At 44.8% G+C, this 48754-nt stretch carries 36 protein-coding genes and 1 riboswitch; of the genes, 16 read left to right on the plus strand and 20 right to left on the minus strand.

Features of this window, described 5'->3' with window-relative positions:
- Positions 1-88 precede the first annotated feature (88 nt).
- The 3 genes from L2755_RS15625 to L2755_RS15635 all read right to left on the minus strand — a co-directional run bounded on the left by L2755_RS15625 (position 89) and on the right by L2755_RS15635 (position 5123).
- Positions 89-1525: an amidohydrolase family protein gene (locus tag L2755_RS15625; protein WP_428847804.1), complete on the minus strand. Its 1437-nt coding sequence runs from the start codon at positions 1523-1525 to the stop codon at positions 89-91.
- A complete protein-coding gene (locus L2755_RS15630; RefSeq protein ID WP_248981612.1) occupies positions 1525-4572 on the minus strand; it encodes an amidohydrolase family protein in 3048 nt (1015 codons plus the stop codon). The genes L2755_RS15625 and L2755_RS15630 overlap by 1 nt, the downstream gene beginning before the upstream one ends.
- A 158-nt stretch (positions 4573-4730) precedes the next feature.
- Entirely contained in the window at positions 4731-5123 is a 393-nt protein-coding gene (locus L2755_RS15635) for an H-NS histone family protein (RefSeq protein WP_248981613.1), read from the minus strand.
- 338 nt (positions 5124-5461) lie between these two features.
- Here L2755_RS15635 and L2755_RS15640 point away from each other — a divergent pair, with 338 nt between their 5' ends.
- From L2755_RS15640 to L2755_RS15650, 3 genes are all read left to right on the plus strand, one after another.
- Positions 5462-6211 carry an electron transfer flavoprotein subunit beta/FixA family protein gene (locus tag L2755_RS15640; RefSeq protein WP_248981614.1) on the plus strand — a complete coding sequence of 250 codons (750 nt, stop codon included), beginning with the start codon at positions 5462-5464 and terminating at the stop codon, positions 6209-6211.
- Entirely contained in the window at positions 6211-7134 is a 924-nt protein-coding gene (locus L2755_RS15645; protein ID WP_248981615.1) for an electron transfer flavoprotein subunit alpha/FixB family protein, read from the plus strand. The genes L2755_RS15640 and L2755_RS15645 overlap by 1 nt, the downstream gene beginning before the upstream one ends.
- A gap of 196 nt (positions 7135-7330) precedes the next feature.
- Positions 7331-7552, plus strand: a riboswitch (Lysine riboswitch).
- Positions 7553-7631: 79 nt separating this feature from the next.
- Complete coding sequence (locus L2755_RS15650; protein ID WP_248981616.1) at positions 7632-9203, plus strand: Na+/H+ antiporter NhaC family protein; 1572 nt, start codon at positions 7632-7634, stop codon at positions 9201-9203.
- A gap of 93 nt (positions 9204-9296) precedes the next feature.
- On the opposite strand, the gene L2755_RS15655 is transcribed toward L2755_RS15650, so the two are convergent.
- Positions 9297-11432 (minus strand): M3 family metallopeptidase, encoded by a 2136-nt coding sequence (locus L2755_RS15655; RefSeq protein WP_248981617.1) that lies wholly within the window; start codon positions 11430-11432, stop codon positions 9297-9299.
- Between the two features lie 412 nt (positions 11433-11844).
- On the opposite strand from L2755_RS15655, the gene L2755_RS15660 reads away from it, so the two are divergent.
- Entirely contained in the window at positions 11845-12423 is a 579-nt protein-coding gene (locus tag L2755_RS15660; RefSeq protein ID WP_248981618.1) for a thymidine kinase, read from the plus strand.
- A gap of 1716 nt (positions 12424-14139) precedes the next feature.
- On the opposite strand, the gene L2755_RS15665 is transcribed toward L2755_RS15660, so the two are convergent.
- Positions 14140-15087 (minus strand): tetratricopeptide repeat protein, encoded by a 948-nt coding sequence (locus tag L2755_RS15665; RefSeq protein ID WP_248981619.1) that lies wholly within the window; start codon positions 15085-15087, stop codon positions 14140-14142.
- Positions 15088-16274: 1187 nt separating this feature from the next.
- Between L2755_RS15665 and L2755_RS15670 the strand changes: the two genes are divergently transcribed.
- Positions 16275-16649: a VOC family protein gene (locus tag L2755_RS15670; protein ID WP_248981620.1), complete on the plus strand. Its 375-nt coding sequence runs from the start codon at positions 16275-16277 to the stop codon at positions 16647-16649.
- Positions 16650-17186: 537 nt separating this feature from the next.
- Here the strand turns inward: L2755_RS15670 and xapA are convergent.
- Positions 17187-18011 (minus strand): xanthosine phosphorylase, encoded by an 825-nt coding sequence (gene xapA / locus L2755_RS15675; RefSeq protein WP_248981621.1) that lies wholly within the window; start codon positions 18009-18011, stop codon positions 17187-17189.
- Positions 18012-18143: 132 nt separating this feature from the next.
- Here xapA and L2755_RS15680 point away from each other — a divergent pair, with 132 nt between their 5' ends.
- Entirely contained in the window at positions 18144-19073 is a 930-nt protein-coding gene (locus L2755_RS15680) for a LysR family transcriptional regulator (protein WP_248981622.1), read from the plus strand.
- 42 nt (positions 19074-19115) lie between these two features.
- Here L2755_RS15680 and L2755_RS15685 read toward each other — a convergent pair whose 3' ends face one another.
- Positions 19116-19553: a hypothetical protein gene (locus L2755_RS15685; RefSeq protein ID WP_248981623.1), complete on the minus strand. Its 438-nt coding sequence runs from the start codon at positions 19551-19553 to the stop codon at positions 19116-19118.
- A 270-nt stretch (positions 19554-19823) separates the two neighbouring features.
- The gene (locus L2755_RS15690; protein WP_248981624.1) at positions 19824-22265 is read right to left on the minus strand and encodes an OmcA/MtrC family decaheme c-type cytochrome; all 2442 of its coding nucleotides are present in this window, start codon (positions 22263-22265) and stop codon (positions 19824-19826) included.
- Positions 22266-22917: 652 nt separating this feature from the next.
- Here L2755_RS15690 and L2755_RS15695 point away from each other — a divergent pair.
- The gene (locus tag L2755_RS15695; RefSeq protein WP_248981625.1) at positions 22918-23142 is read left to right on the plus strand and encodes a DUF3955 domain-containing protein; all 225 of its coding nucleotides are present in this window, start codon (positions 22918-22920) and stop codon (positions 23140-23142) included.
- Positions 23143-23266: 124 nt separating this feature from the next.
- Here L2755_RS15695 and L2755_RS15700 read toward each other — a convergent pair whose 3' ends face one another.
- Together L2755_RS15700 and L2755_RS15705 are read right to left on the minus strand one after the other, a co-directional pair.
- Positions 23267-24886: an NAD(P)/FAD-dependent oxidoreductase gene (locus L2755_RS15700; protein WP_248981626.1), complete on the minus strand. Its 1620-nt coding sequence runs from the start codon at positions 24884-24886 to the stop codon at positions 23267-23269.
- Between the two features lie 188 nt (positions 24887-25074).
- The gene (locus L2755_RS15705; RefSeq protein ID WP_248981627.1) at positions 25075-26622 is read right to left on the minus strand and encodes a phospholipase D family protein; all 1548 of its coding nucleotides are present in this window, start codon (positions 26620-26622) and stop codon (positions 25075-25077) included.
- Positions 26623-26965: 343 nt separating this feature from the next.
- On the opposite strand from L2755_RS15705, the gene L2755_RS15710 reads away from it, so the two are divergent.
- The 6 genes from L2755_RS15710 to L2755_RS15735 all read left to right on the plus strand — a co-directional run bounded on the left by L2755_RS15710 (position 26966) and on the right by L2755_RS15735 (position 33107).
- Positions 26966-27721 (plus strand): hypothetical protein, encoded by a 756-nt coding sequence (locus L2755_RS15710; protein WP_248981628.1) that lies wholly within the window; start codon positions 26966-26968, stop codon positions 27719-27721.
- Between the two features lie 252 nt (positions 27722-27973).
- Positions 27974-28492 carry a TetR/AcrR family transcriptional regulator gene (locus tag L2755_RS15715; protein ID WP_248981629.1) on the plus strand — a complete coding sequence of 173 codons (519 nt, stop codon included), beginning with the start codon at positions 27974-27976 and terminating at the stop codon, positions 28490-28492.
- On the plus strand, positions 28492-29547 hold the full coding sequence (locus L2755_RS15720) for an alcohol dehydrogenase family protein (protein WP_248981646.1): 1056 nt from the start codon (positions 28492-28494) through the stop codon (positions 29545-29547). Before L2755_RS15715 ends, L2755_RS15720 begins: the two co-directional genes overlap by 1 nt.
- Before the next feature lie 345 nt (positions 29548-29892).
- Positions 29893-30702 (plus strand): ABC transporter ATP-binding protein, encoded by an 810-nt coding sequence (locus L2755_RS15725; RefSeq protein ID WP_248981630.1) that lies wholly within the window; start codon positions 29893-29895, stop codon positions 30700-30702.
- Positions 30702-31412, plus strand: coding sequence for an ABC transporter permease (locus L2755_RS15730; protein ID WP_248981631.1), 711 nt, complete (start codon positions 30702-30704; stop codon positions 31410-31412). The genes L2755_RS15725 and L2755_RS15730 overlap by 1 nt, the downstream gene beginning before the upstream one ends.
- A gap of 27 nt (positions 31413-31439) precedes the next feature.
- Entirely contained in the window at positions 31440-33107 is a 1668-nt protein-coding gene (locus L2755_RS15735) for a GldG family protein (RefSeq protein WP_248981632.1), read from the plus strand.
- Positions 33108-33513: 406 nt separating this feature from the next.
- Here L2755_RS15735 and L2755_RS15740 read toward each other — a convergent pair whose 3' ends face one another.
- Positions 33514-34278 (minus strand): spermine/spermidine synthase domain-containing protein, encoded by a 765-nt coding sequence (locus tag L2755_RS15740; RefSeq protein WP_248981633.1) that lies wholly within the window; start codon positions 34276-34278, stop codon positions 33514-33516.
- Between the two features lie 965 nt (positions 34279-35243).
- Here L2755_RS15740 and L2755_RS15745 point away from each other — a divergent pair.
- Together L2755_RS15745 and L2755_RS15750 are read left to right on the plus strand one after the other, a co-directional pair.
- Positions 35244-36140, plus strand: a complete 897-nt coding sequence (locus L2755_RS15745; protein WP_248981634.1) for a hypothetical protein — start codon at positions 35244-35246, stop codon at positions 36138-36140.
- 511 nt (positions 36141-36651) lie between these two features.
- On the plus strand, positions 36652-36990 hold the full coding sequence (locus L2755_RS15750; RefSeq protein ID WP_248981635.1) for a hypothetical protein: 339 nt from the start codon (positions 36652-36654) through the stop codon (positions 36988-36990).
- Positions 36991-37325: 335 nt separating this feature from the next.
- Here the strand turns inward: L2755_RS15750 and L2755_RS15755 are convergent, their stop codons facing one another.
- The 8 genes from L2755_RS15755 to L2755_RS15790 all read right to left on the minus strand — a co-directional run bounded on the left by L2755_RS15755 (position 37326) and on the right by L2755_RS15790 (position 46196).
- The gene (locus L2755_RS15755; RefSeq protein ID WP_248981636.1) at positions 37326-37982 is read right to left on the minus strand and encodes a 3-oxoacid CoA-transferase subunit B; all 657 of its coding nucleotides are present in this window, start codon (positions 37980-37982) and stop codon (positions 37326-37328) included.
- 12 nt (positions 37983-37994) lie between these two features.
- Positions 37995-38711: a CoA transferase subunit A gene (locus L2755_RS15760; protein ID WP_248981637.1), complete on the minus strand. Its 717-nt coding sequence runs from the start codon at positions 38709-38711 to the stop codon at positions 37995-37997.
- A 95-nt stretch (positions 38712-38806) separates the two neighbouring features.
- Entirely contained in the window at positions 38807-39709 is a 903-nt protein-coding gene (locus tag L2755_RS15765; protein ID WP_248981638.1) for a hydroxymethylglutaryl-CoA lyase, read from the minus strand.
- A complete protein-coding gene (locus L2755_RS15770) occupies positions 39710-41833 on the minus strand; it encodes an acetyl/propionyl/methylcrotonyl-CoA carboxylase subunit alpha (RefSeq protein ID WP_248981639.1) in 2124 nt (707 codons plus the stop codon).
- A 1-nt stretch (position 41834) separates the two neighbouring features.
- Positions 41835-42719 (minus strand): enoyl-CoA hydratase-related protein, encoded by an 885-nt coding sequence (locus L2755_RS15775; protein WP_248981647.1) that lies wholly within the window; start codon positions 42717-42719, stop codon positions 41835-41837.
- Positions 42720-42804: 85 nt separating this feature from the next.
- Entirely contained in the window at positions 42805-44412 is a 1608-nt protein-coding gene (locus L2755_RS15780; protein WP_248981640.1) for a carboxyl transferase domain-containing protein, read from the minus strand.
- 115 nt (positions 44413-44527) lie between these two features.
- Entirely contained in the window at positions 44528-45697 is a 1170-nt protein-coding gene (locus L2755_RS15785; RefSeq protein ID WP_248981641.1) for an isovaleryl-CoA dehydrogenase, read from the minus strand.
- Positions 45698-45797: 100 nt separating this feature from the next.
- Complete coding sequence (locus L2755_RS15790; RefSeq protein WP_248981642.1) at positions 45798-46196, minus strand: MerR family transcriptional regulator; 399 nt, start codon at positions 46194-46196, stop codon at positions 45798-45800.
- Between the two features lie 362 nt (positions 46197-46558).
- Here L2755_RS15790 and L2755_RS15795 point away from each other — a divergent pair, with 362 nt between their 5' ends.
- Positions 46559-48463 (plus strand): propionyl-CoA synthetase, encoded by a 1905-nt coding sequence (locus L2755_RS15795; protein ID WP_248981643.1) that lies wholly within the window; start codon positions 46559-46561, stop codon positions 48461-48463.
- 102 nt (positions 48464-48565) lie between these two features.
- On the opposite strand, the gene L2755_RS15800 is transcribed toward L2755_RS15795, so the two are convergent.
- Positions 48566-48754, minus strand: a 189-nt coding sequence (locus L2755_RS15800; RefSeq protein ID WP_248981644.1) for a hypothetical protein, incomplete at its 5' end; no start/stop codon positions are given.

Raw genomic sequence — 48754 nt, forward strand, 5'->3', positions numbered from 1 at the left:
AAGCCGCAATAGAGTCGGTGTACATTGATGGCCGAAAAATTGATTTAAATAATCGTCATCAACAGCTTTATCAAAAGTACCTAAAGCGCTAAAATTCAAAGTTATAGCGCTTTAGGTACTTTTGATAAAGCTGTTGATGACGATTATTTAAATCAATTTTTCGGCCATCAATGTACACCGACTCTATTGCGGCTTGCATCGGATCCAATATGTCGCCAGTGGCAATAATTATATTGGCTTTAAATCCAGGGGCTATGGCGCCCATATCATCGATACCGAGTATTTTTGCGGCGTCAAGAGTAATGCTTTGTAGCGCTTGCGACTTGGTTAATCCATAGGCGACCGTTTGTCCTGCTGCAAAGGGTAAGTTACGGCTGTTCCAGTCAGATGAGAAACCCAGTGCAAATGGAATATTAGCTTGCTTAAGCAGTGCAGGGATCTTAAAGGCGAGATCAATGGGTTCATCCTTGCGCTTAGGCAAACTTAAGGTTTCGGTGTAAATAACCGATGCATTGACCTCACTTAACACATCCGCTAATCGCCAAGCATCATAGCCGCCCACAATGACTATCTTAAAGCCGTAGATCTTGCTAAGTGCTATCGCTTCCTCTATCTGCTTTTGTGACTGAGCATGGACAAACAGCTGCGCATTGCCATCAAATAGGGATGTTAATGCTTGCCAGCGCAGATCGATTTTAGCAATTTTCCCCGCTTGCAGCGCCAGTTGATAACGGTGAGCATCGGCAAATGCTTGGTGCACCTTGTCGACACGCTGACTGAGATCTTCAAGCTGCTCTTGACGCTTGTCGGTATCCGATGACAGCCAGCGAATATAAGGCCAATAGAGGTGGAACTGTTTGTTGCTATCAACCAGCGCATCTTCGATAGTCCAGCTGTCCATAGAGACAAGGGCAGACTGACCTGCTAGGCCGTCACCTTGTGGTACCACCTGAGCATGGGTAATGCCATTAACACGAACGGTGGGGATGATCTCCGAGTCTGGGTTAAAAGCGCTGATCGCTTCAAGTTGTGGGTTGATAAAGCCAACCTCGTAGGCATCATTACTTGAACGCATCATCTCAACTTCAACCAGCCCCATGGTGGTATCAAGGGCGATTAATCCGGGATAGATGTGCTTCTTAGTGGCATCAATAACCACCGCATCTGCAATTAAGCCTGCTGTAGCAGAGCGTGCTGTAGCAGAGCGTGCTTTGACAGCTGCGCTTGCAGACTCCGCGGCCTCAGCTGCATGAGTTGGATTGGTCGCATCAATGGCTGCCGGCTCCGCCAGATTTTGACCTACCGCAACAATTTTGCCATCAGCGATAAGTACGTCAGTCTGTTGCAATTGACCATGAGTGACAGAGTGCACGGTGGCATTCGTAAATAATACGGCGCCACTCTCAATGGGGGCTGGTAGCATGTCGTGAGCATAAACCGCACTACTAACAATAAAAGTGCTAATAAAAGTAGCAACAAAACCAAGCAGCGAATAAGCGTGTTTAGTCGATTGAGTAACCATCATTATAGTGCTCCTTGAGCAGTCTGTTGCCAAGCGTTGAAGTGGGTATCGCAGTGCCATTCAGGTTCTATTTTCTCGCTGCTGGTTTCGCCCTTTTTATCGGTGTCGTCGCTCTGCAGGATTTTTTGAATTAATGCAGCGCGCTCTGTTTCAACGGCAATTTGAGCCAGTTTATCTTGCTCTCGGCTAAAGTAACGACGGCCCTCGACCCAAGTGGATTCCACTTTGGCGTAAACCGACAGCGGTGAATTGCTCCAGAGCACGATATCCGCTTGCTTACCTTCAACCAGTGAACCGACTTTCCCATCGATCCCTAGCTGTATCGCAGGATTAATGGTGATCATCTTCCAGGCATCTTCTGCTGCCATGCCGCAATACATCATCGATTTAGCGGCTTCTTGGTTGAGTCGACGCTGCATTTCATAATCATCAGAGTTGATACTGGTGAGTACGCCCTTGTTTTGCATTAAGCAGGTATTTTGTGGAATGGCATCATAAACCTCGAATTTATAGGCCCACCAGTCTGAGAAGGTTGATGCATAAGCGCCATGTTTTGCCATCTCGTCAGCGACTTTGTAACCTTCAAGAATATGGGTGAAGGTACCGACTTTAAAGTTGTAAGCTTCGGCGAGTCTGATAAACATCAAGATTTCAGACTGCACATAGGAGTGAATATGCACACTACGTTTCTGCTCTAACACTTCTGCCACAGCTTCTAAGCGGTAGTTGTACTGCGGTGCAATAGTGCGTCTGCGTTCGCTTGAACGCATTTTTTTATAGGCTTTTTGTGCCGCTCGGTAGGCTAGCGCTTCGTTAAAGGCTTCACTAAAGAGTGACTGCACCCCAATGCGACTTTGCGGGAAGCGGCGATTAAAGTTATCGCCCCAATGACTCTGCTTGACGTTTTCACCCAAAGCGAACTTTATACTGGCAGGAGCACCATCAAACTTTAGCAGCTCGGCATTGTCGCCCCACTTGAGCTGAATGATCTGCGCTTGACCACCAATAGGGTTGGCACTGCCATGTAAAATTTGTGCCGTGGTGACACCGCCAGCAAGGCCGCGGTAGATAGCAATATCATCGGGATTGATGACATCGCCAATTCTGACTTCGGAGGTGACGGCATCGGTGGCTTCATTGATGCCGCCATTGAGTGCAATGTGCGAGTGCTCATCGATAATACCGGCGGTTAGGTGCATCCCCGTTGCATCAATCACTCGGTAATCCGACGGTGTACGCAAGTTGCTGCCGATCTCTTCGATGTTACCTTGAGAGATTATTAAGTCAGTATTATTAAGCACGCCACTTTTAGCTGATGTCCAGATGGTGGCATTCTTAATATGCAGCTTATCTTCAATAGGTTGCTGTTGTAGACCATAGGCCACGTTAGGTGATGTTTGTTTAGCAACTTGGCTTAACCTAGCTTGATGGTCCTGTTGCTGCGTTGGCTCATTATCAACAACAAGTTCGAGCTTGGTGCCGCCAAAGGGGATCGTTTGACTATTGCTATCGAGTAGGCGACCGCGCAGACCCGCTTCATCAAACCACAATGTAAAGCGACTAATACCACTAATACCTGCTTCGGTTAGATCTGCACTAAAAGTCATTCGCCCCTGATTGTAGCTAACGTTGGCCAGTGTTATCTCTTTTTCGCCACTGGATAGAGTACCGCTTAAACTGGGATCTTGCTCAATGTTGAGATCAAAGCTGAGTTCGTTGATTTGCAGTTGGTATGGTTGAGCGAGCATGGCAAGATCACGACTGATAAGCTGGTGCTCTTCACCTTGCAACCAGATGCTGGTTATCTTGCCATCTGCAAATACATTGCCATTACTAATCACCAAATCAGCCATAAATCCTGGCTTTAGTTGACCGACCATGTTGCTTATGCCTGCAATTTCGGCGGCTTCTGTTGTGAGCGCGGCAAGGGCGGTTTCTTCATCTAAGCCGCGCTTTATTGCTTGCTTAAGTCGTGGCCAAAACTTGTCGGCTTTTATTCCATATTGAGTCAATGCAAAAGGCACATCTGCTTGAGCGACTATGGCGAGATTACTTGGCGCACTTTCCCAATGTCTTAATGTCGCTAAACTCACATCACGGGCACTGTCACTATCGATGATTTTTGGCGCGGCAGGGTAATTCAACGGCAGCACTAAACTATATGGGTAAGACTTCAGTTCATCGATTCTGGCATATTCATGACCATTACCAACGAGGCTTCCGCTTACTTTTTGCTCACTTAATAATCTAGCTGCTCTTATTTGATTATTCAAATTCTTGGTTTGAAATATAAAGCTTTGTTCTTCAAGACCCCCTAGGCGCTCTAATGCGATGTTAAACTCAATGTTGTTGCCAGTATTTGAACTCTTACTTATATTGTCGTTATACCAACGTGCATCTGCAAACGTTTGTCTAATAAGCGCCATGCTTCCCATTAATGACTGCGGGTAATCTTGAATAGATGAGCCCTTATCAAATGCCATAAACTGGTTGGTTTTAGCGCTGTATATAATATCGTTCGCTTTTTTATCCGCCAGAGATAAACTGACTCCACGCCCTCTAAAAATACCCTCTAAATAGCTAGACTGGACACTGGTGAAACCATTGTCAATCCACTTTTTCGCTTGTTCTTTATCGGGATAAACATAATTGAACCACTCTTTTTCTGAATGAACCGCGCCATTCTCAGCATTACCTCCAATTCGTTTTATTTCATAAACCGGATCATCACTAGCTTCATTTGTCGATTCATATTCGATTGCATACTCGGTAAAGGGGTCTATAAAACCTGGATAGATAATATGACCTGCTAAGTTAATTTCCAGCACTCCTGGGGGAATGTCATTATCGTTAATAATCGACTTTATTCGATTGTTTTCAATTAACAAGGTGGCATCATATAGCGTTTTTCCGGGGCTAAGCATTAGCGTTGCATGACTTAACGCAGTGATTTTAGGCGTATTATCTGTCAATTGGTCATTGGCTATTGTGCTGTAGCTGGTTAACGCACTAAGTAGAGCGACAAGGGCTATTATTTTATAATTATGCATTACCGTACTTATGTTTGTTAGAAGAGTAGGGAAGTGTGAGGATATCTTAACTTAACAAAAATTACTAAACAGTATTTGTAACTGCGCATATGATTTTAGGCTGTGTATTAACAAAAAACCCAGCAATTGCTGGGTTTTTATAGGAAGTAAACGGAAACTTAAATAAGGAAGTCTTCCATTGTACGACCTTTTTCTAATTCATTCTTGAATACAGTTGGCATACGGCCTTGGCCTGTCCACTGAACCATGTCGCCATTCACTTCAATTTGGTATTTAGCTGGACGTGGTGCACGTTTCTTCGGAGCGGCTTTAATGCCAGCGCCACCAATATCGTCAACTGATAAACCAATGGCTTCCATTTGTTGACGGATCTCTTCAATTTTAGCATTACGCTCAGCCATTGCTTCATTTTCTGCTTCAGCTTGAGATGCTTTTTCTTCGATAATTTTTTCAAGTTTTACAGCAAGATCTTTTAGCTCTTCAAGAGATAGCTCTTTAACTGCAGCTTTAAAACGGCGACCGTGGGTCAATATATCTAAAAATTCGCTCATGATGATTAACGTCCAATTAAAATAGGAAAGGATTTTATATTCTGTTGCAAATAATAGGAACTATTTCGATTAGGATCAAATGTTATTTCCATTTAATTTAGAATAAAAAGTATTAATTAAGATTAATTTGTAAAAAAGACGATTATATTTCTCAATTGTTATCGATATCGGTCAATTACGCCTTATCACATTATATTAATGTGAACAGGTGTTCGACTCTAGGTTGACGTTAACGTCAACAGCACGTAAAGTGACTCTAATTTCTGTAATAGTTGCTGTGTACTATAAGTGACTATTCGCATAATCCCGTTCATTAAGAGACGTAACAAGGAAGCCCTATGAAAGTATTGGTGCCAGTAAAACGTGTCGTCGATGCCAATGTAAAGGTCAGGGTCAATGCTGACAATACAAGTGTCGATACCGCAAACCTTAAAATGGCGATTAACCCGTTTTGTGAGATTGCTGTAGAAGAAGCCGTTCGTTTAAAAGAAGCGGGAAGCGCTGCTGAAGTGATCGTCATGAGTATCGGCCCAAAAGCTTCCCAGGAGCAATTGAGAACGGCACTCGCACTCGGTGCTGATCGTGCTATCCATATTCAGACTGACGAAGACCTTGTGCCTTTATCTATCGCTAAGCTTATTCATGCGGTACAGAAAAAAGAGCAAGTAGACTTAGTTATCTTGGGCAAGCAATCCATTGATAGCGATAACAACCAAACAGGCCAAATGTTAGCGGCGATAGGCAAAATGCCACAAGCAACCTTTGCCTCAGAAATAAAAGTGAATGCTGATCAGCTGACGGTGACGCGAGAAGTTGACGGTGGCCTGCAAACACTGATGCTACCTTTACCTGCTGTGGTTACCGCTGACCTGCGTTTGAACGAGCCTCGTTACGCAAAATTGCCCAATATCATGAAAGCTAAGCGTAAGCCACTTGAAACACTCACTCCAGCCGATTTCGATGTGACCTTAAAGTCTCACCAGACAGTCGTTAAAGTGACTCCGCCTGCTGAGCGCAGTGCGGGTGTGATGGTGTCTTCTGTAGAAGAGTTGGTTGAAAAGTTAAAGAATGAAGCGAAGGTGATCTAATGGCAATTTTAGTATTAGCAGAACACGATAACGCCAGTCTAAAACTGGATACCGCAAAAGTGGTTGCATGCGGTCAAGCCATTGGTGGCGACATTGATGTATTAGTTGTCGGTCACAACTGTGGCGATGTGGTAAGCAGTGCACAGCAGCTCAATGGCGTACGCAACGTATTGGTTGCCGATGCCGCCGTTTATGTTAACGGCCTCGCTGAAAACATTGCCGAAGTCGTCACTGAAGTTGCAGCGGACTATGAGCATGTGCTTGCCGCGGCTTCTAGCCATGGTAAGAATGTATTGCCTCGGGTTGCAGCATTACTCGACGTTAACCAGCTATCAGAAGTGATAGCAGTGGTGAGTAGTGATACGTTTGTTCGTCCTATCTATGCTGGCAGCGCGTTAGCGACTGTCCAGAGCTTGGATGACAAAAAGGTGATCACAGTGCGCTCAAGTGCATTTGATGCGGTTGCAAGCGATGGTAGTGCTGAACTCGTCACTTTGACTCAAGAGGTTGCACCTCAAGTTGAGTTTGTGTCTCAGAGCCTGACCGAATCAGAGCGCCCAGAACTGGGTAGCGCATCTGTTGTCGTCTCTGGCGGCCGTGCAATGGGCAGCAGTGAGAACTTTGGCATACTAGAGCAACTTGCTGATAAGTTAGGTGGCGCACTGGGTGCATCACGTGCTGCAGTTGATGCTGGCTTTGTACCTAACGATCTTCAAGTCGGTCAAACGGGTAAAATTGTCGCGCCAGACTTGTATATCGCCGTGGGTATTTCTGGTGCTATCCAGCATCTCGCCGGCATGAAAGATTCAAAAGTGATTGTAGCAATCAACAAAGATCCTGAAGCGCCGATTTTCCAGGTGGCTGACTACGGATTGGAAGCGGATCTGTTTGATGCAGTGCCACAGCTTATAGAGCTGCTTTAACTTAGTCGCCGTTATGCCGCTGGCAAGCTGAAAAACACCGAGTTGTTTATTCAGGGTTGCTAAGCTGTTATCGGTCATGAGTTTGAGTTGGTAATGTTTGCGATCTGTGTCACGATAAGCGGCTTTAGGGTAGCATCCCTAAAGCCGCTTATGTTTTTATGTCACTCACGTTAATTAGCTCAGTCTATTTAACGTCCTTAGAAGTAGAGGTGCATTCAATATTAGTACCGACAAGTAGGGTGATGCCTATGACTTGTTGAGAAAGGATTTGATGCCGAAGTGACAAAGCATATCGAGGCTTGTTGCTGGGGCTGTTACCAAATAGGAACAGCACTGCCATAGTATTTCTTATCGGGAAGATAAGAAGATTTTATATTAATGTCGAACATTAATATTACTGTGGAGCGCTACTGATAGGACAGGTGTAATCAGCTCTCAATGCTATATCCCACCAGTTCAGTCGGCCTCCATTCGTACTTAGCGAAGATAATAATTAAATGACAATTTTAAGCTATGCCGATTCGGCACTTTCGTTGCTGCCTCCGGTAGTTGCAATCGTACTGGCGATGTTAACCCGTCGTGTTTTACTTTCTCTTGGGGTGGGGATCCTACTGGGTGCACTACTGCTGACAGATTTCTCTGCTGCAAATACTGCGCAATACGTGGGTACTAAAGTGCTGGCGTTGGTGTGGGATGATGGCGCATTCAACAGCTGGAACCTATACATACTTGGCTTTCTCGTCGTGCTTGGGATGATCACCGCGCTGATTACCGTTAGCGGCTCGGCTCGTGCGTTTGCCGATTGGGCTCGCACTCATATTCGTAATAAGCGTGACGCTAAACTATTAACCATGTTCCTTGGTTGTGTGGTGTTTATTGATGACTACTTTAATAGTTTAGTGGTGGGGAGTGTCGCAAGGCCCTTAACAGACCGTTACTATATCTCTCGTAGTAAGCTTGCTTATCTGCTGGATTCAACGGCTGCACCTATCTGTGTTATCTCACCGGTATCGAGCTGGGGCGCGTACATCATTGCCTTGATTGGTGGTATTTTAACGGCGCACGGATTTACCGATTCAGGACATTTAAGCACGTTCGTGCAGATGATCCCGATGAACTTCTACGCTATCTTCGCCTTATTACTGCTACTGTGTGTCGCGCTGATGGGCCTCGATATTGGCCCAATGCGTCAACATGAGCTCAATGCGCAGAAAGGTAACCTCTATGATGAGTCAAAAGGATTACCCCCAGGCGCTAACTCTGGTTTGCCAGAAGCGGATAGCGGTAAAATCCTCGGATTATTCTTACCCATAACAGTCTTAGTCTTTGCCACATTCTACTTTATGGTCAGTAGTGGTGGTGATGCGCTTGCTGCTAAAAATGAAGCCTTTAGCTTGATTGGCGCATTCGAAAATACCGATGTTGGTTCATCACTATTCTTTGGGGCCTTAATTGGTTTAATCGTCACGCTGGTGCTGATCACCTACCAAGGTGTAGAGAAGATGATGATCGTTAAAGGCGTGGTCGAAGGCGCTAAATCTATGCTGCCAGCAATCTACATCTTGCTCTTTGCATGGACGATAGCCGGTGTTATCGGTCAGCTTGAAACTGGCAAGTATATGGCGAGTTTAGCGACCGGTAATATTCCGTTTGCGATGTTGCCAGCAATGCTGTTTATTTTGGCTGGCTTAACCGCATTCTCAACCGGCACCAGCTGGGGTACATTCGGTATTATGTTACCTATTGCTGCCGATATGGCGATGGGAAGCGACACGACCATGATGCTACCCATGCTGGCAGCAGTGCTTGCTGGGGCAGTATTTGGCGACCATTGTTCACCGATATCAGACACCACTATTTTGTCTTCTACGGGGGCTAATTGCCATCATATTGACCATGTGATCACGCAGTTACCTTATGCGTTAATTGTCGCTGGCATTAGTTTAGGCGGTTACATTGTACTCGGTTTCACCGGATCAGTGATGGCAGGCTTATTGACCTGTAGTGTGTTGTTTGTGATTAGCGTGATTATACTGCGGATTAAGTCTTGTCAGCGAACCACCTCTTAGTTTAGCAAGCTTTTCGTTAGGCATTAAAAAGCCGCTCTCAATGAGAGCGGCTTTTTTGTGGCTATTGTCCCGTCCTGAGATAAGCCTATTAGTTTAGTTGTTTAAACCACGGCGATTAAGCAAGGCTTCAGTCGTTGGCTCTTGACCTCTAAAGGCTTTATAGGCATCCATCGGTGGCACAGTATTACCGACCTCACGAATGGTTTTTCTAAACTTCATGCCTATTTCACGGTTCAAGCCGCCTTGAGTTTGTACGTAAGCAAAGGCATCGGCCGCCAGAATTTCACTCCACATGTAAGCGTAGTAACTGGCTGAATAGCCACCAGGGAACGCGTGAGCAAAGTAGGTCGACCTATATCTTGGCGGTACAGCAGGCAGGTCGACGCCGTGCTTTTTAAGTGCCGCAGCTTCAAAGCTGGCAACATCTTGCAGTGGTGCATCGGCTTTAAGGGAATGCCACTCCAAATCGACCAAGGCAGCCGACATATATTCCAGTGTATCGAAGCCTTGGTTAAAGCTACGCGATTTAAGCAATTTATTAAGCAGCTCCTCTGGGATCGCCTCACCGGTTTCATAGTGCTTGGCATAGTTGGCTAACACTTTAGGATGCGCCGCCCAATCCTCTTCGAAGGTGGATGGAAATTCAACAAAATCCCGTGAAACAGAGGTACCTGAAAGGGTAGGGTAATTCACCTTAGAGAACATGCCATGAGTACCGTGGCCCATCTCGTGGAACATGGTGGTCACTTCATCGTAGCTGACAAAGGTCGGTTCTCCCGCTGGCGCCTTTTTAATGTTCATCACGTTGACAACCACCGGCTTGCTGTTTAACAGCTTAGATTGACCGACAAACGAGCTCATCCAAGCACCGCCGCGTTTGCCTTCTCTGGCAAAATGGTCGGCGTAGAAAATGGCTAAACTCGTACCATCTTCATCAAACATCTCATAGGCTTTTACGTCGCTATGGTAAACGGGCAGATCTGGACGCGGGGTAAAGCTGACACCATAAAGGGCGTTAAGGGTGAAAAACACCCCATCTTTTAATACCCGATCAAACTCAAAGTAGGGGCGAATGGCGCTAGCGTCGAGATCATACTTATCTTTGCGAACAAGTTCGGCATAGTAAGCCCAGTCCCACGGTGCCAGTTCAAAATCACCGCCAGTGCTGTTTATCATCGCTTGAATGTCGGCAGCTTCTTTATTGGTATTGGCAACAACGGCCGGCACCATGGAGCCGAACATCTTGTACACCGCTTCTGGCGTTTTGGCCATTTGTGGTGCGAGGCGGTAATCAGCCCAACTGTCAAACCCAAGTAGCTCTGCGCGCTCAGCTCTAAGCTGCGCTAAACGGGCAACAAAAGAGGCGGTTTCATTTTCGCCCTCAAGACCACGATTGGCTGAGGCTTGCCATATTTGCTGGCGTAGCTCACGATTATCCAAGTGCGTCAGCACTGGCTGACGCGTGGTGTTGGTGAGGTTGAGTTGATACTGACCGTCGTGGCCATTGGCTGTAGCATCCGCTGCAGCGGCACGAATAGCGCTAGCAGATAAACCGCTGAGTTCAGCCTTATCGTCTACCACAATAGCGATCTCTTTGGTCAGTCGCATTAAGCGTTGAGCAAACTCATTGGTGAGTGTGGATTGCTCTTCGTTTAATGCGCGGATCTGCAGTTTCTGGCTATCGCTGAGCTTGGCACCGGCGCGAACAAAGCGCTGATAGTAAACCTCGACTAAGCGGTTAGCCTCTGCTGATAGGTTTAGATCTGCACGGTTGTTATAGATATTCTCGACACGGGCAAATAACGCAGGGTTGAGATTGATATTGTCGGAATGCGCTGCCATTTTTGGCGCCATTTCGCCTTGTACCTGACGCAGTGTCGGGTTGCTGTTTGAGCCTGTGAGGTTATAAAAAACCTTGGAGGTACGGTTTAACAGCTGACCACTTTTTTCCATCGCCACAATGGTATTGTCGAACGTGGCGGCATCGGGGTTATTGGCTAATTCGAGGATCTCTTGATAATGTTCCTTGATCCCTTGCTCAAGTGCCGGCGCGAAATGCTGGTCTTTAATCAAGCTAAAATCAGGCGCTTGATATTGTAAAACACTGGCTTGTAAAAAAGGATTCTGAGTTTGCACCATAGTCGCTGCCATTGGATCGTTTTTAGTGGTTGAGCAGGCGCTTAACGCGAGCGTTGCAGTAATAGCTGCGGCGATGAGTGTTTTATGCATCTGGTAATACTTCCTTCATTATAGTTGTTATTTCTTATGTTCTTTACAAGTCACACTATCAACTGTTTGTTAATTGATCCTTAAGAATGGCGTTAACTTCTCTTGTTAATTGTGTGTTTTGCTGTGAGCTATATGAGTTTTAGTCGAATTTTAAATATTAACTTTGTATGACAAGTGTAAAGGGGGAGTGACTCGTTAAATTTGCGCTATATCATGCTGATATAAGAGTGCTTAAAAATAGCTATCAACTTACTAGTGTTTGGCTGTTTGCTAGAGGATTACACTAGTTAAGGTAATAAAGTTAGTGAGTAAAATAGCGAATGATGAGCCTCACTATATGGTGGATTGTGGATGATCTGTGCTAGCTAATAATGCTAGACTAGCAATGAATTCAACCTTAAGGACTCTCGGTTTGGCGCAACTTTATTTTTATTACTCAGCAATGAACGCCGGTAAGTCGACTTCATTATTACAGTCTTCATATAACTACCGTGAACGTGGCATGAATACCTTGGTCATGACGGCGTCAATCGATAATCGATATGGTGTCGGTAAAGTGTCCTCGCGTATTGGCATCGAAACCGAAGCGCAGGTATTTGGTAGTGGTGATGATTTAACCACTATGATCGGTACTGCTCACAACGAGCAAAAGCTGCACTGTATTTTAATTGATGAATCTCAGTTTTTAAGTAAAGAGCAGGTCAAGCAGTTGACTTATGTGGTGGATATTCTCGATATTCCAGTGCTGTGTTACGGCCTTAAAACCGATTTCCAAGGTGAGTTGTTCAGTGGTAGCCAATACCTACTTGCTTGGGCTGATAAGCTAGTCGAACTGAAAACGATTTGTCACTGTGGTCGTAAAGCCAATATGGTGGTACGTCTTGATGATAGTGGCAAGCCAATGCGAGAGGGTGAACAGGTCGCCATTGGTGGCAACGAAAGCTACGAGTCAGTTTGCCGTAAGCACTTTCGAGAGTTTATCTGGGACTAATCGCTAGTTGTTCTAACATGTTTAGATTTATTAAAGCCAGTTGCTAACCGCCACTGGCTTTTTTATTGTGCGTTTGATTTTAAATTGGAAAGTCAGCAAACGCTTAGGCGGAGGCATGTAATGCTATGCCATGTAATAAGCAACATCTGAGCCAGATCCGTCATCCCGCGACTGAATGGCTGTTGATAGTTCCAACAACAATAGCATTTCCTACGTCCGTGTAGGTCAGATTCAGGAGGTAGAGCAATGCAGGGAGCAATTGCCGAGTGAAGCTTCTGGGCCGGTATCCAGTGCCTTTAAGTCTGAAATTATCAGGCCATATTGAAATTGCAGAGCATGCGCCCTGTGTCATAGCAAGCCGCCACAAGTACGTCCATGTAGGCTCTGCTAAATCATCCGTGATTTAGAAGCTTGCACGCCCCACAGCACATGCTCTGTCAGCAAGTTCAATGTAGCGTCTGACACGCTTTTGTCGGATAAGCGACACCTGTTGCCAGGTGCCGCTCTCCTAAGAACCGTACGTGCAACTTTCACTGCATACGGCTCAAGCCTCCACTAAGGCGTACTATGTTACCCGGTAACCACAGGGATTACCTTTGCAATACTAACTTGAAGCTTTGATACTTTCTGCTCTATGACTTTCCAATCTTTGGATTATCGTTGAGCAAAGCAAGGAGAGGCACTAACTTCATTTGAAGTCATCATTTGCGTTTCTCCATTAACAAAGTTCTTCTAATTTTCTTGCAACGGGAGACCAGCTGGAAGTGGGCTCACTTTCGTGCCAGACACAAGGTCTGTATCTGCATCATTACAATGCAGCTTTGGCTTTCTCCAGCCTCCTTTACCTGCACCACTATCGGCTATCTTCACAGATAACTTTCCCCAAAGGGAGCAATACAGGCTTACCCTGTTCCGTATGTTGCGCAATGTCAGGGTAGATGCCCACTATAGTGCGAAGAGTTATTTGATCACGAAAGAGCACTGTCCAATCTCTTTCCAACTCTCGTGCCTTTTGGCCACAGCGTATTAACCACTTCCGCTGTTTCTCATATAACGCACCTTAAATGGATTCACTTACGTTCATCATACTGACACCCTAGCACTTACCCGATTGTGGTTATCAGGAGGAACATCCTCTCACGATTCTGTTCCCGTCCAATGGACTTCGTTACATTGTCAGACTCGCTGCTTTATTCAGAGTCTTAGGGGCATCTGGTGATACAGATGGTTCACTCTTATCGCGGTGAACAGCGCTTCATACGACTTCAGGTCGCACGGACAGAAATGAGATAGCTTAGCAGAACAACTTGGGAATAATTGGGAGTCATCTCGGCAAGGCTTATGGGCCGGGATCTAGTGCCATTACCTAAAACATCTACTTATGATGGAAAGCAGCTCATCCACTATGTTCCTTTGCAAGCCGCCGTGAATACCTCCATGTAGGCTCTGCTGAAAAATCCCTTTTTCAGAAGCTTGCACGTTCCACAGCAGATGATCTGCCAGCGAGTTCAGAGTAGCGTCTAGCTCATTATTGGACAGAAGTGGGTTAGAGTTCAAGCTCTAAAGGTGGCTGTAGGCATTAGGAAAAGTATGGTAATCGGATATGTACTAACGCCGCTCTAAGCTGACTGAAATAGTTGGTTATAATGTGTAGCGAAACCTACTATTTTAGTTCTGTTTAAGAACTTTGTTTATTCGCGCGGGAATAACTTTAAGCTACTTAAATCGATTTCCAACATACTCAAGTAACTCTGAAGGTTTAACTACTTCAGCTATATCGTCCAGCCGACCCATATTTAAAAATACAGCTTCACCTAATTTAGGACTTTTAATATGTTGTGTAGCAAGCCTAAACTCAAACTCTTCAGCATATTCTTCGTCTTTAATAAACGGGAATAAAATCCCGTTAGAACGCTCTACTACACCAGTTGGTAAATACCAAACGTCTCCATACTCCATACAAGGATGAAGTCCTACAACACGACGAAGGAATTCCTTTGAGTCATTAATAACAATTACACTATACTCTTTGGAGCTATCCTCTTGAAATTTATTGATGTTATATAACCTCCTAAAACTCTCAATGTTAGCTTTACTAACGAGCGTAAAGCATAGAATGTTGTACAAACCTCCAATCGATAACTCCATTAGCTTTAGATCTAGACCTGCCAGTTTTACATTCTCAACTTTTACTGCTTGGTGAGGGCGATTTTCATGTAAATCATACCAAGGTCCATCTTCTTTTGGCTTTCTATAATTTTTAGTTGGACTAAATCTACCTTGTTCCTCGACTGTAAAGCCCTCGGCATACTTAGTTTCCACAACACGGAAAAGGAGCATATCACCATCAAGTTCTTCAATATCAAGTTTGCTGTGCAACTCTCGATTAATGAAGGTTGCAAACTCTTCGATCCCCTTAGTTGCCCCGCCAGAAGAAATTAATGAGTTATGTAATCCTTGCCATACCCCAAGTTTTGCATGGTCTAGTAATAGAGATTGCTTAAAATATTTAATGGCATCTCGCCATTTTTCCAGTTCCTGAAAATGGCGACCTAGTAAGTAGTGTGTATAGTAACAGTCTGGAGTGCTTTCTAATTGCTTAGAGCAAACCTCAAACAACAGTGGGGATGAAAACTCTTGTTTTTCAATAATCTCTTTTAACATCAGTAAGCCCAAGCAAACAAAAAGTTACTGTACCATATTACATATTAGGAATAATGCCTCATTGATCCATTCCAGATTTAGCGCATAACGTAGGTATGTAAAGTCGTAGTTCACATAAACTCTGGTATGGTAAGCACGCATTGTACGGTCGGTGAAAATTAGTGTTCTAAAAATCTTTGGGGCATAAATGAGTTTGACGCTTCGATGAACTTCCTAGCAGCTTGTGCGCTGAGTGGCGTGCAAGCTTCTAAATCAGGGATGATTTAGCAGAGCCATCAGGGAAGATTTTACGGCGGCTTGCAAAGACACTAGCGCATTGGCTGCAGATCGTTGACCCTTACTCCAAATACAAAGCAAAGGTCGCTAGACTCCAGTCCAGAAGCGTTACTGGAGTGACGAATTGAATTAGCTCTAAGTTGTTTTGGGGCATAAATGCTTTAGCTGCTGACCAAAGTGGTTCCAATGACCTGCGGTCAGCGTATGTGCAGACGCAACTGAGGCTCGCTGCAATTTTTTATAAATGAAAGGGTCCCTGTAAGCTCAACAAAAACATCTGACCTCCAAGGACGGAGGGAATGCCAAATTATGTAGGGAACATAATTGGCCCTGTTTCCGACGGCCTCCGTTGCATCTACACGGGGTTCTAAAAGCATAATCATTTGGCATTCGAGTTCGCTATCAGAAAACACGAAAGCTCAACTATAAATTCAAACTAACAGATAACCCCCATCTCCCCAGTTGGAAATTTTGCTGTTTAAATTTCGCCGGGGCGTTGAGGGATTGACTCTTATGAAATCAAGAGCGGGTACAAGCGCTTTGCCCCTTGGCTCGACTCTTTATTACAAGAATGGGCGAAGCGCCACGACTTTTCTTTTTATTAAAATGAAAGCGAAGCTTGATAAACCTAACGAGGTTTGGGGCAAATCCAATACCGGTCAACGCTCACTAACGAGCATTTTGTATTGTTAACGTCAGTTTAAAATGGCACATTAGTGCCCAAAGTTGAAATATCAATGCATTATGAAACACAGTCCCTCTGTACCGACTCTATAAATTCCTAGATTCAGCAACACTGTGGTTATTTTCTTGCCTGTTATTAACTGAGCTTTGAGGGGAACTCATCCCCATGAATTACTGGCTGATTCAACAACTCGGCCTTCATCCCATTGTTTTAGGACGAAACCACAATGCTTTTAGGAATTTGCCTTGGCACCAACGACCTCTCCCGTGCGGGCGCGTTTTACGATCGCCTACTGAACACTCTCGGTATGGTGCGCACTATGGAAGCGGACGACGAGATAGGTTACGGGCCTCTCGGTGGCCCGAGCTGCTTTTGGATATTGAAACCTTTTGATCAACAGCCGGCGACCCGCGGCAACGGTACTCAGGTGACTTTCAAAGCAGCGGGCAACGATGTCGTAGAAGAGTTCCACCGGACAGCCCTGATGCTTGGCGGAACGGACGAAGGTACCCCTGGTTACCGGTATCGACCACGCTACTTCGGTGCTTACTGCCGCGACTTGGATGGCAACAAGCTGCACATCATGTACGAACCCGATTGAGAGTAAGTCTCACTGGTCATTACGCCAACATGTTGACAATGACCTGCGGTCGGTGCATGTGCAGATACTGCCGTGACACGCTGCAAGTCCGTCCATGGAAGCTCGGCCATGATCAATAACATACTTGTTAAACGGCCAGTTCGGCATCCATGCCTCTCGTTCGATAGCTTGATAACTTTGTTATCCCTCACCAGATCATGGACGGTCACGGGCGTATCTACACTGGGTTATAAAAGCGCAAACTCTCAGCATTTGGCTTATCAATAAAGGCATTTAAATTGGATAAACCTCCACATCAGTGAACATCAGAATTTACTCTTATGAAATCAAGAGCGGGTACAAGCGCTTTACCCCTTGGCTCTACTCTTGATTACAAAAATGGGCGAAGCACCACGACTTTGATCTTTCTTAAAGGTCAGGCACTGCTTGATAAACCGAATAGCCGACCAAAGTGGTTCCAATTGCCTACAGCACTTTGAATTAACACGGAGTGAATTAACACTGACTAAAGGGATACTTGTTACTACGAGAAGAACATCAAAAATGTTCGGCCATAAATGCTTTGATGAGATTGATAAAGTCATCTTGCGCTAGCTTGGCACACTTTAGGGTCTGTTCATGGGACAAGGCAACATCTCCTAGCCCTTCAGCCATATTTGTGATGGCGCAAATAGCCAGTACGGGGAGGCTACAGTGCGCCGCGGATATCACTTCTGGTACCACTGACATTCCGACCACGTCGCCACCAATAATCTGCATCATGCGTATTTCAGCAGCAGTTTCAAAGTTAGGCCCACTATAAGAGACAAATACCCCTTCAGAGGCCTTAATACCCTCTCTTTTGGCGATCGCTAATGCTTCCAAACGTAAGGATTTGTCATATGCATTGGCTAAGCTAAAAAACCGCGGACCATAGTTGTCATCATTACGCCCCGTCATTGGCGTGCCCGGCATGGTATTGATGTGGTCATTGAAAATAACCAGGGAGCCAACATCAATAGTGTCAGGGCGCAAGGACCCCGCGGCATTCGTCACAATGAGCAGTTCGCAGCCCAAACGCTTAAAAGTACGCACCGGATTGGTCATGACTTTCATGCTTTGGTGTTCGTAGTAATGGCCGCGGCCTTTCATGCAAACAACGTCAACACCATTCATTCGCCCTAGCACTAGTTCGCCAGAATGACCTTCAACAGTACTGACGGGGAAGCCATCAAGATCTTCATAGGCAATACAGACTTTATCTTCTAGTTCATCAGCAAGGCAGCCCAAGCCAGAGCCTAAGATGAATGCTGCCTTGGGTTTGAAATTTGGTTTAAGGGCTGAAATGGTGGCTAGTGCATTGTTTACAGGATCGATTGTCATGGTCTGTTCCTTGCTGATTAATTATCTTAGGGTTAATTTACGCTAAGCTTTGTTCCTAATTAATCACTAAATTCCGCATTATTATCCTGATTAGCCGTACAATGTTGATGGCCAAATAGTGAGGTTAGACTAATGACCATCAATGAGAATGTATTAAGTGGGCGTATCACGTTGAAAATGCTTCGCTATTTTTATGCTGTGTCTCAGTGCATGCATTTTGGACAAGCGGCAGAACAGCTTAATATTTCGAAATCGCCCTTGAGTGCTCAAATTAAAGAGTTAGAGTCAGTGCTTGATGTCATCTTGTTTGAGCGTACCACTCGCCATGTTCAGCTCACCGAAGTCGGTATGTTGCTGCAACAAGAGTGCGCACTGTTATTCGAACTGTTTGGCGATTCAATAAACAAGGTCGCTAAGGCGGGGCGAGCGTTAGATAACACCATCAATATAGGGTTAATGAGCTCAATATTTTGGGTCGGTTTTGGAACCGTGCTAAGAGAGTTTAAAAAGAGTCATCCGCAATATACCTTTAATTTTATTGAATTATCGCCCCAGAAGCAGAAGCAAGCATTGATCGAACATCGCATTGATCTCGGCTTGGCTCGATTTGCAGATACTCGCAATATTTACCCATTGAGTGAAAAGCGCCTGTACGCAGAACCCATGTGTGTTTTGGTGTCTGATGAACATCCATTGAGAATGAGACAAAGCCTCAGTCTGGGTGATCTTATAAGTGAAGAGTTTGTTTTCATCAATCGAACTAATTCAGCCTCTACCGATATGATTATTGAGCGCCTTGTTGGCAGTGGATTTTACCCTAAGGTAGCGCAGGAGGTGGTTGAGCCAACGACGTTAATGGCCATTGTGGCAACGAGCACTTTAGTATCGATTGTTCCGCAAAGTTATCGTCAACATCAATGGCAAGATGTGTGTTTTATACCGTTAAAGGAGGCCATTGCAGCCGATATTTACGCGCTTTATGACAACCGTAATGCTAGAGAGTCCGTTAATTCCTTTTTAGCCGAAATCCCCACTTTACTGAGCTTACAAAATATTAATTAGCTTCAAGAATAGCGATAGTGAAGCATAATCGCGGCGCAACTTTTACTCTAGCGTGCTCAGTAACTGCCGCACTTTGAGACGGGTATCATCAATTTTTGCTACCACCTGCATCGCGCTATTTTCATTGCTGGCGACAGTCTCCCAATTGAGTTGCCAATTCGCTTTTAAGCTCTCTGCTGCCACTTGGATTTCAGGCTCAGTAACCACACTCAAATCGGCAATCAGATTGACTTTTACCCAACCTTTTCGCGGGCTACCTTGGATTATATCTTGGTCATAATGGGCGGCGTAGACAATAGATTCCAGCTCAGACAGCTGCAGTAACAACTCGAAGCTGGCAGAGCGCACATTGTTATTGTACTCAGTAATTTCCATGCGCCACACGTTATAGCTAAAACCGACGAGGGCAAACAACATACTGAACACCGCTGTCAGTTGAAAGATAGAGATGGTCTCTTTGCCAGAAATCGATATCTTCATTCAAGCCTCAGTGTTACGGAGAATTTAATTAACTTTAGACAAAGACAGAGCAGGCTAACAACTTATTTCAAACCGTAAGCTTTTTATTAAATAGCGAGGGTGTGGGCAAGAGATACGAAAAGGCGAGCACTAGTGATAGTGCTCGCCTTTTTTGTACCAGTCAGTTCTTTGCAGGGAACATACTGTGGTGACTTTTATACTGACTTTCTTGGGATTAAGCTTTTAGAACCTAGAACCTAGAACCTAGAACCTAATACCGTTATTGAGCTATTACATTTGAGCATGCACTTTATCAACACCTGATGCGCCGCCGATAGAGTGACAAGTCGAGCAAGACTCAGAGCCATTGGCATCGTCTGCTGAGGTTGCGCCAAATACCGCGCCGCCATTTAAGATCATGTGGTTTAGCATGCTTTGCTCTGCCGCAGTAATGGTGACGGGGACTTGTGGGAACTCGCCATTGTCATAACCTGGGCCATTGCTGCTCAAATCACGCGTTAGCAAGATGTTGCCATCAGCATCGAGTACCACTTTACCGTCTGAGCCGATAAGTCCAGGACCCACACTTAGGTGACAAGAGGTACATACAAGGGCGATAGGGCTGGTGTATACCGCACCGTCGCGCACTAGGTTGTTACCGTCACTGAGTGAGGTTGTTGGCGCTCGTGTGATTGAAGCTCTATTGTTTTGTGTCAGAGGCAAATCAATCTGATTTTCGTCATGGCACTGAGCACAATCGCTGATAGGCGCTGAGTAAAACTCGTTGCGGCCAACCATGTCAAAGTCATTCTCTGCATCAACAAAACGGAAGTTTGAGTGGATCTTGTGTATTTCAAACTTCAAATCACTAGAGCCACCTGAACGTGGTGAATCAGCAGGTGAACGGGTAAAACGATTGGCGTTATGACAAGCTTTACATTGTGACGGGTCGTCTGAACGACGGCTGTCATGCTGAATAACTTGCTCATGGCACGAATCACACTTACTAAAGTTAGCGCCAAACTTGACTTCAAAATCAGGGTTGTAAGTCAGTGTGGCCGCATCAAAGAAATTATTGATCACGGTAGTAGGCGTTGAGATTTTCTCCTGAGCAACGTTGTCTGCACAGTTGACCAATGCATTACGACTATCGACACACACACCTGAAGAGATAAAGGTCGTTAGAATATCACCGCTAGTGAGGGCTTCACCGTTGTTAATATTCACATCCAATGCAGTATCCCACTGGCAAATAATGTCGCCAGTTGTAGCGCCTGCTTGGCAAAGTGGATTCTTATCTAACTCAAAAGAGTTAGGGGTGTTCTTCGCGACGTGAGTTTCAAAACCTGCGCCGTTGTCCCAGTTTAGTAGCAGACGAACGCTGTTTTTGTACTGCAGGAACTGATCCGTTAGCGATATACCGTTGCCGTCTTTAGTGACGCGAACATGCACATCGTAAGCTGTTGCACTACTTGCCGTTAGATGGGTGACTTCAAACTTCACCCCATAATCACTACCCGCAGCTTTTTTACCTAGCGCTGCTAACGTATGAACATTCTCAACAGACATGCCCGCACCTTCGCCATGACAAGATAAACAAGTGTCATTTTCAGCTGGGAACATGATGTGTTTTTCACTGTTTGGCTTAGCCGTTAACATTACTTCGTTAAATGCAATGTTATCGTGGCAAGAAGAACAGGTTGCAACGGTTGGCATACTCTTCCAGTTGCCGCCTTCAGAGGTGATCACCCCTTGAAGGTCAGGGTTAGTCACTAGATCGGCATCATCTGCGTGGCAACCAGTACAGTTACGAATGTCTTGTGGGTAGTTAATACCGTCAATAGTGCCTTTGTTATTCAGTACCCAGAGACCATCGTTTTCAGCAAAAATGGTTTCTTTGTCGCCATTGCGGGTAAACAGGCTGTACTTGTTGCCTGCTTCAGCTAGCGTAGGAAGATCAATACCTTGGTGTATTTTATGCGCCATGACTTTTAAATCTAAGCTTTCACCGCTGATAGGATCGTTTGCGTCAGGGTTGTGGCAAGTGACGCAGTTGTCGGTATCAACTCGATTGCCACCGTGGAATGCGAGCTCTGTGTGACAGCTATTACAGCTTTCAATGGCCACAATTTGACGAGACTCACTGACGTCTCCACCTGCTGGTACCCAGTCAAATGTGCTATTAGCCACTGGATAGTTGTCAGACTTGCGAACTTCTAAACCAATTCGATGGGTTAACGCTTCTTGCCACGCAATAGCTTCACCAGATATGGGATCGGTTGTGCTCAATACATTGGCTGCGAACGTGTATTGATAGCTACCATCCATATTGTCTATCAATTCACCCTTGTCAGCAGTCGGTAAGCTGACATTATTCACATCTGGATATTGAGCGCTATCAATATCGGTGGCCTTGCGCAGATAACTGCTCCAGTCCGCTGTGTAGCCGTCTTCATCTGGGATGAGTTTAGCGAGGGTAGTGCGCACATCAGTAATACCAACCAATGCTCTGCCGTTTTGATCTTCTGCTGTGAAAGTGAAGCTAAGTTTATCTGCTGCAAATGTCGGTGCTGACATGGTCACTGTTAAGCTTGCTGCGCTAGATACGGTATCACCGCTACTTGGTGGTCCATCCTCTCCTGGTGCGCCATCTTTACCATCATTACAACCCACTAAAATGACTGCGGCGACGATAGACGCCAGTAAATTATACTTTGTTATTTTTTTAGACATTTCATCAATCCCACTATATTACCAATTGAATGTTGCATCTGTTTGGGCACTGCCTGCTTATGAGTACTGGCATCTACGCAAATAGATTCAAAAACGTTTCGCTGAGTATTTTCTAATATGGGTCGACTAATTTATAGATAACTAAAGTTCACTAGAATATAGATTCTGATAATTATAATTATCTTTACTTATTCAATTGACTGATAAATATAATGAATTGATTATTTAAGTGAGCATAAATTAGCCGATGGCTATTTAGGGAACATTAAATTTTGTTAACTAGGTAACACTAAATTAATATTCATGTTGCTAGATGGGTGGTTAAATAGTGCTCTAGAGGCGGAAATTACCGCGATATAGCGAACTTTGATCGCATTTAGCCACACTCTGCAGAGTTGTTCGGAGGGAAATCATCAGCTTAGCCGCTGCTGCAATGGCTATTATTACCACAATTACGCAGGTTGATGACCTGTTTGCTGGTTATCTCAATCCTGTCCCTTTTTATTGGCCAAGCAAGGGCGACCTTAATTCCTGCGTTAACACAGTAAATTATCTTTCATTTGACCGTTTTCAGATAACAGGTAAATATCAGTGGGGTGTACTTTACCCCTGCGGCTTATCGGGCCGTTAACGACAGGATGTAGAACGTTATATGAAGTTTTCAGCCAATAGAACATGGATTATTAGCTTGGTGTTACTGGGATTAGGGGCGGCTTGTATAATCGCAGAGAATGGCTTTTATCAGTATGTTGATGATAAAGGTGTTCTTCATGAGAGTATGTTTATGCCACTAGGCATGTTGAGTCTGGTTGCCGGTACTTTGGTTTTACTGCTTTTTGTAATGCAAGCAGTGAGACGACTTTTTACGAATAAATAAACGACAGCTAATAGGCGAGCAATGAGATTTGAATGGGAATGAATTGATGGCTAATTCTTTATTTTTCAGCTTCGAGTCAACAACACTGAGCACCCTATGGGTGCTCTCTTGATTGGAGATTCGATTAACTGTTGCTCATCTCTTTTAGCATGTCTAATGCCACGGCTTCAGCAATGCTGATGCCGTCGATACCCGCCGATAAAATGCCGCCAGCATAACCAGCGCCTTCACCAGCGGGATACAATCCTTTGGTATTAATGCTCTGGTAGTCTGCACCACGCTTAATTTGCACCGGTGACGAGGTACGGGTTTCAACGCCGGTTAACATGGCGTCTTTACTGTCGAAACCACGAATTTTCTTGCCGAACGCAGGTATAGCTTCACGAATGGCATCAATGGCGTACGCGGGTAGTGCATCGCTTAAGTCGGTCATTTTCACATTGGGCTTATAAGATGGCTCAACGTTTTCAAACGGCTTGCCTGCACCGGCCGCTAAAAAGTCACCCACCATTTGCGCTGGAGCATCGTAATTACTGCCGCCCATAACATAGGCGTTGCGCTCTAATTGACGCTGTAGCGCAATACCTTGCAATGGGTCATTATCAAAGTCACTTGGGTTAATCCCCACCACAATCGCGCTGTTGGCGTTGCGTTCACTACGCGAATATTGGCTCATGCCATTGGTCACTACCGCATGTTCCTCTGACGTTGCCGCCACAACGACACCACCAGGACACATACAAAAACTGTATACACTGCGACCACTTTTACAATGATGCACTAGCTTGTAATCTGCAGCGCCTAACATAGGGTGACCCGCATTAGTGCCAAAGCGGTCTTTATCGATCATCGCTTGTTTGTGCTCAATACGAAAACCAATCGAAAATGACTGCGCCTGCATATACACGCCTTTGTCATGCAACATTTGGAACGTATCGCGGGCACTGTGACCAATCGCAGCAATCACATGTTTAGAGTGCAGTACTTCGCCATTGTTAAGCGTGACACCCGTGACTTGACGGTCGCTGATATTGATCTCATCTACGCGAGTTTCAAAACGAACTTCACCGCCTAAACGGATGATCTCCCTGCGCATCTTCTCAACCATAGTGACCAATTTAAAGGTTCCTATGTGAGGCTTGCTGACATAAATAATTTCAGCAGGTGCGCCGGCAGCAACAAATTCTCTTTTTACTTTTAAGCCTTTAAAACCCGGGTCTTTGACTTGGCTGTATAATTTGCCATCAGAGAATGTGCCGGCTCCACCTTCACCAAACTGCACGTTTGATTCGGTATTTAGCTCACTGGTACGCCAAAAACGGAAGGTATCTTTAGCGCGCTCGTGGACAGACTTACCGCGCTCTAAAATAATAGGGTTAAAGCCCATCTGCGCCAACATCAGCCCGACAAATAAGCCACACGGCCCCATACCAATCACCAGTGGGCGTTCCGTTAACCCTTCTGGTGCACTGGCTACATACTTATAATCAGTATCTGGCGACACGCGGATATTGTGATCGCCTGCAACAGACGCCAACAATGCCACTTCGTCTACATCGGTTAATGTGACATCTAATGTATAAATGAGCGAGATTGAATTCTTTTTGCGGGCATCGTAGCCACGCTTAAACACATGTATGTTAACCAACTGCTCCGCTGAGATAGAGAGCTTTTGCAATACAACATCTTGCAGCGCATCTTCATTATGGTCGAGAGGCAGTTTTACTTGGTTTAAACGGATCATGATTTACCTAAAAAGAGACTTAAAAAACAGCGCGTAGTTTACGTGATTTAACACCAAAATGAAATTACCTATTGCTATCGTATTCGAGAAGGGGGCTATTCAGCAATCACCCCTTAAAATCACCCATTTATTCAATGTAGAGTGGGGTAAACTTGCGAGTATATTCATGTACTTAAAATGCTAATAAGTTAAAGTTGTGACTCTACAGGCAACAATTGCAAGAAACCATTTTTAAAGCGGTCCCAGCAGCTGCTGTAAGGGTCATTGTCATAGGTTGTTATTTTATCGCCATTTTTTTGCGTCCAGATAATATCACCCTCTTTAAGTGATAATTTAAATGCCCCATCTTTAACGATACTGTCAAAATCCTCAACAATAAAAACAGCGAGTTTTGCTGATTCTGCAATCACACCAATTTCTGTATTTTCATTGCGAGAACGAGGGTCAAGATTCATTGAGCCAATAAAAGTAAATTTACGGTCAATTACAAAGTACTTGGCATGTAAAGTGATCTTTGATGCGCTTGAGGAGGCGGCTTTATCAGTATACTTCTTCAATACATCTATACGGGCACTGTCGACTTCATATAATTCCACCCCAAGCGCTAATAATTCTTTTCGATACTTTGAATATCCAGAGTGCACTATGGTGACATCATTAGATTTCATCGAGTTGGTTAAAATTCTAACCGTGACCCCTTTTTCTACCAGACTGCCTAACAGTGCCACGCCTTCGTCTCCTGGCACAAAGTAAGGAGAAACTATGATGAATTCGTCTTTCGCATTATCCACGTAAGGGCGTAATTTTGGCGCTAGGTGGTATTCTGTTTTTTCCCGGGAAGAGACTATTTTCAATGGATCGTCATATAAGACTACAGCCTTGCCCGTGTATTCGTTTACTTTATTTTTTTTGACTAAACTTAATAAATCGTTTTCACGTAGTGCCTGTACATATTGAGAGTTTTTGTTTTTCTCTAAGAAGGATTTTAAATTTTTACTGACTTCATGCTCGTCACTTTTTGATGGCTCATAATCACTTAGTAAATTGATTTTGTAGGTTATTTCACTATTCCAATATAGGTCAAAAGATGTTTGGACCTCTTGTACAACGCTGCCTGTAAAAGCAATATCTAAATCTCCAAAAGCGACATCTGAGTGTGCACCGAAATATAGGTCTCCGACATTACGCCCGCCCAAAATGGATATGCTGCTGTCTACCGTGAACGTTTTGTTGTGCATTCGACGTGTTACTGAACCAAAGCCTGTGATTAACTGCCGCGTGCGCCTTTTATCGCGTAAAAACGGATTGAAAATGCGTACTTCGAAATTTTGGTGTGAATTTAGTTTAGCAATATCAATATCTTTGCCTGCTAAATCCATATCATCTACAAGTAAACGAATGCGTACGCCTCGCTCTGCAGCTTGCCACAAGGCTGCCGTTAATAGTCTTCCACTTAAGTCAGAGTGATATTGATAATATTGCAGGTCTACGCTCTTTTGCGCCGAATTAATCAGCGAAACACGAGCTACAAAAGCATCAACACCATCTTCAAGCAGCATCATTAACGCATCATCACTTTCTAAGCCGAGCAGCTTGCGTTTCTCATCAAGTTCCATCGTTAACTGGCTTTCTTGAGATTTGCTCATCGCGTAACTTTTACTGCTGGTATTTTCGGGAAGGCTAGTACAAGAAAATAAAAATAATATGGCTAGCAAAAGGGTGATATTTTTAAGCACAATCACTTCCTTATAAGTCACTGATGTATGTTAGTTAAGCTATTAGTAGTGACAAAAGCAAGGTTTTATAAGAGGAAACTATGGGCTCTAGCGGACTAATGATACTTACATACTCAACGGCCTAGAAATGCTCGTTTAAGAGGCCTTGGCTAAAGCCTTTGTTGATGGGCTATTCCTGGAGTTAAAGAGCACTCTATTGTGCGTTATATATTCTGCGTTATATATTCTGCGTTATATATTTTGCTACGGGCACAACCAATATTGACCTTACCTAATAGCGCAGTAAACCCCGACAGAACCCTACATTTTAAAGTGGCTCAGGTATAATAGGGCCATTTATTTTATGGATCCGCACAATGTTAACCCTATTGAACGAATATTTGGAAGTGTTGCACAAGATATGATCGAGATTGAATATACTATTGCTGAATTAAAAACGTCGATGTTTGTGGTAGAAGAACACCGTTTTTACCTGGTTGCGAAGGAGTGGGTTAAGGCTGAAAATCTTAATGTGGCCGACCAAATCTTAGCCTGCAGTGGCGCAATAGCAGAGATAACACACATCAATAAAATTGCAGGGTCACACCATTATTGCGATCTAAAAATCAGCCACAACCATCATTATTTTGTGACGACGGGTCGCCCGTTAAGTCGTGACACCCTCTGCGATAGAGCCCCAATAGATCCGCTTGAACTGGTCTCGTATCAGTTGGCGAATAAGCCCTCCAATTTCCCAGATGGTACGCCGACGGGGGATCACAGTGGTCCCTGGGTCGCGGCTAGATATGTAAACAGCGATACCAATCAGGATGTTATCGGTTGGGGCCGTGCCAGTGACAACATGTGCGCTGAAGATGCCGCCGTGAGTGATTTGAGGCATAAGCTGGATGATGCTAGCGGATTACATCGTGGTAATGTAGATATTTCACATGCCTATATAAGAAAGTACACTCGAAAAGGCCGCTTCGTGAACAAGATGAGCCCATGTATTCATTGCCGAGATAATTATGGCAGTGCGCTAAATGACACCAGCTTGGGAAAGAGTGATTTACATAAAGAGGGGCGTGGGTATTTACCCCCAAAACCCGCAGATAATTAAGTCTGATGATAAGCCATTAAAGTGTTATCAAGGCACTGTTGTATTATACGCTTTCTGCACTATTCAATAGTGTAACCCGACCCTCCGTTTAGATACCCTCCAGTTAGAATGTCTCGAATTCAAGCCTTTATTCTCTCGCGTTTCTATCTATTCCCTGCAGTACAAGTCAATACTAGAACACAATGATTTGACTGGGGTAGAGGGTTTGCTCTACCCTGTAGGTAGAAGGAACATTCTACTAGCAGGGTATTTATGCTTAAACAACAAATTGCCGCCAGTCTTGAAGCGGCATTCAGTCAATATGGTTTTGCCGAGCCGAGCGTTGCTCAGCTAAAGGCTGCATGTAACGTTAGCCTGCGAACGCTATATAAACACTACCCATCTAAGGAAGCTATGATAGTCGGTGCTCTGGAGTATCGTCATCAAAGGTACCTCGCTTTCTTGCTTAACCAATCACCGTCTCGGGGTGCAGAGTCCGTTTTGCATATTTTTAATAAACTTGAGCAATGGGTGAGTGAATATGCGCCACACGGTTGTTTGTCTATGAACGCGATGGCAGCCTTTCCGGACAATCCACTTATTAGTAAAGCTGTTAGAAACCACAAAAAGGAAGTTCAACTGTTTTTAGGTCTACAAAGCCAGAGAGAAGATCTTGCTACTGTGCTTTTTTTATTGCATGAAGGGGTATCAAGCGCATGGCCTGTGCTTGGTAAGCAAGTAATAACATCAGCTCAAAAGGCACTATTACAACTGTTAGAGGAAGATAAATGATGACTAGGATCCCAAAAACCATGAAGGGCATCTTGCTTACCGGTCACGGTGGCCCTGAAATGCTCCAGTATCGTGATGATATAGCAGTCCCGATACCAACTTCAAATCAAGTGCTGATCAGCGTCTCTGCCGCTGGAGTTAACAATACTGATATTAATACCAGAGCTGCATGGTACTCAAAAGGTGATGGTAGTAGCTCTGATGCGAGCTGGTCTGGTAATGCTTTGGTCTTTCCGCTAATTCAAGGAGCTGATGTCTGTGGCACTATCGTTTCCGTCGGTGATGATGTTGCTATAGAACGTATCGGACAGCGCGTTATCATTGAACCCTGTATCAACCAAGTCAACGGCCAGCCGCTTAAGTCCCCTTGGTATTTTGGCTCTGAATGTGACGGTGGTTTTGCACAATACACGGTAGTAGATGCTAAGCATGCTTACGCAGTGAACAGCGAATTTTCTGACATCGAACTGGCTTCTTTCCCCTGTTCTTATTCAACAGCTGAGAATATGCTGACCCGAGCGAATGTTACGTCACAAGATAGAGTGTTGATCTCTGGCGCCTCTGGCGGTGTTGGTTCGGCAGCGGTTCAGCTTGCCAAAGCTCGGGGAGCGTATGTTATCGCCATTACCAGCCCCAGCAAAAATCAACAATTGCTGGAGCTTGGGGCTGATCAAGTGGTATCGCGAGATGCTGATTTAGTCGACGCTCTAGCTGAAAACAGTATTGATGTTGTTATCGATCTGGTTGCAGGAAAACAGTGGCCTCAGTTTTTACAACTGTTAAGACTTGGTGGCAGATATGCGGTCTCAGGGGCTATTGGTGGCGCCTTGGTTGAGTTGGATATTCGTAGCCTATATTTAAAAGATTTAAGCTTTTTTGGCTGCACAGTACTTGAGCCAGAGGTTTTTCAAAACTTAGTCAACTGCATCGAGCAATCTAAAATCAAGCCAATCGTGGCACAAACTTTTCCACTAGAAGCGATAAACATCGCGCAAGAGGTTTTCTTGGAAAAGAAACACGTTGGCAAAATAGTTTTAAGCTTACCGGAGTCATGAAAATAGCTTGATAGGAGTCAAAATCATGTTTTGAATCTCTGCGGTTTCACTCGATCCCCCCCGTGGCTGCAATGGAGCTTATGAGTAACAGCAAGGTATTGTTTATCTGGCACTAAACGATTTTGTTCGTGCTACACTGCCTCGTTGCCTTTCCTTTGTCGGTGAACACAGTGAATTACCTCACTGTTTCACTGTATTGGATCTCTATCGTTTTGTTTATTCTCATCATATTATAGAAATGTTTTTAAGGTCAGCTGGTACCTGTCTGGGTATGTGATAAGACGATAAACCAATAAAATGTAATATAAACCTAGCGTTTAAAAATAACGATTAAAAGGCTATTCAGTGAGTATTTTAGCAGTCGAACATATCAGTAAAAACTTTGGTTCCTTTCAGGCACTAGATGATGTGAGCTTTGAGATTAATCAAGGAGACATTGTCGGTTTCTTAGGCAAGAATGGCGCAGGCAAGACCACTTTGATGCGCATTATTACCTCTTTTCTTGCCCCATCAGCGGGTAAGGTTTTTATTGATGGCGATGATATTGCAAAACATTCGCTAACCATCAGACAAAAAATTGGTTACCTCCCAGAAACACCGCCTCTGTACAGCAGCATGACAGTGTTGCAATATTTAAAATTTGCCGCTGAAATAAAAGATATATCGTCCAAAAAACAAGCGGTCAAAATTGCTAAAGTGCTAGAGGAATGCGATTTAGAACAGGTAAAACAGAAAACGATTGCAACATTATCTAAAGGATATAAACAGAGGGTGGGGATTGCTCAGGCGATTATTCATGAGCCTAAACTGCTTATTCTCGATGAGCCCACAAGTGGCCTCGATCCTATGCAAATTCAGCAAGTACTAGCACTTATAAGCAACCAGAGAGAACAAAGAACGGTATTGTTGAGCACGCATACCTTGACTGAAATGGAAAAAATAGCCCAACGTATTTTGATGATTAAATCAGGGCAGCTAGTGATAGACGAGCCATTGGATACATTGCTTGAAAGAGGGAAGGGTAAAGGTAATCAAAGTATATCTGAACTAACAATCTGCCAGCCTCAGGCGTTAACCCTAGAACAAATTTTTATTGAGCATCATCAAGCTCAATCCCCATCGCAAACTCAAGCCCAGAATGTAAGTAATAACTGATGAATAAAATCTTCGCAATAACTAAAAAAGAGCTGCATAGCTATTTTACCAGCCCTATCGCCTATCTGGTGTTAATCGCTTCGTTGTCATTGTTTAATATGTTTTTTTATATGATCATCGATCAAAATAGAGAGGTGTCGTTACGCGATATTTTTCAAGTGATGGAGTTTATGTTTATTTTCATCATTCCATTATTAACAATGAAACTATTTGCAGAAGAAAAGTCCAACGGCACGATGGAGTTTTTACTGACAGCACCCTTAACACCGACCATGATAGTGTTGGGTAAGTATTTAAGTATGCTTGTTTTCTATTCGCTATTAATTGCCCTAACAGGCGTTTACTATTTTATTGTTGAGTATTTTGGTGAACCGGACGGGTACAGTATTTTGTCTGGTTATGTTGGGATCTGGTTAGAAGGCGCACTCTTCATTGCCATCGGCTTACTGACATCGTCATGGACACGTAATCAAATTATTGCCGCAATGTCATCTTACCTAATACTGTTTACGCTTTATTTTTCAACCTCCTTAACAAAATACTTCAGCGGTTTTGCTGAACAATTTTTACTGCAATTTAGTACGCGTACCCACCTCGAAAATTTTGCCATCGGCATGATCACCGCTAGCGATATTATCTATTACTTAGCGGGAATTTTTCTTTGTTTAGTACTCACTCGCATTAGCATTGACCATAGGGTGTGGCAATAAATGACGCTTAAAAATAGAATCAGAACGATGCTTAATAAATTACTGCCATTGTTAGTTGGGTTAGCGCTGCTTATCTTTACCTTAGGTTTATCGCTATTTTATATTGAAGGCCAATTTGCTTTATTAAGCTTGAGTCTCGCCAGTTTCTTAACGTTCAGTGGCACAACTTTATTGGTTGGCTTGCTGCTTTTAAGCAGGAGTCTAAGAAATACTGACGCTAACTCAATGCAAGTAGCACAAGCTTCTAATCGCAGTCGTTGGAAGAAAGTTGCCATCGTTTTTGCTATGGTCACTGGCAGTATCGTCTTTCTTGGCATAAGCCATTATGGCGCAAATAGCATCCCAATTCGCTGGGATGTGACGGCAGCCAAACAGCACACCTTATCTAAAAACACTGTCGACTTTATTAGCTCGTTAACAACCAAGGTCGAATTAACCGCATTTTATGTAGGGATGCCGCCAAAATATTTGCAGGATCTGTTTAACGAATATGAACGGTTATCAGCTGGGCTGATTAGTACGCAAATAATCGATCCTATTGAGAATATTTCGTTTGCAGCAAAATTTGGCAATGTAGTCAGCGGCAAGGAAAGGAAAGTTATCGTACAGTCCGGTGATGTGCGCAAAGACGTTGATTTTACTGATGAACTGCTAGCAGAAGAAAAACTGACCAATACCATCGCCCGCGCGAGTCGTTCACCAAGGCAGGTTTACTTTCTCAGTGGCCATGGTGAATACTCAATTTCAAATGAAGATAACCTTGGCTTATCCACATTTAAGCAATTATTAGCCGATAACAATATCCACAGTAAAGCGCTGATGTTAGGAATAACACAGTCGATACCTGCAGATTGTGATGTGCTTATTATTGCGGGTCCCCGTACAGAGCTGACACCTCAGGAAGAGAGCTTAATCGTTGATTATCTGAAGGCTGGCGGAGATGCGTTGTTTTTGATTGAGCAAGCACTGGTCACTACAGCTGATAAGCCACTGACAGCAGAGCAACAACGGCTAAACCCGTCGTTAAATAGTATTCTCAACCAATGGGGGCTTAACGTTCAATCAGATATTGTTGTCGATTTAGCCAACCATATTGGTGATGATGTCGGCAGTCCAGCGACCAAAAATTATCAAAAGCATAAAGCCATAACACAAGGTTTAGATTACACCTTTTACGTTAGACCGCGCTCTATCCGGTTGTTAGAACAGCGTCGGCCAACCATTAAAGTTGCTGCTATCACGTTAACCACATCGACACAGCAAAGTTGGGCGGAAACCAATCGAGAATTAGATATTCAATTTGATCCCGGTGTCGACACGCCGGGCCCGGTGCCTATCTCTTATGTTGTTCTTGAACAGCACCCTGAAAAACACAATGGGCAGAATAAAGAGGTCATTAAGCCATCAGACACACGGATCATTGTTTTTACTGATGCTGATTTTCTAACAAACATTTATATCAATCAATACAGCAATGCCCAGATGGGACTTAACGTTGTTAATTGGCTAGCGGAATTAGACTATCGGACTTTTGTTAGCTCAAACAAAGTCAAAGTGGAACGGTTAGACTTAACCAGTAAACAAAAACGCCAAATTATGGTGATATTATTCCTATTGCCATTTTTCTTCGTGATTGCTGGGGGCATTGTTTGGTTAAGGCTAAGGTCTATACCTATCCTACCTGAAGATGCATGATTCAGTGGGAGTTTAATGGGCTTTAATCAAGGCATTGATTACCACTAATGGTCGTTCCCTTAGTAAAATCGATAACACCGAGTAAAGCCCATTAAAACCCATCGCAGAAGGCTTTGTACAAGCCCATTTCGTTGTTGCACTTACTTAAAAGGGAATAACCATTTCTACGTTAATGCGCCTAGAATTGAACTCGTACAACGCCTCTGAAACGAGCATATTCAAGTAGGATGGGTATTAGTCCAACTAAAAGTCGTATTTGAAGCTATGACGCTAATCAGCTTAATGATTTTCTTTAAACTCTAACTCTAACTCTAACTCCAACATCAACTTGAATGAGCTGATGTTGGAGTTTGTTATGTCGGAATAAGTTATGTTGGAGTCCGCTGCACATAGCTGTCATCAATGGCTAATTGATATCTTGTAGATCCGAGAGTAATTCGGCATAACGTTGCAGCGGAATATGCATCTGCTCTTGTAAGCATTGGCCTTTAACCAGTAGTTCATCTCTTGTCATCGCTGGAATGTCATTTTTGAAGGCAAGCACTATGGTGTTGCCACCTGCAACTTCTAAGCGCAGTAATCGGCTTTCAAATTCAAGCGCCAGTAATGCATCTAACTCTTCGCGTAACTTAACTGATGAATGACAGATGTTGAGTACCAGAACGCCGTGTTTACTGAGGGCTTTTTTACAATCAGATAAGTAGGATGATTGTACTTGTTTAGCCTCTATCCCATCTGAGTTGTACAGATCTGAAAAGATGATATCGCTTTTTATCTCGGTGTTTTTCATATAGTTCACTGCATCATCTATATGAATGAAAAGACGATCTGTGTCGGGCAGGTAAAAATATTCTTGCGCCGTCTGCGCCACCGCGGCACGGTATTCAACCGCGTGTACGTTTATCTCGGAAAAACTGCTGAGCAGATTCTTTGCCATTGACCCTGCGCCCAGCCCCATAATGGTGGCTGATTTGACGGTGGGGATAAACAATAAACCCGCCATCATGGCCTGAGTGTAGCCAAGTGTTAATCCATTAACGTCTTTGAGTTTCATCGAGCTTTGATAGATTTTCCCATCAAAGCTGAGGATGCGGCTAGTTCTTGTTTGATAAACATAAATAGGGCCGAGATCATCCATTGTTGAGGAGATACAGGTTCCATTGATATCCATGGTTTTTAATACCTCTTCAATACGCGTATATCCCCATCTTACCTGAAGATGCAGGATTCAGTGGGAATTTAATGGGCTTTAATCACAGGTTCATTGCTCCAGGCTGAACCTAAGCACCTACATCCATGTAGGCGAGACATTGATTGCCACTAATGGTCGTTCCCTTAGTAAAATCAATAACACAGAGTAAAGCCCATTAAAACCCATCGCAGAAGGCGTTGTGCAAGCCCACTTCGTTGTTGCACTTACTTAAAAGGGAATAACCATTTCTACGTTAATGCGCCTAGAATTGAACTCGCACAACGCCTCTGAAACGAGCATCTTCAAGTAGGATGGGTATACAACTGATAGGGCATCATAACGGAAAACTGAGTCAGTAAAAGCGATATGGGCGATTATGACTAAATGAGATGCCTATTTAGTGTGTTTCCATGGATATTCCATGCTTGATGGGGAATGGGAGACGGAGAATTTGTGCATACAAACATAGAGTTTCTATTGTTAACTCCAATGCTCAGATACAAAAAGTGACAACTACCTTGAAAAACACCATTTTCTTGTCAAATAACTGAAATTCACGGCTTTCACCCTTAGCCTAAGCCCTTGACTGATGAGTCGAGCCTATTGAAGCTGCGAGAGTTGAAAGCTTTGATTTGTAGCGCTATATTATTGATTTATTGTATTTATTGTATTTATTGTTGTGATCTGTTTTTCGCAATATTCCCAGCTGCCATATTGAAAATATTTCATCTGATGATTTGAAAGATACTGAGTATTGATATCTGCTTGAAAACTAGCTATGTTATTGATTACTAATGGCTAAGTCTAGTACGCTACAAGCCAATTAGGGGAGGTTGCTAAAGCTTGGCTCGGTTTCGCTTAGCTGCACAGTTTAGCCAAAAATATTTTCACCATTATTAGGGCGTTAGGCATTCATCACCGTTTATCACACTATGGGAATTGAAATGACATTTTTTAAGTTTTGTCTCTTATTTTTTTCGGGGTTACTTTTTTCAACAAACGTGCTTTCTCACGAAAATGAGTGTAAAGAAATAGAAGTTCCTATTGTCTTTGATCAGTACGGTTTACCGACTATTGAGCTAATAATCAATGGTAAGAGTAATTTTGCATTACTTGATCTCGGTTCTATAGCAGGTATACATTTACCCATTTCAGATATTAGCAGCATGCCAGGCGTAAAATACACAGGTGAAATTTCTAAGAGCACTAATATTTCAGGTGAAATATTTTCTGATAAAGAGTTTATTATTCCAATGTTAGCAATTGAGTGTATGACATTCGAAAATATATCTGGTTATGAGCTTAATCCTTGGGCAACCTCTATTGGTGATAAGCCTGAAGATATGGAAAACAACCAACAAATAGTCATAGGTCAGGGTTTTTTCGCCGATAAAACAATTATTATAAATTACGCTAATAAAAAACTCATAATAAATAATAAAACGGGAGCCGTTTTATCTAGAATTAATAATAAGTTTATACCTTATGTGCTAAATGAAGAGGGTATTACTATCCAAATGAGTAGCTCTATTGCAAACTACCAGATGGTTCTTGACACCGGTGCAACAAGCTCAATATTCTCGGCTAATAAAATTAATATTAAAGAACCATTAACTGCATGTAATTTCAATTTAGGGCTAGATGTAAAATGTGAATTATTTGCTTCTACGGTTAAAATTGCGGGCTATAGTTTCGCATCCAACATATTGCTCTACCCAATAGATCCACGATTCACAAAAGATGGCTTACTGGGCGGTGATTTTTTTAATCAGTTTATTGTGGAATTGGACTTTTCAAATAAAAATATAGCACTAGCTCCATCTAAGCCAAGTGTTTTGTAAAATGCCTAAGAAGTAAATAAGGAAAAACCACAGTTGACTTCAGTTCTTTCGTCACTTAAATTTAGCCATTAACAGTAAATCGAGCCATCCATAGTTAATTGCTTTTTCCTCTTGAGCAACTTGAGTTCACAAGCCTTGCCTGAAAATCCTCATTTTCATCTCAAATAGCTGAAATTAGCGGCTTCAACCCTTAGCCTAAGCCCTTGACTGATGAGTCGAGGCTATTGAAGCCACGAGAGTTAAAAGCTTTGGTTTGTAGCGCTATATTGTTGATTTATTGTGGGTGGCTGTATTTATTTTGTGGTTGGCTGTATTTATCTGTCTGCTGTATTTATCTGTGGTATTTATCTGGTAGGTTCCGCATCTTTAAATGCTTCAATAACGCCGAACCAGGAGAATTTTGCTTCTATGGTACTCACTGGGTCAAACCCATTTTTGGCAAAGGATCACCCGACTATTGCAGTTGGTGTAAGTAGTTATCAAGTATTAATTGAGGCAGGAGTAGTGATAGATGATAGATAGAAAAGCCAATTTGAATATAGTCGCCAAATTAGTGCCAGCAGTCTTGCCAATACTTGCATACTTCGCACTTTATGAGGTTGGGCTGATAGTAGGATTGATGGTGTGTTTTGGTGTATTCGGCCTTTCATTTTGGATGCCTATTGATGTTCGAGTATACGGTTCACGTTCAAGGTATGTATGGTACGTGCTCTGGGCTGTCAGCTTCTCTCTAATATTCTTCTTTTTTTGTTTTTTTTATCCCGAGTACACTACTATGGCGAGAATGTTTTTTGGATTGGGCTTTCTTGTTACAATTTATATTTACGCATCAAAAATTGATGAGGTTTAATATCAGGGTAAGATAAAGCAAAAGAAAGGACGGGTAATCAGGTCTAATCGCTCCTGATAAAGGGAGCGGAGTGAATTAGAGAAGTTGAGATACTTTTTCTCATCTGAGTCACTCTCGCAAGAACAAATGCTCTAGCGCGTTTATGTCCAGATACAAGTTAAAACCCCACGGCTTAGTGGTGTTTATGTGCCGATATTCAACTCTGCCCTAAACAAAAAACGCAGCTAATAAGCTGCGTTTTTTATTGCTGAGCTCCTGTAAAACACCGTAGCAATCAGCTTCACTCAAATACCAAGTCACTAAGTCACCTAGTCACCTAGTCACCTAGTCAAAAGTCAGAAGCTCATTTCAGGGACGTTCTCAGGCACTACTAATTTACCTGCGGTTTTAGAGACTATCTCTTCAACCGATACTCCTGGAGCGCGCTCAAGCAGGTGGAATGCACCGTCTTTTATCTCCATAAAGGCCAAGTCAGTCAACACTCGTTTGATACAGCCAAAGCCCGTTAGCGGCAGTTCACACTTAGGTAACAGCTTAGAGTTACCTTTCTTATCTGCGTGCATCATGGTGACGATAATATTGTCAGCGCCAGCCACTAAGTCCATCGCGCCGCCCATGCCTTTAATCAGTTTGCCTGGGATCATCCAAGAGGCGATAGAGCCTTGCTCGTCGACTTCAAAGGCGCCGAGTACGGTTAAATCTACATGGCCGCCACGGATCATGGCAAAGCTTTCGCTTGATGAGAAGAATGATGCGCCATCGACCGCTGTTACTGTCTGTTTGCCGGCGTTGATTAAGTCGGCATCGATGGTCTCTTCTGTTGGAAACTCGCCCATACCGAGCAGACCATTTTCAGATTGCAGCATCACCTCGATTTCTGCAGGAATGTAGTTGGCGACTAATGTTGGAATGCCTATGCCTAGGTTGACGTAAAAGCCGTCTTGGAGTTCTTTTGCTACACGTTGCGCCAGTTGTTCTCTTGATAATGCCATGGTGTAGCCTCCTTATTGCTTAGCGTCTGCGACAGCTTTAACGGTACGTTGCTCAATACGTTTCTCGAACGTCCCTTGGATAATACGGTTGACGTAAATTCCTGGTGTATGGATATGGTCTGGATCGAGTTCACCGGGTTCTACAATATGTTCCGCTTCTACCACAGTAATCTTACCGGCGGTTGCCATCATTGGATTAAAGTTAGCGGCGGTTTTGCGAAACACTAGGTTACCCATAGTATCGGCTTTCCACGCTCGAACTAAGGCAAAATCCGCTTTAAGCGCGGGTTCAAGTACGTAGTGACGTCCGTCTATCTCACGGGTCTCTTTACCGTCAGCGATTGGCGTACCGTAGCCTGTTGCGGTGAAGAAAGCGGGAATGCCCGCGCCGCCAGCACGAATTTTTTCAGCTAGCGTGCCTTGAGGCGTTAAGATCACGTTGAGAACGCCGGAGAGCATCTGCTGCTCGAAGGTGGCGTTTTCGCCAACATAAGAGGCGATCATGGTATCGATTTGGCGGCTCTTCAATAGTAAGCCTAGGCCAAAGTCATCGACGCCAGCGTTGTTCGAGATAGCCGTTAGGCCGGTTACGCCGGTTTTTACCATCTGGGCGATTAAGCCTTCGGGAATACCACATAATCCAAATCCACCGACCATGACGGTCATGTCATTACTGAGGCCTTTTAATGCCTCTGCATAACTACCGACGACTTTATTTAGTCCTGCCATTGTTGTTATCTCCATATTAAGAGAGCCACTTTAAACTGTAGGGTAGGCGGCTCTCTAGCAACTAGTTCTTTAAAAAAGGGGCAAGCAACTCCGCGTTAAACGGCGAGTGCTTGTGCGACCTTGGCGCCATTAGTGCGCCCAAGTGCTTGGCTAATTTTGTTACCTGCCATGGCAAGTTTATTGATATCTATTCCGGTTTCAATGCCGAGACCATGGAGCATATAGACCAGATCTTCAGTGGCTAAATTACCCGATGCACCTTTGGCATAAGGACAGCCGCCTAGACCCGCAACCGATGAGTCTATGACGCTGATGCCCGTCTCTAAACAGGCCAATATGTTAGCGAGTGCTTGACCGTAGGTGTCATGAAAATGCAGCGCCAGTTTTGAGACGGGAACGACATTGGCGACAGCTTCCACCATCTTACGGGCATTAAGTGCGGTGCCAACACCTATGGTGTCGCCGAGTGAAATCTCATAACAGCCCATTTTGTAAAGTAATTCAGACACCCGAGCCACTTCGCTAACGGCGATATCACCTTCGTAAGGGCAACCCAGCACGCAGGAGACATAGCCACGGACGCGAATATTATTGGCTTTAGCCAGCGCCATCACTGGCATAAAGCGCTCAATCGATTCCTCAATCGAGCAGTTGATATTGCGCTGGCTAAAGCTTTCTGAAGCGGCGCCAAAAATGGCAACTTCATCGCTTCCGGCGGCAAGTGCAAGTTCCAAGCCTTTAAGATTAGGCGTGAGGGCACTGTAGGTCACGCCAGTATTACGCGCAATCCCCTTGAGCACATCAGCCGAGTCTGCCATTTGCGGCACCCATTTAGGCGACACAAAACTCGCGGCCTCGATGCGCTTTACTCCGGCGGCGGCTAAATCTTCAATCAAGACAATCTTATCTGCCGTGGTGACCGGCTTTTCGTTTTGCAAACCGTCACGGGCGCCGACTTCAAAAATACTGACTTGTTTAGCGTATGAATTAGCGGCCATTTACGCTGGCTCCTCTGCTACCGATGATTTAACAACGGCGGGTTCAACTTCGGCGAGTAGCATGCCGTCACTGACCAGTTCGCCCGCATTAAAGAAGAATGCACTTACTACCCCATCAAATGGCGACTCAATGGTATATTCCATCTTCATCGCTTCCATCACCATTATGCCTTGGCCTGCAACAACCTTGTCACCCGCTTCAACAAGGTGGGTCACTATGGTGCCGTTCATGGGGGCTTTGAGTTTATCTTCTAAGTTATCTTGCTCTTCAACCACTTCAGCTTGAATAGCACGGTAGTGATAGCTGCTTGAATTGATAAACAGGGTAAAGTCTTCACCCACCTGACTGACAGGGACTTTTATCTTATGCCCTGTGCGCTTAATGGTTTGAGCGCAGTTACTACTATTCTCAGTTGTCGGGAACAGTGTGATTTCAGCATGCAGGGTTTCACCGATAAGCTCGCCAGATAACTGAGTAATATGTGACGTTAGCTGGCTATCATTAATTTTAAGTTGGTAGACTGATTGGCCACCCAGCTGAGTTTCGGTCAGCTCTAGATGATTAACCTGTTGCTCATCATCGAGTAGGGCAACTTGATGCACACTGGCACTGTTAAGCCTAAAGCCGTTGACGGCTCCCCAAGGTGAATAGGGGTCATTACTATTGATAGCACAACGTTTAGCGTCTGCTTTACGGGCGCTAAGTTGATAAAGTGCCGCTAGTGCCAACGCGGTTTTACGCTCATTTGTTTGGCTGTCGCTCAGGCCATGGCCAATCAGTGAGTCGCCATAACGCTCAATAAAGTCAGTGCTAAAGTTGGCATCACTAAACGCATCATGCTCGGCAATGTTGGCAAGAAATTCAATATTGTGTTTCAAGCCGCTTATTTGATAGGAGGCGAGGGCGTGAACTAGGCGCTGCAGTGCACGCGGACGAGATTCATCCCAAGTGATAAGCTTGGAGATCATCGGGTCGTAAAAGTTACTGATCACATCATTTTCGCGCACTCCAGAGTCAATACGGACAAACTTGCTCTGCTCCGGTTCGCGTAAAAAGTTGAGTTTGCCACTGGCTGGCAAGAAATCGTTTTGAGGATCTTCGGCGTAAATACGCACTTCAAAGGCATGACCGTGAATACGGACTTCATCCTGAGTTAATGGCAGTTCACTGCCACTGGCGACCATCAACTGCCATTTAACCAGATCTTGTCCGGTGACCATTTCGGTGACGGGATGCTCCACCTGTAGACGCGTGTTCATCTCCATAAAGTAGAAGCTGCCGTCGGTATCAAGCAAGAACTCAACGGTACCGGCGCCTTCATAGTTAATCGCTTTGGCGGCGGCAACAGCGGCATCGCCCATGCTAATGCGCAGTGCGTCACTCAGCCCTGGTGCAGGCGCTTCTTCGACCACTTTTTGATGGCGACGTTGAATGGAGCAATCGCGATCGGATAGATAGATACAGTGACCTTGGCTATCTGCAAAGACTTGTACTTCAACATGGCGCGGCTGGCGTAAATAGCGCTCCATCAGTAACTTGTCGTTACCAAATGAGCTTATTGCTTCGCGCCTTGCAGATTGAATCGCTTCAAGGACTTCACCGCTGCTTTCAACAATGCGCATGCCTTTACCGCCGCCGCCATAGGCTGCTTTGATAAGCAGTGGGAAGCCCATTTTATTGGCTTCGGCGATCAGTAAAGCATCATCTTGTGCATCGCCATGATAACCAGGCACTAACGGCACATTAGCGGCGCCCATAATATCTTTGGCGGCACTCTTACTGCCCATTGAATCAATTGCTGCGGCGCTTGGGCCAACAAAGGCAATACCACTTTGTTCACACTTTAAGGCGAAGGCGGCATTTTCAGATAAGAAACCATAACCTGGGTGGATAGCTTGAGCGCCTGATTTTTTGGCAATCTCGATAATCAGATCCGCTTTTAAGTACGAATCCGCTGGCGCGCTGCCACCGAGATAAAATGACTCATCAGCCATGGCAACATGACGTGCGTCAATGTCGGCATCTGAATATAGTGCCACGGTGCGTACGCCCATCGCTTGCGCTGTTTTGATAATACGGCAAGCAATTTCACCACGGTTGGCAATTAGCAATTTGGTAAACATATTATTTGGCTCCTGGCGCGCTAGCTGCACTGTTGTTTTTATCGACTGGACTGTTAGCAATTGAACTATTAGCAGTTGAGCTATTAGAGATTGTCCAGTCGGGGCTGCGCTTTTCAAAGAATGCGTTGAGGCCCTCTTGAGCCTCTATCGATACCCGAATACTGGCGATGCGTTCACTGGTGTGATCCAGTGTCGCTTTATCTATCACGCCGCTCTCAAGCGTTGAAAGCAGGCTTTTAGCCCAAGCCATACCTTGCGGACTATTAGCCAAAAGCGCATTGATGATAGGCTCTGCGGCCGCATCTAGGTCATCACTCACTTCATGGATAACCTGTAGCTCAATGGCTTTTTGTACGCTAAATCGCTCAGCGGTGAGCATATAGCGACGGGCGGCCCTTTGGCCGATAGTGCGGGTAACATAAGGGCTAATAACTGCTGGGATAAGCCCGAGCTTTACTTCACTTAAGCAGAAGCTGGCTCGCTCATTGGCAATGGCGATATCGCAGCAACAGATAAGGCCAAGTGCGCCACCAAAAGCGGCGCCTTGTACTTTAGCAATTGTTGGCTTAGGGAACTTGTCGAGCACAGACATCAACTTAGCAAGCTCGTTGGCATCACACAGGTTCTGCTCAAAGTCCATGGTGGCCTGTTTGCGCATCCAGTTAAGGTCGGCGCCGGCACTGAAGTTTTTGCCATTGGCTCTAACCACAAGCACTTGGCATTGGGGATGGTGAGCGAAGTACTCAAGTACTTGGATCATCTCGCTTATCATCACCTCATCAAAGGCATTATGTTTGCCTGGGCGATCCAGAATAAGCTCGGCGACGCCATTGTCGAGTGTGCAACTGACGTACTGACACTGCTGTGCAAGTGTCTGCGGCGTCATTTGTAGGGTTTCATTAGTCATTGTGTTGTTCCCAGTTTAGCTCCAAGGTTTAGCTTTTGGTTTCTGTCACAGCAATGGAGCCCCATTACATACGGAACACGCCAAATTTAGTCTCCTCTATCGGCGCATTAAGCGCGGCAGAGAGTGCTAAACCAACAACATCACGAGTTTGTGCTGGGTCAATAATACCGTCGTCCCAAAGACGTGCGCTGGCATGATACGGGTGACCCTCTTTTTCGTATTGCTCAACGATGGGCTTACGGAAGTTTTGTTCATCTTCATCAGACCAATCGATACCTTTACGTTTTAGTCCATCACGTTTTACCGTGGCCAAAACGCCAGCGGCTTGTTCGCCGCCCATGACTGATATGCGCGCATTGGGCCACATCCACATCATGGTTGGATCAAAGGCTCTACCGCACATGCCGTAGTTACCTGCGCCATAGCTGCCACCAATAATGACGGTAAACTTAGGCACGTTGGCACATGAAACCGCAGTCACCATCTTGGCGCCGTGCTTGGCGATCCCCTCATGTTCGTATTTTTTACCGACCATAAAGCCAGTAATATTTTGTAGAAATAGCAGCGGAATTTTGCGCTGACAACACAGTTCAATAAAGTGAGCGCCTTTTTGCGCCGACTCTGAGAACAAGATGCCGTTGTTAGCGATGATGCCGATAGGGTAGCCATGAATGCGGGCGAAACCACACACCAGTGTGTTGCCATAATTGGCTTTAAACTCGTCAAAATCAGAATCATCGACAACGCGAGCAATCACCTCTTTGACGTCAAAAGGCTTTTTAAGATCGGTGCCGACAATGCCGTAAAGTTCATTAATATCGAATTTTGGCGGTTGAACAGGACTAAGCTGAGCTTCAATCTTTTTTTGATGATTGAGTCGCGTCACGGCTTTGCGAGCCAGCTCCAGCGCGTGATCATCGTTTTGTGCCAAATGATCGGCAACGCCAGATATTTTAGTGTGTACTTCAGCGCCGCCGAGCTCTTCAGCGGTGACCTCTTCGCCCGTTGCTGCTTTTACCAGCGGCGGACCCGCAAGGAAGATGGTGCCTTGCTCTTTAACGATAATGGACTCATCTGCCATTGCGGGAACGTACGCGCCGCCGGCAGTACAAAGTCCCATCACTACCGCAATTTGTGGAATACCTTTAGCGGACATCTGCGCTTGGTTATAGAAGATACGACCGAAATGGTCTCTGTCTGGAAACACTTCATCTTGGCGAGGCAGGTTAGCGCCTCCTGAGTCGACAAGGTAAATACACGGCAGATGACAACGGCTGGCAATCTCTTGCGCTCGAATATGTTTTTTAACCGTAACCGGGTAGTAGGTGCCGCCTTTTACGGTGGCATCGTTGGCAATAATCATGCATTCGACACCGCTTACGCGGCCAATACCCGCAATCACGCCAGCGGCAGGGACCACGTCTTCATAGAGTTCGAAAGCGGCAAATTGCGAGATCTCTAAAAAGGGAGAGCCAGGATCGAGGAGTTTTTCAACACGTTGACGCGGTAGTAATTTTCCACGGGAAAGATGACGTTCACGTGCAACGTCACCGCCACCTCGCTCAATTTGCTGTAGCTTTGACTTGAGGTCTTGGACAACGGCGGCCATGTCATCAAATTTGGCTTTGAATTCGTCGCTGCGGGCATTAATACGACTGCTGAGTTGAGTCACAATTTCAATCCTTTTGAAGTTGGACAGTGGGCGACGTTATGGCTGTCGCCCTTGTTCCAAATTAGGGCTCTAATGACTCGCTAAGCGAGCCTTATTATTGATGATTTAGTTTGGCTTACTTTGACTCGTTAAATAGCTCACGGCCAATGAGCATACGACGAATTTCCGAGGTGCCTGCGCCAATCTCATAAAGCTTGGCGTCACGCAGCAAACGGCCGGTAGCGTAATCGTTGACGTAACCGTTTCCGCCGAGCAGTTGAATCGCATCGAGGGCCATTTTGGTTGCCAATTCCGCTGAGTACAAAATAGCGCCGGCGGCATCTTTACGGGTTGTTTCGCCGCGGTCACATGATTTGGCCACGTTGTAGATGTAAGATTTGGCGGCGTTCATGCCGGTGTACATATCGGCAAGTTTGCCTTGTACTAGCTGGAACTGACCAATGGATTTACCAAACTGTTCACGCTCATGGATATAAGGGATGACGATGTCCATACATGCTGCCATGATCCCAAGTGGACCACCTGACAGCACGACTCGCTCATAATCAAGGCCACTCATCAACACTTTAATGCCATTGTTTAAGCCGCCAAGGATGTTCTCTGCGGGTACTTCGCAATCTTCAAACACCAGCTCACAGGTGTTTGAACCGCGCATGCCGAGCTTGTCGAGTTTTTGCGCTTGGCTAAAGCCTTTCGAACCACGTTCAACAATAAACGCGGTAATGCCGTGGGCACCTTTATTAAGATCGGTCTTAGCGTAAATAACATAAGTGTGGGCATCTGGACCGTTAGTGATCCACATTTTGTTGCCGTTAAGAATATAGCGGTCACCCTCTTTACGGGCATGCAGTTTCATTGAAACCACATCTGAGCCTGCATTGGGCTCGCTCATGGCTAATGCGCCAATGTGCTCACCGCTAACGAGTTTGGGCAAGTATTTGTCTTTTTGCTCTTTATTGCCGTTACGGTTTATCTGGTTAACACAAAGGTTTGAATGCGCGCCGTAGCTGAGTCCGATAGAAGCTGATGCACGGGAAATCTCTTCCATGGCAACGACGTGAGCAAGATAGCCCATGTTCGCGCCACCGTACTCCTCCGCCACTGTGACACCCAATAGACCCATATCACCGAGTACTGGCCAAAGCTCGTTTGGAAACGCGTTATCGAGATCCGTTTTTGCTGCTATTGGCGCAATTTCATTCGCGGCAAAGTGTTGTACGGCATCGCGTAGCATGTCGACGTCTTCGCCAAGGCCGAAATTTAGAGATGAGTAGAGTTGAGTCATGTGCTTGTGTCCTGTCAAATTGTCCATCTGTTCGAGTTCACTGATCTGTGTCGTGATACTCAACGGCTTGTTATTTGGTTGGTGTTATCAAGTGCTGTTTTTACTCACTATTATTGGCTAGTGCATCACGGCATTGCTGTTCTGCCGAGTTGAGCTCCATCAATACCACTTTTATGTCATCCATCTGTTGCTGCAGGGCGACTTTTTTATCTTCAACTAAGTCGAGCATGGTATGCAGCTGGCTGCTGCTATTTTTGTCAGCGTCGTATAGCTCGAACAAACGTCTTGTCTCTGACAAAGAAAAACCTAAACGTTTACCTCGTAGAATGAGTTTGAGTCTGACTCGTTCGGTCAAATTGTAGATCCGAGTTTGACCGCGGCGCTTAGGTTTAAGCAGGCCTTGATCTTCGTAAAAACGAATACTACGAGTCGTGATATCAAACTCTTTTGATAGGTCACTAATTGAGTATGTCGTTTGGGGTAACTGTTTTTCAGTCATTAATAACACCATATGTATTAACTTTTATTGCACGATATATGAAGTTTACGTAAAGGTAAAGTTTGAGGTTGGTAGCGACAGCTGTTTTCATGTCAATTGTGCGTGCCATAAGGCTAATATTGACTAAACGGACGTTTGATTTAAATTGTCGGTTTTGCATTTAATTCACATTTAAAACATTAGTTTAGGTGGTGTTCAGATCGGTTTATTCCATAAGTGATAACGGCTTAATGCACTCATTCTAAGGTCTAATGGGGATTTTTTGAGCGGCGGAGCATAATGCTTAAAAGGTAATAAAAGGACGATATTCATTTTGGGGTGACAAAGTTTACCCTGTGGTGACGTTAACTGGAGTACGCATAGTGAAACATAAAAACACGCAGTTACATGCAAGTTCAATCTCAAACCCTCAGCAGTTTTGGGGGCAAGCCGCCCAAGCCATTGATTGGGTGTCACCATGGGATAAAGTATTCGATGACAGCGAAGCGCCTTTTTACCATTGGTTTAAAGGTGGCAAGATGAATACTTGCTTCAATGCGGTTGATAGACATGTGAATGCTGGCCGTGGTGCTCAAGTTGCAATCCAGTATGTCAGCCCAGTAACAGAGACAGAATATGGGATTACTTATCTAGAACTGCAGGCGCAAGTTAGCCGTTTAGCAGGTTACATGGATTCCATCGGCGTTAAAAAAGGCGACCGTGTGGTGATCTATATGCCGATGGTGCCGGAAACAGCCTATGCCATGCTGGCGTGTGCACGCATAGGCGCTATCCACTCAGTGGTGTTTGGTGGCTTTGCGGCAAACGAACTGGCAACTCGTATCAACGATGCTAAACCCAAACTCATTTTGTCAGCGTCATGCGGTATAGAGCCGTCAGGGGTCGTTGCCTATAAACCATTACTGGACAATGCACTGGAGCAAGCGCCGCATAAAGTTGAGCACTGTTTAATCTTAAACAGAAGCCAGCTAGAAGCATCACTACAACCCGGTCGCGATATCGATTGGCAAAGCGGCGTCGCTACAGCGCCTAACATTGATTGTGTGGCGTTAGATGCAACCGATCCACTTTATGTACTTTATACCTCGGGCACGACGGGGCAACCTAAAGGTGTGGTCCGAGACAATGGCGGCCACAGTGTGGCGCTCGCTTGGTCGATGAAGCATATCTATGACATTGATGCAGGCGATAGTTTTTGGGCGGCATCAGATGTTGGTTGGGTAGTGGGTCACTCCTATATTGTTTATGGCCCCTTGCTGGTGGGCGCAACGACGTTAATGTATGAAGGTAAGCCGATTGGTACGCCCGATCCCGGTGCTTTTTGGCGCACTATTGCTAAGTACAATGTGAAAAGCTTTTTCACCGCACCGACGGCAATAAGAGCGATTAAGAGAGATGATCCCGATGGTGAGTACCTTGAAGGCGTAGACTTGTCATGTTTGAAGAATGTCTTTCTAGCGGGTGAGCGCTGTGACCCAGATACCTTACATTGGGGTGAGGATAAGCTTAAAAAACCGATAATCGATCATTGGTGGCAAACCGAAACGGGCTGGCCTGTTGCGGCTAATCTAATGGGGTATGCGCCAGTCGAGGTTAAGGCGGGGTCTCCTGCATTGGCGGTACCGGGTTATCAAATTGAAGTGGTCGATATGATGGGCGAGCAAGTTGCTGCCAATGAGTCTGGCAATGTGGTGATTAAACTGCCATTGCCGCCGGGAACCTTAACCACGCTGTGGCAAAATGAGCAGCGCTATGTTGATAGTTACTTGTCTATGTATCCCGGTTACTACCTCACGGGCGATGCCGGTTACAAAGATGAAGATGGTTACCTGTATATCATGAGCCGCATCGATGACATTATTAATGTGGCGGGGCATCGTTTATCGACGGGGCGCTTTGAAGAGGTATTATGCCAACATGACGCCGTTGCCGAAGCTGCTGTTATCGGTGTTGAAGATGAACTCAAAGGGCAGGTGCCGTTAGGGTTAGTGGTGCTCAAAAAGGGCGTGATGCTAGACGAGCAGGAGCTCAACAAACAGCTGATGGCGTTAGTGCGTAAAGAGATAGGCCCCGTTGCCGCGTTTAGGTTAGTCAGCGCGGTGCAAAAGTTACCTAAAACCCGCTCGGGTAAAATTTTGCGCGGCACCATGCGTAATATTGCCGACAATAAAAAGTACAATGTGCCAGCGACTATAGAAGATCCAGCGACGTTAGATATTGTTCGCAATACCTTGACCCGTATGGGGTATGCCGACGCGCATGTATAGCGTTTAAACCTTGTTGCTGGAAGCTTATGACACAAGCGGCTTCCAGCTTTCAATACAACGAAAAGAGCAGCTATCGCTACCCCATTTTTGGACAAACACAAGCTAGTTTAGCAGAACAACTTGGGAATAATTGGGAGTCATCCCAGCAAGGCTTCTGGGCCGGGATCTAGTGCCATTACCTATGATGGAAAGCAGCTCATCCACTATGTTCCTTTGCAAGCCGCCGTGAATACCTCCATGTAGGCTCTGCTGAAAAATCCCTTTTTCAGAAGCTTGCACGTTCCACAGCAG

The sequence above is a fragment of the Shewanella abyssi genome (assembly GCF_023284025.1).
Lineage (GTDB): Bacteria > Pseudomonadota > Gammaproteobacteria > Enterobacterales > Shewanellaceae > Shewanella > Shewanella abyssi.

Bases quoted from the DNA above. Each gene is read 5' to 3' on its own strand.
- L2755_RS15625 (WP_428847804.1), bottom strand. From the start codon at position 1,525: ATGATGGTTACTCAATCGACTAAACACGCTTATTCGCTGCTTGGTTTT.
- L2755_RS15630 (WP_248981612.1), bottom strand. From the start codon at position 4,572: ATGCATAATTATAAAATAATAGCCCTTGTCGCTCTACTTAGTGCGTTA.
- L2755_RS15635 (WP_248981613.1), bottom strand. From the start codon at position 5,123: ATGAGCGAATTTTTAGATATATTGACCCACGGTCGCCGTTTTAAAGCT.
- L2755_RS15640 (WP_248981614.1), top strand. From the start codon at position 5,462: ATGAAAGTATTGGTGCCAGTAAAACGTGTCGTCGATGCCAATGTAAAG.
- L2755_RS15645 (WP_248981615.1), top strand. From the start codon at position 6,211: ATGGCAATTTTAGTATTAGCAGAACACGATAACGCCAGTCTAAAACTG.
- L2755_RS15650 (WP_248981616.1), top strand. From the start codon at position 7,632: ATGACAATTTTAAGCTATGCCGATTCGGCACTTTCGTTGCTGCCTCCG.
- L2755_RS15655 (WP_248981617.1), bottom strand. From the start codon at position 11,432: ATGCATAAAACACTCATCGCCGCAGCTATTACTGCAACGCTCGCGTTA.
- L2755_RS15665 (WP_248981619.1), bottom strand. From the start codon at position 15,087: ATGTTAAAAGAGATTATTGAAAAACAAGAGTTTTCATCCCCACTGTTG.
- L2755_RS15670 (WP_248981620.1), top strand. From the start codon at position 16,275: ATGCTTTTAGGAATTTGCCTTGGCACCAACGACCTCTCCCGTGCGGGC.
- xapA (WP_248981621.1), bottom strand. From the start codon at position 18,011: ATGACAATCGATCCTGTAAACAATGCACTAGCCACCATTTCAGCCCTT.
- L2755_RS15680 (WP_248981622.1), top strand. From the start codon at position 18,144: ATGACCATCAATGAGAATGTATTAAGTGGGCGTATCACGTTGAAAATG.
- L2755_RS15685 (WP_248981623.1), bottom strand. From the start codon at position 19,553: ATGAAGATATCGATTTCTGGCAAAGAGACCATCTCTATCTTTCAACTG.
- L2755_RS15690 (WP_248981624.1), bottom strand. From the start codon at position 22,265: ATGTCTAAAAAAATAACAAAGTATAATTTACTGGCGTCTATCGTCGCC.
- L2755_RS15695 (WP_248981625.1), top strand. From the start codon at position 22,918: ATGAAGTTTTCAGCCAATAGAACATGGATTATTAGCTTGGTGTTACTG.
- L2755_RS15700 (WP_248981626.1), bottom strand. From the start codon at position 24,886: ATGATCCGTTTAAACCAAGTAAAACTGCCTCTCGACCATAATGAAGAT.
- L2755_RS15710 (WP_248981628.1), top strand. From the start codon at position 26,966: ATGGATCCGCACAATGTTAACCCTATTGAACGAATATTTGGAAGTGTT.
- L2755_RS15715 (WP_248981629.1), top strand. From the start codon at position 27,974: ATGCTTAAACAACAAATTGCCGCCAGTCTTGAAGCGGCATTCAGTCAA.
- L2755_RS15720 (WP_248981646.1), top strand. From the start codon at position 28,492: ATGACTAGGATCCCAAAAACCATGAAGGGCATCTTGCTTACCGGTCAC.
- L2755_RS15730 (WP_248981631.1), top strand. From the start codon at position 30,702: ATGAATAAAATCTTCGCAATAACTAAAAAAGAGCTGCATAGCTATTTT.
- L2755_RS15735 (WP_248981632.1), top strand. From the start codon at position 31,440: ATGCTTAATAAATTACTGCCATTGTTAGTTGGGTTAGCGCTGCTTATC.
- L2755_RS15740 (WP_248981633.1), bottom strand. From the start codon at position 34,278: ATGGATATCAATGGAACCTGTATCTCCTCAACAATGGATGATCTCGGC.
- L2755_RS15745 (WP_248981634.1), top strand. From the start codon at position 35,244: ATGACATTTTTTAAGTTTTGTCTCTTATTTTTTTCGGGGTTACTTTTT.
- L2755_RS15750 (WP_248981635.1), top strand. From the start codon at position 36,652: ATGATAGATAGAAAAGCCAATTTGAATATAGTCGCCAAATTAGTGCCA.
- L2755_RS15755 (WP_248981636.1), bottom strand. From the start codon at position 37,982: ATGGCATTATCAAGAGAACAACTGGCGCAACGTGTAGCAAAAGAACTC.
- L2755_RS15760 (WP_248981637.1), bottom strand. From the start codon at position 38,711: ATGGCAGGACTAAATAAAGTCGTCGGTAGTTATGCAGAGGCATTAAAA.
- L2755_RS15765 (WP_248981638.1), bottom strand. From the start codon at position 39,709: ATGGCCGCTAATTCATACGCTAAACAAGTCAGTATTTTTGAAGTCGGC.
- L2755_RS15770 (WP_248981639.1), bottom strand. From the start codon at position 41,833: ATGTTTACCAAATTGCTAATTGCCAACCGTGGTGAAATTGCTTGCCGT.
- L2755_RS15775 (WP_248981647.1), bottom strand. From the start codon at position 42,719: ATGACGCCGCAGACACTTGCACAGCAGTGTCAGTACGTCAGTTGCACA.
- L2755_RS15785 (WP_248981641.1), bottom strand. From the start codon at position 45,697: ATGACTCAACTCTACTCATCTCTAAATTTCGGCCTTGGCGAAGACGTC.
- L2755_RS15790 (WP_248981642.1), bottom strand. From the start codon at position 46,196: ATGACTGAAAAACAGTTACCCCAAACGACATACTCAATTAGTGACCTA.